This is a genomic window from Stenotrophomonas sp. 2619, assembly GCF_040548725.1.
Classification (GTDB): Bacteria; Pseudomonadota; Gammaproteobacteria; order Xanthomonadales; family Xanthomonadaceae; genus Stenotrophomonas; species Stenotrophomonas maltophilia_AP.
The window spans coordinates 57,672-115,342 of the sequence record NZ_JBEPSF010000009.1 but is presented as its reverse complement, the minus strand read 5'-3'; the positions used below and the strand labels follow the sequence as shown (position 1 = coordinate 115,342).

Sequence of the window (57,671 nt, the reverse complement as noted above, 5' to 3'; positions counted from 1 at the left end):
CGCGGCCACTGCCGCTGCCGGACCCGGTGTTGAGCGCGGTGGTGTTGGAGGTGCTGTCGCGGCCGCCCAGGTCCATCTGGGTGGCGCCCGGCGCGAGCGAGCCGCTGCTGCCGCGGCTGCCACGGCTGTTCTCGTTGGCGAAGGCTTCGGCCAGGCGCTCGGCCAGGTCCTTGGCTTTGACGTAGCGCAGTTCGTAGGAGAACAACCGTGCACTGCCACCGGCGGTGTCGATGCGCTCCAGCCACTGCTGGATCTGGTCCAGGTAGCGTGCCTGCGGGGTGATCACCAGCACGGCATTGGCATTCTCCAGCGGCAGGAAGCGGAACATGCCGGCGCTCGGCGTCTTGCTTTCCTCACCGAACACTTTCTCCAGGTCGGCGGCGACCTGTTCGGCCTTGCCGGTCTGGATCGGGAACACGCCCACCGACATGCCCGACAGCCAGTCGACGTCGAAGATCTCCACCGTGCGCAGGTAGTTTTCCAGTTCGGCGCGCGTGCCGCCCAGGGTGATCACGTTGCGGCCGCTGTCGACGTTGACGATGGCATTGGGCCGCGCGTAGGGCTCCAGCACCTTCTTCATTTCGGTGGCCGAGATGTACTGCAGCGGGATCACCCGCACCTCGAAGCCGCGTGCGCTGGCCGCCGGGGCGGTGCTCGGCGCGACGGTGCCGGCCAGCGCCTGGTCGGCCGCCACGATGTTGTAGCGGCCGCCGCTGTAGACCATGCGGGCATTGTTCCAGCCCAGCACCATCTCCAGCAGGTTCAGCGCCTGCGCCGAGGACACCGGCTTGGGCGTGGCCAGGGTGACGGTGCCCTGCACGCCCGGGGCGATGACGTAGTTCTGGCCGAGCATGTCGCCCAGGATCGCCTTGACCACCGCGTGCACCGATTCGCCTTCGAAGTTGAAGGTGGCCGTGCCGTTGCCGGCCTGCGACAACGACGGTGCCGCCGCGGCGGCCGCGCTGCGGTTGATCATGGTGCCGGTGCCGCGGCGGATCACCGCCTGCGGTGCGCCGGTTGCCTCCAGGGGCTCGGCATTCACGCCGTCGCGGGAGCCATCCCCGGCGACCACCTGGTGACTGTCGAGCACGGCGTTGCGGCGCACTTCCGGTGCAGGCACCGTGGCGCAGCCGACCAGCACGCTGGCAAGCAGGGACAGGGAGAAGAGACGCGGTGAGAAAAGGCGCAGTGTCATGCTGTCACTCTAAGGGTTCTGGCCGGAGCCGCCTGCGGGCGGTCGCTGCGATTGTTGTTGTTGCTGCAGTTGCTGGCGGCGCGCCTGGATGCGCGCACGGATGGCCTGCATCTGCGCATCACTGGGGCCTTGGGCCGGGGTGTTGGGTGCGGCGGGTGCCGCCGGTGCCGGCGCGGGCGCTGACGGGGTGGCGACCGGCATCGGTCGCACCGTCTGGCTCGATGGGGGGGGCGGCGGCAACGGCATGACGCCCGCCCCGGCCGGCGGCACCGCGCCGTTGACCGGGTTGCCCAGCACCGTGGGCGGTTCGCCGCCCTGCCCGTTGAACACCGTCAGTTCCAGCACCTGGGTACCGCCGGGGCCACTGACCGTGGCGCTGCGCGGTTCCAGTGCCAGCAGCTGCCAGCCGTTGACCGGCTCACCGTTGAGGCGCAGCCGCAGCGACTGCTTCTGGTCGGTGGTGAGGATGGCCATGCTGAATTCAGAGGTGAGCAGCACGCCGGTCAGGCTGACCGCGCTGGACGCACCCGGTTCGCTGCCGCCGAGCAGGTACGGACGCGGCCGGCGGTCTTCGGCGAACAACGGCCGTGCGCCGATCTGGGCGTAGGCCTCGGCCGAGGCGATGCGCTCCGGCGCGGCAGCGGGCAGCACCGGCAGCGGCGACGCGGTGCGGTCGCCCTCGGCGGCCACCGGGAGGTGGCTGCCGAGCCCGAACAGGCTGGCGATCCAGATCGCGGCGGCCCACGCCACGACGGTGGCCAGCCACCAGCTGCGCAGGGAGGTCAGCTCAATTTTCATGGTCGGCCTCCGCAGTGTCGGCGGCCGCATCGTCGGCAGTGGTCGCGGTGGCGGCTGCATCCATGCCGGCCTGCGCTGCATACGCGGCTGCGTTGGCGCTGGCGTCTGTCTGGGCGTCGGCGGCGGCCTGGGCGTTGGCCGCTGCCTGGGCATCGGCGGGCACGGGTCCGGCCGGGGTCAGGCCGGTGCTGTCGGCGGGCATCGCGGCGCCGGTGGGCACCGGCGCGACCGGATCCGACGCGCCGCCGGGCTGCAGGTACCCCACCAGTTCGAAGGACACGTCCAGCCCAGTGCCGGTTTCATTCGGCGATTGCTGGAAACGCTGTGCGAGCAGGTTGAGGTTGTTGACGAACAGGCGCGGGCTGCCGGTTTCCAGGGTGTGCAGCACGGCCGCCATTTCCGGAATGCCGCAGCGCAACCGCACCTGCAGCGCAACCTTGGGGAACACTGCATCGGCACTGGTGTCCTGCAGCGGTGAGCGGTTGCTGATGGCGCAGCTGCGGTTGCCGGGGCTGGCCGATGCCACCGCATCCTGCAGGCGTGAGGACAACGCCGCGGCGGCCGACTCGGCGGTGGCTTCACGCAGGAAACCGGGCCGGCCTGCCAGCGCCCCCTGTGCCTGCTGCAGACCGCGCGCAACGGCGCCGCGCTGCTGCAGCTGGGCCTGCACGCGCTGATCGCGCTCCTGCAGGCCACTGATATCCGCGTTGATGGCCAGCAGTGGCCGGGTGAACCAGGGATGCACCAGCACCAGGTAGGCCAGCGCGATCACCGCCAGCAGCAACGCCAGCGCCAGCCAGCGGTCACGGCGTGTGGTCGGCATTGCCATCGGCACCCTCCGCGGCAGGTGCAGCGGCGGGCGCTGCAGGGGTGGCACCGGGCAACGGCTGCAGTTCGGCGGTGAGGGTGAAGCGGTCGCGGCCTGCCGCACCCCCATCGGCCTGCAGCACGCCGGTCAGGTTGACCTTGCGCCACAGGGGCGAGTCCTGTAGCAGCGGCACCAGTTGCGACGCCTCGCGGCTCAGCCCGATCAACTGCAGGGAATCGCCTTCCACCGACAGCTTTTCCAGGTAGGTGCCATCGGGCAGCAGCCGGGTCAGTTCATTCCACAGCTCCACCGTGCTGGCATGGGCCATGCGCTTCTGTTCGAGGAATGCCGCGCCTTCCACCAGCGTCTGCAGGTGCTGCCGCTCGGCCGCCACCAGGCGGGCATCGCGTGCGGCCGCATTGACCTGCTCGGCCAGCGCATCGGCGGCGGCCTGGCGGTTGTCCAGGATCTGCTGGCCGGCCAGGGCCAGCAGCACCAGCGCGGCCAGCCCCATCAACAGGTTCCAGCGGCGCATCGGATCGCGCTGGGCATGCCGCTGTTCCAGCGGCAGCAGGTTCACCCCCAACGGCTGGCCATCGGCATCGGCGATATCCACGCCGGCCAGGCCCTGCGCCCACGGCCCCACCTGCTGTGCCCACTGCTCCAGCGCGTGGCGCGGCATCACCACCAGTTCCACCTGCAGCTGGCCATCCTCCAGTGCGCCCAGCTCGCGCACGTCGAAGCTGACCTGCGCCGGTTCAAACGGGGTCTGGCGGTCGATCTCGAACCCCACCACGTCGCGCAGGCGGCTGGCGGCCGCCGCCGGCAGGCGCAGCGGGCGGCGCAGCGCGGACGCGGCCGGCAGCAGCCAATGGCGCGGCAGCGTGCGCAGGCGCGCATCCAGGCGCTGTTCCAGTGCAGCCGGGGTCTGGGGCCAGGGCAATTCCAGCACCTGTTCGGTGTGCAGGCCGCCATCACGCAGCACGCGCAGCTGGTCGCCCTGCTGCTGCAGCAACAGCCGCGACCGCGACCAGCCCAGTGCCCACTGCCAACGCTCCGGCAGCCACGCCAGCAACGAACGCCGCCACCAGCGCAGGCCGTTGACCACGCCCGGCGCCATCTGCCCCTGCGCCCGCACCAGAGTGTCCCGCCATGCCGTCATCGTGCTGCCATTCCCTGTTCCCAACGAAGGACTGTGTAAGGGGTTCCCGGCGTGCCTGCGGTCCCCGTCCGCACCACGCCCCGCAGAACCGATACCTTGCCGCGTTCATCCGTTGCGCGGCTCTCGATACTATAGGTGCCGCTGCCACTGGCAAGCGCTGCACCGCCCACTTTTGCATCTTCACCGGCCTGGGCACGCTCGCGTTCGGCCAGCAGCCGCGGTGCATCCAGCCCCAATGCCGTCAACACCGGCCCGGCCGCGAAACGCGGATCCGGACGCGACTGCCGACTGTACAGGGTCAGCATCGGCTCCAGCTGTTCATACAACGTCGCATCCATGCCGAGCACGCGCTGCAGTTCGCCGAGCGTCTCGAAGCGGTTGTTGCGCGGGCCATACGGCAGCCCTGCCGCCACGTAGTCGGGCAGTTCGGCACCGCCGCCGGGCTGCTTGAGGCTGTCGGCATCGCGCCAGTCGACGATCGCGCCAGCGAGCGGGCCGGCACGTTCGGGCGCAACGCCCATCGCCGCGAGGAACGCACGCAGCAACGTGGCGTCGGCCAGGTTGAGATTGATCTTGCCGTTCTCGTCGACGATCCGCAGGTCGATCCGGCGCTGGTCGAATTCCCAGCGATAGCGCCGCCCGTCGGCCACCCATGGCGGTCGGGTCGCACTGGGCTGCAGGCGGTACAGCGCGTACTCCAGCCCGGCGCGTGCGTGCTCCTGGCCGATGGCATCGTCGTTGATCACGCGCTGCTGCATGTGTTCAATGCGCGCACTCAGCGCGAACGCGCCGACCACCGCGGTGAGCAGGGCGATCAGCCACAGCACCAGCACCAGCGCGGCACCGCGCGCGCGCCTCATGGCCGTGCTCCGCGGGGCTGCTGCGCCAACGCCACCACCATCGGCGGCCACGCCGGGCCCTGGCGTGGGGTGACGCTGATGGACACCAGGCTCGGCAGGCGGCGGGTGTCGTCCCAGCGGTCCTGCCACTCACCGAGCTGGCCGTTGCGCGGGTCGATGCCGCGGTAGCGGAAGGTCACCGCGCGCAGTGCATCGGCCAGCGCCTCGGGTGGGCGCGGCGGGGTTTCCTCGATGCGCTCGCCGTTTTGTACCAGGGTCAGCGCCAGGTCCAGGCGCTGCGCGTCGCCGCTGCCCCGCACCTGCAGTTCGTGTACGTACGGGCCGCCGCGGCCAAGGTAGCCGGGCAGATCGGACACGAACACCATGTGCTGGGGCTCGCCCAGGAAGTACACCGGTTCGCGGGTGGGGTCCGGTGGCGTGGTGGCGGTCAACATGGCCATCGACAGACGCCGCCGCAGGAAACCTTCCACCGCGCGCATGCGCTCGTTGTGCGCGGCCATCTGTTCGCCACGCTGGCTGATGGCCAGCGCGGAGCGCACGGTGGCGAACGCCAGGGCCAGCCCGCCGACCAGCAATGCGGTGGCCAACAGCACTTCGATCAGGGTGAACCCGCGCGGTGCACGGCTCATCGCGGCGTACCCGGGGCGGCAGGCAGCAGGCGCAGGCTGCGCCATTGCATGCGATCGGCGTCGGTGTCACCCCAGGACACCTGCAGGGTCAGCTGCGCCAGCCGCGGGCCGGCCACGGTGTCGGCCACCGGCAACGCGTCGGTGCGCGGCTCCTGGTAGGGCGTTACCTGCAACTGCCAGCGGTAGCGGCCGTCTTCCCATTCGCCACTGCGCTCGCCGTCCTGCAGCGGCTCGACCACGCCGGTGACGGCCAGCAGCGATTGCGCATGCAGCACCGCGCGGCTGCGCAGGTCGGCCTGCTTGATCTGCCGCGAGGCGCCGGACAGGCTGCCCAGCAGCAAGGTCAGCGCCAGCGCCAGCACGGCGAACGCCACGATCACCTCCAGCAACGAATAGCCGCGCTGATGCTTCATGGGCGTTCCCGCCGCGGCCCCGAGCGCACGTCGCCGGTGATCCAGCCCACGTCGATGTGCCAGACCGCTTCGCGCACCTGCAGGTCGATGCTGCCGCCGCTGGAGGCACCATCGGGATAGAACGCGATGGCGCCCTGCCCGGTGGCGGTGGCTACTTCGCGTGCCCCGCGGAAACGCACCTCCAGGCTGGGCGGCACGGTGCCGTGGCGACCGTTGGCCGCCTGCCAGGTGCGCGCCTGCGGGTCGATCAGGAAGCGCTGGCGCTCACCGGTGGCGATGGCCTGGGTGCGCGTGTAGCGCAGCTGGCTGGCCAGTTCCTTGCCGGCATTGCGCAGCCGCATGCCGTCGATGCCACCGTTCATCGCGGTGGCGGTCACCGCCCCGATGATGGCGATCAGCGCCACCACCAGCAGCATTTCCAGCAACGACAGCCCGGCCACCCGGCGCGGGGGACGCGGCGGGCGGCGGGGCAGACGCGTGCATGGCAGGGCGACGGCCGGCAAGCAGGCTTACTCGTACTTGATGTCGGCGTCGTAGCTGCTGCCACCCACTTTGCCGTCCTTGCCCAGGCTGATCAGGTCGAACGGCTGGCCTTCGCCGGGGGCGCGGTATTCCAGCGGGTGGCCCCACGGGTCGTTGAGTTCGGCCGGCTTGGCATACGGTCCCAGCCAGCCACTGGTGCCGCCGGGCTGGGTGACCAGGTCGTCAAGCTTGGCCGGCAGCTTGCCGGTATCCAGCTGGTAGTTTTCGACCTTGCCGGCCACGGTCTGGACCTGCGATTTGGCGATGTTGGCCTTGCCGCGGTCGGCACCGCCCAGCACGCGGCTGCCCACCAGGGTCAGCACCGCGCCGATCAGCACGATCACGATGATGATTTCCAACAGGCTCATGCCGGCCTGGCGGCGCGGCGAGGTGAAGCGGATCAGGCGGCGTTGCATGCGGCAGGCTCCTTGCAGGGGTCAGGGGAATGCGGAAGGGCCATCGTCAGCCGATGGCGTTGGTCAGGTCATACAGCGGCACCAGCACGGCGACGATCACCAGCCCGACCACCGAGGCCAGCACCAGGGTGATCACCGGCACCATCGCCGACAGCAGGCGGTCGATGGCGCGTGCGCTTTCCTGCTCGAAGGTGTCGGCCGTCTTGAGCAGCATGGTGTCCAGCGCGCCGGATTCCTCGCCCACTTGGATCATCTGCAGGGCCAGGCGCGGGAAGCGTTTGCCGCGCGCCAGCGACACCGACAAGCCGTTGCCGTTCTTGACGTCGTCGCTGGCCGCGTCCACGTCGGCGGCCAGGGCGCGGTTGCCCAGCACGTTGCGCGCGATGCCGAGGCCGGCCAGCAACGGCACGCCGTTGCGCAGCAGGGTGCCCAGGGTGCGCGCCAACCGCGCGGTTTCCAGCTTGGCCAGCAGCGGGCCGATGCCCTTGCGCTGCAGCAGCCAGCTGTCCATCGCCAGGCGGAACGCAGGCTGGCGCAGCTTGCGCTCGATCACCAGCAACGCCAGCGCCGGCACCACGATCATCGCCAGCCAGCCATCGCGCACCACCAGCCCGGCAGCCAGCACCCACTGGGTGAACCACGGCAGGGCCACGTCCAGGCTTTCGTACATGAGCGCGAACTGCGGCACCACGTAACCCAGCAGGAACAGCAGCGCACCGCCGACCACCGCCAGCAGGATCGCCGGGTAGATCAAGGCGTTGATCACCCTGCCCTTGAGCTCGGCGCTGCGTTCGAGGTATTCCGACAGGCGTTGCAGCGTGTCGTGCAGGCTGCCGCCGGCTTCACCGGCACGCACCATGTTGATGTACAGCCGCGAGAACAGCCCGTGCTGGCGTTCCAGCGCGGCCGACAGCGGCGCGCCGCCGCGCACCACGTCGCGGATGTCGGTGATGGCGCGGCGGCTGCGCTCATCCTCGGGCAGTTCCAGCAGGATGGTCAGCGCGCGGTCCAGCGGCTGCCCGGCGCCCAGCAGGGTCGCCAGCTGCTGGGTGAACTGCACCAGCGCGGCACCGTCGAACGGCTTGCGGCGCAGCAGTGCGGCCCACGAGGTGGCCGTGGCCACGCCCTCGCTGGCCAGGCGCGCTTCCATGGGCAGGTGACCCTGGTCCTGCAGGCGGGTGACCACGTCGGCCTCGCTGGCGGCCTCCATCTGCCCGTCGAACAGTTCGCCGTGCGCATTGAGCGCCTTGTAGCGGTACAGCGCCATGCTCAGTGGTCCGCCGGCCGGGTGCGATGCAGGTGCATCAGGATTCCTCGGTCACGCGCAGGATTTCCTCCAGCGTGGTGTGGCCCTGCAATGCCTTGGCCAAGCCATCTTCGTACATCGTGCGCATGCCGGCCGCGCGTGCGATCTGTTCGATCTCGCCCATGCCGGCGCGACGCATCACCGCGCGGCGCAGCTCGTCGTTCATCACCAGGAATTCCATGATGGTGGTGCGGCCCAGGTAGCCGGTGGGCGCGATGGCCGAGGGCTGTGCGCGATACAGGAAAATATCGCCCTGCGGCTGCAGGCGACGCAGCCCGAACTTCTCGATCTCCTCCGGCGAAGCCAGGTAGCGCTGCGCGTGTTCGGGCTCCAGCCGGCGCACCAGGCGCTGGGCCAGGATGCCGTTGATGGTGGAGGTGAGCAGGTAATCTTCCACGCCCATGTCGAGCAGGCGGGTGATGCCACCGGCGGCGTTGTTGGTGTGCAGCGTGGACAACACCAGGTGGCCGGTGAGCGCGGACTGGATGGCGATGCGCGCCGTTTCCAGGTCGCGCATTTCGCCGATCATGATGATGTCCGGATCCTGGCGCACGATGCTGCGCAGCGCGTGGGCGAAGTCGAGCCCGATCTGCGGCTTGGCCTGGATCTGGTTGATGCCTTCGATCTGGTACTCCACCGGGTCTTCCACGGTGATGATCTTGACGTCGGCGGTATTGAGCTGGCTGAGCGCTGTGTACAGCGTGGTGGTCTTGCCCGAGCCGGTGGGGCCGGTGACCAGCAGGATACCGTGCGGCTGCTCGAGCACCTTGCGGAACTGCGGCAGGAACGCGTCGGTGAACCCGAGCCGGTGGAAATCGAAGACGACGGTATCGCGATCCAGCAGGCGCATCACCACGCTTTCGCCGTGCGCGGTGGGCACGGTGCTCACGCGCAGGTCCAGTTCCTTGCCCTGCACGCGCAGCATGATGCGACCGTCCTGCGGCAGGCGGCGTTCGGCGATGTTGAGCCGGGCCATGATCTTGACGCGGCTGATCACCGCGGCGGTGAGGTTGGCTGGCGGGCTTTCGCCCTCGATCAGCACGCCGTCGACGCGGTAACGCACCTTGAGCCGGTTTTCGAACGGTTCGATGTGGATGTCCGAGGCGCGCAGTTCGAAGGCGCGCTGGATCACCAGGTTGACCAGGCGGATCACCGGCGCTTCGGAGGCGAGGTCACGCAGGTGTTCGATGTCGTCGACCGCGCTGCCTTCGCCATCGGCGGTTTCGACGATTGCCCCCATCGCACTGCGGCCCTGGCCGTACCAGCGCTCGATCAGGTCATCGATCTCCGAGCGCAGCCCCACGTGCAGCCGCACCGGCACCCCCATCGCCAGGCGCACGGCGTCGGCGGCATAGGGGTCCTGCGGGTCGCTGAGCCACAGGTCCAGCACGCCATCGTGCAGGGCCAGCGGACAGACGTGGAACTGCTTGAGGAAGCGCAGCGACAACGGCAGTGCGTCGAGCAGCGATTCGGGGGCCACTTCGGGCACGGCACGCGCGTCGAGCAGGGCCAGGCCCAGCACCTCGGCGCTGGCCTGGGCGTGGTCGCGTTCGGACACCAGGCCCAGCCGCACCAGCAACTGCAGCAGGCTGCCGCCGGATTCGCGGTGCAGCGGACGTGCCCGCGCCAGGTCGCCTTCCTTCAGGCGCCCGTTGCGCAGCAACGCTTCGACGATGCGGGTTTCCGCAGTGGTTTCTGCAGTGGGATCGTGGGCAACCGCGTTCACGAAGCTCTCCTGGCGACCGCATGACTTTAGCAGTTCAGCGGGTCGCTTTACGTGCCGGTGCGATGTGAAATCGACGCGGCCCGCAGGACCGCCGTATGCCTGGGTAAATGGCGACAGGCATGACCAGGGAAAGATAACGCACCCACACAGGGGGTAGAGCCACCCCATGGGTGGCTGCGCGTGGTGCACGATCTGCGCGGCAGCCACCCATGGGGTGGCTCTACCGGGTTGATGATCGCCCAAAAAAATGGGGAGCCGGTCACAGGACCGGCTCCCCAACAACCACACACCCGTTACTGGTTGGCGATGACGCTGACGCCGCTGAACGCGGACTCGCCGACCAGCTTGATGTAGTACGTGCCCGCCACCGGCGCGGTGAAACGCACGGTTTCACTGTTGCCCGGACGGGTCGACTTGGCGTCGAACACCGTGGCGGTCGGCTCCTTGCCCTGGCTGACGTACACCGACACGTTGCCGCTGCCGCCGTAGGTGAGCAGGCTCAGCACCTTGCCGGCCTGCGCGTCGAAGCTGTACAGCACTTCGCTGCCACCGGCGCCGCTCAGGCCGCCCACGGCCACCTTGTTGGTCAGCGGGATCGCAGTCGGACCGCAGTTCTCGGTGCACTCTTCTTCCAGCGCCTTGGCCAGCGCTGCCTTGGCATCGACGATGCCGGTGCCGATCGGGGTGGCCGCCGGGATGGTCACCGGGAACTTGCGCGCGGTTTCCTTGAGCAGGGTTTCCAGCTGGGCCGGGGTGAACGCGTCGCGGTTGTTGGCGATGCGTGCGCTCTGCACCAGGGCGGCCACTGCTGCCACGTGCGGCGAGGACATCGAGGTGCCGCCCTTGCCGCCGTAATCGGAGGTACCCAGTTCCGGCGAGGTGGTGCTGCTGGAGATGGCCTGCCAGATGTAACCACCCGGATTGCCATCGACGCTGCCACCGCCACCCGGGGCCGACAGATCCACCGCCGCGCCGTAGTTGGAGTAGTAGGTGATGCCGCCGGTGATGCGCGTGGCGCCCACCGCAACCACGTTGTTGCAGTTGGCCGGCCGCGCATTGGCGACGTTGCCGCCGGCGTTGCCCGCGGCCACCACCACCAGCGTGCCACGCGACACCGCACCGTTGATCGCGGCCTGGTAGACCGGGTCGCAGGCACCACTGCCGCCCAGGCTCATGTTGATGATTTCAGCCGGGTTGGCGTTGGCCGGAATGCCCGCCACGGTGCCGCCGGAAGCCCAGGTGATGGCATCGGCGATGTCGGCCAGGCTGCCGCCGCACTTGCCAAGTACGCGCACCGGCAACACTTTGGCCTTGTACGCGACACCGGCCATGCCGACGCCGTTGTTGGTGGCTTCGGCGACCGTGCCGGCCACGTGCGTGCCGTGCCAGGAGCTGTCTTCGGCCAGCGAGCCGGTGTAGCACTCGTTGTCGTTCTCCACCCAGTCGCCGTAATCCAGCGCACCCGGGACGCGGGCGTCGGTCGGACGGCGCGAGGTTTCGGCGTCGCTGATGAAGTCGTAGCCTTCCAGCAGGTTGCCGCTGAAGTCTTCATGGTTGGGCAGGATGCCGGTATCGATCACCGCAACCACCACGCCCTCGCCCTGCGACACATCCCACGCCGACGGCGCGTTGATGCCGCCGGTGGCGTTGCCGAAGTGCCACTGGTACTGCGCGTAGTACGGGTCGTTGGGCACCAGCTGCTTGGTTTCGGTCGGCTTGGCGCGCAGGTCGGCGCGCTGCATGCGCGCATTGACCACGGCGTATTCCACGGTCGGGTCGGCCTTCAGTTCGGCCAGCACCTTCTGCAGTTCGGCATCGCCCAGGCGGCTCTGCAGGCGGATCAGGTCGGCGCCCACGCCGAGCTTGCGCACCACCTGCGGGTTGAGCGCGCCAGCGCGCGCGGTGCCACCGTTGAGCGTCGCGCGCGACAGCGCCGAGTTGACCACGGCCAGCTTGGCCGAACGGTCCGTGGCAGCAGCGCTGCCGGCGCGGTACTTGACGATGATGCCGTTGCTGGTCTGCTGCGCGGCAGTGGCCGGGCGCTTGGGTTCCTCGGTACGCGGGCTGGCGGCGAACGCCGAACCGGCCGAGATCGACAGCAGCGCGGCTGCCAGCACGTTGATGCGAAGGTTCTGCTTACTGGTCACGTTGAAATCCTCTTCAAGGTCATGATCAAACGACTGTTCAGGCCAACATTCCATGCGAGTTCCCTGGCCGGCCCTGGCCAGGGTTCCCGTGACCCGCCCCCTCAGGCCTTGCATTGCTTGCGGCGTGGCCCAACCAGGCCACGCCTTGCCACGTCTGCTTACCAGCCGAAGCCGGCACCCACGCCCACCGAGCTGTCATCGCTGCTGAAGGCACCGCCGATGGTCACCGTGGCGCGTTCGCTGAGCGCACGCTGGTAACCCAGCGACAACGCCGACTCCCCGCCCTGGTAGCCCACGCCCACGCCCACCCGGTTCTGGGTGCGCACGCCGGCGGCGCTGGTGGCCATGTTGAGCATCGCCGCGCTCATCGCGCCCTGGCGGTCGATGCGACGGTCCTGATGGCGCAGACGCTGGTCGATTTCGCCCTTGTAGATGTCGAAGCTGTCGGCCATCGCGCCGAAGCGCTGGTCGGTGTAGCTGTTGGCCGTTGCGATGCCGCCGTCCAGCTGGCCCTTGTTGACCGCATCGGTGGCCTGCGTGCCAGCGGCAACGTTGGCCACCTGGCGTTCGTTACCCACGCTGCCCACCGACACCGTGTCGGCACGATCGGCAACCGAGCCCTGGCCCAGTGCGACCGAGTTGGCCGCCGTTGCAGTGGCTCCCTGGCCGATCGCGGTGGCCGAGGCCCCGCTGGCCACGGCACCCTCGCCCATGACCACCGCGTTGACCGCGGTCGGTGCGGCGGCGGCCGGTGCGTTGGCTACCTGCGCACTGCCCGCACTGGCGGCCGTCGGCGCACCCTGCACGCTGGCGCTGGCCACGCGCTCATCGGCGGTGGCCAGCGACGCACTGGCCACAGCGGCCGACGGTGCCGCTGCGCTGCGTGCGCGTGCCGTGCTGCCGCCTGCCACCCGCTGGTCGAGGTCGCTGACCTTGCGATCCAGCGCACCCAACGCGTCACCCACGTTGTTGTACGTGGTCCCCTGGATCACATAGTTGGGGGCCACGAACACGCCCTGCATGCCCACGCTGGCACCACCGCCGAGGAAGCTGGCGGCATCGGACAGCGACTGGAAGAGCTGGCCACCGTTGATGGCCTGGCGGCTGCCGGAGGCGATCGACCCGCTGCCGACGTTGTCCAGCACCGTACCCTGCACGCCGGACAAGGTGACCTTGTCGCGGCTGGCGTCGTCGTAGCTGAGCGCATTGGCGGTCACGGTTTCCACCGAGCCGATACGCTCGTCGATGTCACCCACGCGGGTTTCCACCGCGCCCACGCGCTGGTTGGTGGTGTTGAGCTGGCCACCGGTCACTGCATCGGTGCTGCCGGCGGCGATGCGGCCGGCGGCGACGTTGACGATGCGGCGCGTGGCCGGACCGTCGGTGCCGTTGCCACCGCCCACCGACACCACGTTGGCTTCGACCGCACGTGAGCCCGCGCCCAGTGCCACCGAACCGGCGCCGGACACCCCGGCCCCCGCGCCGATGGCGATGCTGCCGGCACCGTTGCTGGCGAAGGCCCCGTTGCCGATAGCCACGCCGTTGGTGGCGTTGGTGGAGGCCGAGCGGCCGATCACGGTGCTGTTGTCACCGCGTGCCGACGCATCGGCACCGATGGCCGTGGCACCCGTGGCCGAGGCCACCGATGCCGCACCCAGCGCGCTGCTGCGGTTGCCACTGGCGGCAGCGCCGGAACCGGCGGCGAGTGCATCGCTGCCGCTGGCGGTGGCCACGCCGGTGCCGCTGGCCTTGAAGTGCTTGCCGACGGCATCGGCGGTGGCCGCCACGCTGTCCAGCTGGGCCTTGTTCACCGCGTCGTTGGCGTTCACCGCCGCACCGACGTTGGTGATGCGGCGCGTGGCCGGACCGGTGGTGCCGTTGCCGCCACCGACCGAGACCACGTTGGCTTCGCTGGTGCGTGCACCGGCGCCCAGCGCGACGCTGCCCGCGCCACTGGCCGAGGAACTCTTGCCCACCGCCGTGGCATTGATGCCGCTGTAGGCGTAGCTGTCCTGGCCGATCGCGGTGGAGCCGGCCGAGGTGGCCCACGCCAGCTGGCCAACCGCGGTGGTCTGCGCTGCAGTGGCCCAGGCATTGGAACCGGCCGCGACGCTGTTGGCACCGCTGGCCTGCGAGGCGTAGCCGATGGCGTTGGCGTAGGCACCGGAGGCGGTGCTGCCCCAGCCGAGTGCCGAGGCGTAGTCGCCGCTGGCCTCGGCGCCGTAGCCGAGCGCGGTGGTCCGCACCCCGCTGGCCGCGCTGAACGCGCCCACTGCGGTGCTGTAGTCGCTGCCCGCTTCGGCGCTGTAGCCGAACGCCGCCGACTGCAGCCCGGCCGAAGTGGCACCGGCACCGCTGGCGGTGCTGAACACCCCGGTGGCCTGTGCACCGGCGCCGAGCGCGGTGGCACCGGTGCCGCTGGCACTGGTGGCCTTGTCCAGGATCACGTTGCCGTTGGCATCTTCGTAGTACAGCGCGCCACCGATGGCGGTAGCCGAATCGGCGGTGGCCGAGGCGTTGAAGCCTGACGCCGACGCATTGCGGCCGGAGGCCAGTGCGCCGCTGCCGTAGGCCGATGCGCCAGTGCCGTACGCATTGGCGGCTTCACCGGCGGCGGTGGCGTAGGCGCCATCGACATAGGCCCCCACGTCATCGCCGTTGCCGCTGCCGGAGGCCTTGAACTGGCGGTTGGTCTGCTCGGCCACCTCGGCCACGGCGCTCAACTGATTGACGTTGACCGCATCGGTGCCTTCGGTACCGTCGGCCACGTTGGTGATCTGCCGCTGCGCGGTGGCGGTGCCGACTGAAACCGTGTTGTCACGCTCGGCCGACGAACCGGCGCCCAGCGCGACACTGTTGACGCCTTCTGCGATGGCGTTGGCACCGAGCGCGGTGCTGTTGGCCACATCGGCCCACGAGTTCCAGCCGATCGCGGTGGCGTAGTCATCGGTTGCCCAGGCACCGGCACCGAACGCCGCCGCACCGGTGCCGCTGGCACGGGCCGGCAGCAGGCCGAAGAAGGTCGAGCCACCGATGGCCACGCTTTCATCGCCGGTCGCTTCGCTGGATTCACCCAGCGCCACCGAACTGGCCCCCGAGGCCGTGGCCGACGTGCCCACGGCAGTGGCCAGGGCGTTGGACGCGATCGCGCCGTAGCCCAATGCGTTGGACAGGCGCCCGGTGGCTTCGCTGTAGCTGCCGAAGGCCGATGCGCCGGCGTCCGACGCGGTGCTGCGGAAGCCGGTCGCGGTGGCCTGCTGGCCACTGGCTGACGCCTCGAAGCCGTTGGCGGTGGCATAAGCGCCGCTGGCAATGGCCCCACCGCCGACCGCGCTGGCACCGATCTCGCTGGCGCTGGCGTTGCTGCCCAGCGCCACGCTGTTCTCGTCCGTGGCCTGCGCATTGCTGCCCAGAGCGGCGGCACCGTCGGCACTGGCCAGTGCGTTGGTGCCCACTGCCGTGGCGCTGGCGGCCAGCGCATTGGCACCGGCACCCAGTGCGGTGGCACCGTCGCCGATTGCATTGGCCGCTTCACCGGCGGCCAGCGCGTCGTCGCCTTCCACGTACGCACCGGCATCGCTGTTGTCGCTGCCGCTGGCCTGGAAGTACTTGCTGGTGGCTTCACCCGCGGCGGCCACCGCGTTCAACTGATTGAGGTTGACCGCATCGGTGCCTTCGGTACCGGCGGCCACGTTGGTGATCTGGCGCTGCGCATCGGCACTGCCGACCGACACGCTGTCGTCGCGGTCGGCGATGGAATCGGCACCGAGGGCCACGCTGTTCTCACCACTGGAGGTAGCCGCGTTGCCGAGCGCGGTGCTGTTCACGCCCGGCGACCATGCCCCGCCGCCCACGGCGGTGGAGTAGTTGCCCGAGGCTTCGGTGGGCAGCAGACCGAACAGCGAACCGCCCACGGCCACGCTGTTGGTGCCGGTGGCCAGGCTGCCCTGGCCGGTGGCGGTGCTGTACGCCCCGGAGGCTTCGGCATCACCGCCGACGGCCACGCTGTTGGACCCGGTGGCCTGGGCGAAGCTGCCCAGTGCGGTGGCGTTGAAGGCGCTGGCCACGGCCAGCCCGCCGATGGCGGTGGTGTAACCGGCGGTGGCTTCGGCACCGAAGCCGTAGCCGGCCGACAAGGTGCCGCTGACCACGCTCTCGGCGCCCACGGCGGTCGCGCCCTGGCCACTGGCGCTGCTGTAGTAGCCCAGCGCCACCGACTCTTCGCCGGCCGCGTCGGACAACGCACCGCCGGCGAAGCTGCCCGCACCGGACGCGACGCTGGCCGCGCCGGTGGCAGTGCTCTGCTCGCCGGAAGCTTCGCTTTCGGCGCCGGTGGCCGTGGCGTATTCGCCGCTGGCCTGCGCGTTGGCGCCCACGGCGATCGCGTTTGCACCGCTGGCCAGTGCATTGAAGCCCACCGCACTGGCGTTGTCGGCCAGTGCGAACGCGCCGCTGCCCAGCGCGGTGGCGCCACTGCCGGCGGCGAAGCTGGACGAGCCTACGGCGGTGGCGTAGTCGCCATCGGTAGCCGCGTTGGAACCGGCCGCCACGCTTTCCTCGCCACCGGCCACGGCCACGCCGTCACCGCTGGCCTGGAACTGCGCGGTGGCGTCGGTGAGCTGGTCCAGGTTCACCGCATCGGTGCCCTGGGTACCGGCGGCGACGTTGGTGACCTGGCGCTGGCGGGTGCTGCTGCCCACCGACACGGTGTAGGCGCGGTCGGCGACCGAGCCGGCGCCGAGCGCCACCGCATTGGACGCACTGGCATTGCTGCCGGCACCGATACCGATGGCGCTTTCACCGCCGGCCACCACGTTGGTGCCGATGGCGATGGTGTTGATGCTGTTGCCCAGCGCCTGGAAGCCGACCGCGACGCTGTTGTCGCCGTAGCCGAACGCACCGCGACCCAGCGCGGTGGCGCTGCTGCCGCGCGCCCAGCTGTTGTAGCCGATCGAGGTGGAGCCGGTGCCGCTGGCCCACGCCGACTGACCCACCGCCGTGCCGTTGGCCGCGGTGGCCCAGGCACTGGCGCCGAACGCGGTGGCACCGTCTTCGGTGGCCCATGCGTAGGCGCCGGTGGCGGTGGTTTCCTCGCCGCTGGCGAAGGCGTTGTCGCCCTGCGCCACGCTGTAGTCGCCGGTGGCGCGCGCCTTGTAACCGGCGGCCAGACTGTTGCTGCCGGTGGCCTGCGCGCCGCTGCCGAACGCGTTGCTGGTGGTGCCGGTGGCCAGGGCGCCCGCGCCGACCGCCACCGCATCCTGGGCCGCGGTGGTGCCTACCTTGACGGCGTTGCCGTCGGCATCGACCAGCGGCTGGTTGAATTCGTCATAGGCCTGGCCGAGGCCGCCGATGGCGACACTGCCGTTGCCATTGGCGCTGACGTTGCGGCCCACGGCCACGGTGTCATCGCCCAGCGCGTTGGCCCCGTTGCCGAGTGCCGCCGCACCGGCACCCAGCGCATTGCTGGCCTCGCCTGCGGCCAGCGCGCCATCGCCTTCGGCAAACGCGCCCACGTCGCTGTCATCGGAGCCATTGGCCTTGAACCGGCTCGCGGTGACATTGGCCACCTGGGCCACGCCATCCAGCTGCGCCTTGTTGACCGCGTCGGTGGCGTCGGTACCGGCGGCCACATGGGTGATCTGGCGTTCGTTGCCGACATCGCCGACCGAGACGGTGTTGGCGCGCGTGGCGGTGGAATTGGCACCCAGCGCAACGCTGTTGGCGCCCCGTGCGGTGGCGTAGAAACCGACCGCGGTGCTCAGCTCGCCGCTGGCCCAGGTTTCCGCGCCCAGCGCGGTGGCCCCTTCACCCGGGGCATAGGCGAAGTAGCCCACGGCAGTGGCCTCGGTGCCCGACGCTTCGGTCAGGGTGCCGTTGGCGGTGGCGTAATCGCCGCTGGCGATGGCGCCGGCACCCACGGCCGTTGCCGCTTCACCGATGGCCTGGGTCTGCACGAAGAAGCCCAGGCCGGGCAGCAGGTCGGCCGGCCCGCCGATGGCGGTGCTGCTGTTGCCGGTGGCCACGCTCTGCGTGCCGACGGCGGTGGAGTAGTCGCCGATGGCGTTGGACACCGCACCGAAGGCCGACGACTGCGCGCCGCCCGCATACGCGCCGACACCGTAGGACGACGAGGCAAAGCCCGCCGCTTCCGCACTGGCACCCACGGCGGTACCGCCGACGCCGGCGCTGGTGGCACCGGTATCGACCGGCACGCCACCGTTGGTGATCAGCGGGTTGCCATCGGCATCCACCGCCGCGCCCCCGACCGCCACGCTGCCCGGGCCGTTGGCCTGCGCGTTGTTGCCGAAGGCGGCGCTGTTCTGGCCGGTGGCCACGGCATTGAAGCCGACCGCCGTGGCGTTCTGCGCCACCGCGGTGGCACCACTGCCCAGCGCGGTGGCGCCGTTGCCGAGTGCGTTGGATGCTTCACCGATGGCGGTGGCGTTGTCGCCCTCGGCGTAGGCACCGGCATCGCTGTCGTCACTGCCGGTGGCCTGGAAATACTTGCTGGTGGTGGCGGCAACCGCGCCCACGGCATCCAGCTGGGATTTGTTCACCGCATCGTTGGCCTCGCTGCCGTCGGCCACGTTGGTGATCTGGCGGCGCAGGCCGGTTTCGCCGTTGCCCACCGATACGGTGTCGATGCGATCGGCGTAGGAGCCGGCGCCCAGCGCCACGCTGCCCACGGCCACGGCCGCGGAGTTGGACCCGAGCGCGGCGCTGAAATCGGCCACGGCCACGCTGAACGCGCCGACCGCCACCGAAGCTTCACCGCCACTGCCCGCGCCACGGCCGAGCGAGGTGCTGCCCGCGCCAATGGCCAGGGCGCCGCCGCCGATGGCGGTGGCACCGTCGGCGCTGGCTTCGGCCAGGCCGCCAATCGCGGTGGCCGCACCGTTCTCGCTGGCGGCCAGTGCGTGCGCGCCCAGCGCGACGTCACCGAGGCCGAACGCAGCGGCACTCTGCCCCACTGCCGTGCTGGCGTCGCCGAAGGCCAGCGTGTTCTGGCCAAAGGCGCTGGCGCCCAGACCGGCCGCAATGGCCTGGCTGCCGGTGGCCGTGGTGGCATTGGCCAGCGCCTGGCTGCCCTGCCCCACGGCGGTGGCGCCGTCGCCCTCGGCGGTGGCACCGGCACCGGCGGCAAGCGCGCCGTCACCGTCGATCGTGGCCGCGTCGCTGTCGTTGCCCGCGCCGTCGGCCTTGAAATAGCGGGTCGCGCCCTCGGCAGCAACCGCGACCTTGTCCAGCTGGGCCTTGTTCACCGCATCGGTGGCGGCGGTACCGGCGGCCACGTTGGTGACCTGGCGCTCCTTGCCGGCATCACCCACCGACACCGTGTTGGCGCGGTTGGCCTTGGAGCCCGCACCGAGCGCAACGCTGTTGCTGGCCGAGGCGGTGCTGTTGCTGCCGATGGCCACTGCATTGCTGCCGGTGGCGCTGGCGCTGCCGTCGACCACGCAGCTGTCCAGGATCTTGCTGTTGAGTACAACGCAGTTGGCATTGCCGCCCACTTCCACCGACTGCGCCAGGGCAGCCGGCGCCAGCCCTGCCAAGCCCAACCCGAGTGTCAACGCGATGGCACCCGACAGCAGCGACGTGGCGCGCGTGTCGGTGGATCGTCGCTGGTCGATGACCACGCCGGCAGACTGGCTGGTGGCCAATTCCGAGGCGACAACCATTTGCCCCAGTGCTTTGTTCCAGACCTTGCGATAAATCCGATTCATCGATGCGACTCCTGAGTGGGCTGGTTTTAGGCAAAGCGACGCCAACGCCGGACCGTGTGGTCCAACGTCCCCTGGGGGCGTTTACTCGCTTGATTTACTGCGTTGCGCCGAATGGCTTGCTACAGACGTACAGCCGACTCGCCATCCATGCGGTTACTGCAGAACTGAACGCTTTCGAAATGAGGATGCAGTGTTAACGTACAGTTTCAGCAACGTCAAGACTTTGACGTAGAAAAACTTCCGACAGCGATGCGCGTCACAAAACCGACGAGAAACATGCTGATTGCGTTAGTTTCATGTGAGTAATGGCTATAACGGATTTTCACGCTGTAACGCGCTGTAACTCATTGCTGCCGATCATTTTCCATTCCACACAAAAGAAAACCGCCGGACGGGCCGGCGGTTTCTTCACGCGATTTTCACCGCTTCAACAACAATGACGTGCGCAGTATCAGCCGCACCATACGCGTGCGTTGCGGAACATCCGCAGCCACGGCGAATCGCCCTGCCACTCGCTCGGACGCCAGCTCAGGTTGAGCGCGCGCGGCGTGCGCTCGGGGTGCGGCATCATGATGGTGACGCGACCGTCGCTGGTGGTCAGGCCCGTGATGCCGTCCGGCGAACCGTTCGGGTTGAGCGGGTACTGGGTGGCCACGTTGCCATCGCCATCGACGTAACGCAGCGAGACGCGTGCGGCCGCCTGGTCCACGGCGGTGGCGAACACCGCCTGGCCTTCGCCATGCGCAACCGCGACCGGCAGGCGCGAGCCGGCCATGCCGCGCAGCAGGATCGACGGCGACTCCACCACTTCCAGCAGCGCGGTGCGCGCTTCGAACTGCTCGCTGCGGTTGCGGCGGAACTGCGGCCAGTGCTCGGCACCGGGGATGATGTCCTTGAGCTGGCTCATCATCTGGCAGCCGTTGCACACGCCCAGGGCGAAGCTGTCGTCGCGTGCGAAGAACGCGGCGAAGGCATCGCGCAGTGCGCTGCGTTCCAGCACCGAGGTGGCCCAACCGCGGCCGGCCCCGAGCACGTCGCCATAGCTGAAGCCGCCGCAGGCGACCAGGCCGGTGAAATCGGACAGTGCGACGCGCCCTTCGATCAGGTCGCTCATGTGCACGTCGAACGAACTGAAGCCGGCACGTTCGAAGATGTTGGCCATTTCAATCTGGCCATTGACGCCCTGCTCGCGCAGCACCGCCACGCGCGGGCGCGCGCCGGTGTTGATGAAGGGCGCAGCCACGTCTTCGTTGATATCGAAGGTGAGCTTCGGCTTCAGGCCCGGCGCGTTGAAGTTGCGCGCGACCGCCCGCTCCTGGTCGGCGTTGTCGGGGTTGTCGCGCAGCTTCTGCATGGCGTGTGTCACCGACCACCAGGCATCGAACAGCGCTTCCCAGCGCCACTCGACCAGGCTCTCGCCCTGCAGCGACACCCGCACCACCGGCGCGGTGGTGGGGCGCGCGATGCGCTGGGCGCACTCGGTCAGCGCGTGGCGTTCGACCAGGTCGGCGAACGCGGCGCGGTCTTCCTTGGCGATCTGCACCACCGCACCCAGCTCTTCATTGAACAGGCTGCGGAACGGATCATCGCCCCAGGCATCCAGGGTGATGTCCAGGCCCAGGCGCGAGGCGAAGGCCATTTCGCAGAGCGCGGCGAAGGCACCGCCATCGCTGCGGTCGTGGTAAGCCAGCAGCAGGCCGGCCTGGCGCGCATCGCGGATCAGTTCAAAGAACGCGCGCAGGCGCTGCGCATCGTCCAGGTCCGGCACGGCGCCGGCAAACGCGGGCAGGTCGCTATGGTCGGCATGCACCTGGGCCAGGATCGAGCCGCCCAGGCGCTGCTTGCCGGCGCCCAGGCCGATCAGCCACAGCTCGCTGTCGGTGTCGCGGTCCAGCAGCGGGGTGAGCTGGGCGTTGGCATCGGCCACCGGTGCGAACGCGGAGATCACCAGCGATACCGGCGACACCGACTTGTGTGCCTGGCCATCGGCATGCCACTGCGCCTGCATCGACAGCGAGTCCTTGCCGACCGGAATGCTCAGGTCCAGCTGCGGGCACAGCTCCATGCCCACCGCGCGCACTGCGTCGTACAGCAGCGCGTCTTCGCCGTTGTGGCCGGCGGCGGCCATCCAGTTGGCCGACAGCTTCACCGTCTCCAGTGCATCCACCGGGGCGGCGCACAGGTTGGTGATCGCCTCGCCCACGGCCATGCGGGCCGAGGCAGCGGCATCGAGCAGCGCCAGCGGAGTGCGCTCGCCGATGGCCATCGCTTCACCGGCCACGGTGTCGAAGCCGGCCAGGGTGATGGCCACGTTGGCCAGCGGCAACTGCCACGGGCCGATCATCTGCTCGCGTGCGGTCAAACCGCCCACGCTGCGGTCGCCGATGGTGACCAGGAAGTTCTTCGACGCCACCGACGGGTGGGCCAGCACGCGCAGGCCCGCTTCATGCAGGTCCAGCCCGGCGGTCTTCAGCGCCGGCCAGCGCGGTGCAGGCGGGTGCGCGGTGTCGCGGTGCATCTTCGGCGCCTTGCCGAACAGTACGTCCATCGGCAGGTCGATCGGTGCATCGGCCGGGATGTTGTCCACGGTGGCGCCGTAGGCCACCACCAGGCGTTCCTCGGCGGTGGCCACGCCCACGGCGGCGAACGGGCAGCGTTCGCGCGCGCAGATCGCGGCGAACTCGGCCAGCCGCGCCTGCGGCACGCCCAGCACGTAGCGTTCCTGCGATTCGTTGCACCACAACTGCATCGGCGACAACGACGGGTCATCGGCGGGCACCTTGCCCAGGTCGATCACACCGCCCACGCCGGAGTCGTGCAGCAGCTCGGGAATCGCGTTGGACAGGCCGCCGGCGCCGACGTCATGGAACCAGCGGATCGGGTTGTCCAGGCCAAGCGCCACGCAGCGGTCGATCACTTCCTGGCAGCGGCGCTCCATTTCCGGGTTGTCGCGCTGCACGCTGGCAAAGTCGAGGTCTTCGGCGCTTTCACCGGAGGCCACCGAACTGGCGGCACCGCCGCCCAGGCCGATCAGCATGGCCGGGCCGCCCAGCACGATCACCGCATCGCCCGGCTGCAGGGTCAGCTTCTCGACCTGGTTCTGGTCGATGGCACCCAGGCCGCCGGCGAGCATGATCGGCTTGTCGTAGGCGCGGGTCAGGCCCTGCCCTTCGGGCAGCTCGAAGCTGCGGAAGTAACCCAGCAGGTTGGGGCGGCCAAACTCGTTGTTGAAGGCGGCGCCGCCCAACGGGCCGTCCAGCATGATGTCCAGCGCCGGGGCCATGCGCGGGTTGAGCGCGCGCGGCGCCTCCCACGGCTGCGGCAGGGTCGGGATGCGCAGGTGCGAGACCGAGAAACCGGTCAGGCCGGCCTTCGGCTTGCCGCCGCGGCCGGTGGCGCCTTCGTCGCGGATTTCACCGCCGGCACCGGTCGACGCGCCCGGGAACGGGGCGATCGCGGTGGGATGGTTGTGGGTTTCCACCTTGATGCAGAACGCCGAATCGACCACCGCTTCGCTGCGGTACTGGCCACTGGCCGGATCCGGGCGGTAGCGCGATGCAGGCAGGCCGGCGACCACCGCGGCGTTGTCGCTGTAGGCGCTCAACGTGTGCTGCGGGGTCTGCTGGTGGGTGTTCTTGATCATGCGGAACAGCGACTGCGGCTGGTCGGCGCCGTCGATGGTCCAGCTGGCGTTGAAGATCTTGTGCCGGCAGTGCTCGGAATTGGCCTGCGCGAACATCATCAGTTCCACGTCCGACGGCTTGCGGCCCAGTTCGCCGAAGCGCTGGCGCAGGTAGTCGATCTCGTCCTGGGCCATGGCCAGGCCGAGGCGGCGGTTGGCCGCCTCCAGGTCCTCCAGCGCGATGCGTTCCAGTTCACCCCGGGCCGGCGCGCTGAACAGCGCCTGGGCCTGGTCGGCCTGGTCCAGCACCGACTGGGTCATCGGGTCGTGCAGCGCGCGCGCCACCGCTGCCTGGGCGGCGGCATCGGCCGGCCACCCGGCCAGGTCGATGCGCAGGCCGCGTTCGACCCGGCGGATCGGCTGCCCGGCGCCGCGCACCAGTTCGGTGGCCTTGCTCGACCACGGCGAGAGCGTGCCCAGGCGCGGGACCACGAAGCGCGACACCGCCCCCGCTTCCTGCCCGGCCAGTGCCGGCTGGGCTTCCAGGATCCGGCTCAGGATCGCCGGGTCCGGGGCCGCATCGCCCTCGGTCTGGATGAAGTAGACATGCCAGGCACCGGTGATGCGCAGATCGGCGGCCAGGGACTGCAGGCGGGATTCAAGACGTTCGCGGCGGAACGGCGAAAGGGCGGATGCGCCCTCGAGGACCATCATGTCCGGGGAACCGTGGTTGGGAACGGGGCCCACCATTGTACCGAAGTCGGCCGCCGGGGCTTGGCGGGCAGTCGGCACCGCCGCGCCGTCTTCACGGCCGAACCTTGCGCTGGCTCACGGATTGCCGGACGAATGCATGACAACGTTGTCCTCGCCTGCCCGACCTGCCTTCCGGTCAGGCCCTCGTCCGCCCCCACTGCTGTTGCCGGCCTCTCCCCGGCGCTCGGACCTGCTGCACGCGGGCCGCCCCACCCGGCGGCCCGCGCCCATCACTAGATCGGAGTAAGACCATGCCTGACCCGATGATGCGCAGTGCGGTGACATCGATATCCCCCCAGCCGGCCGCCCGCCACAAACGCTGGCTGCTCGCCCTGGCCCTGGCGGCGGCCGCCACGCCCAGCCTGGCGCTGGCCGCCAACTGTACCGGCGCGCCGGAATGGAACGCCGCGGTGATCTACCTCTCCGGCACCACCCTGCAGAAAGGGGGCGTGCTCTACCGGGCCAACCAGGACATCTGGAATGCCCCACCCGACCACCCGGCCGGTGCGCCCTACTACACCAACCTGGGCGCCTGCGATGGCAGCGGCAGCAACCAGCCGCCGACCGTCAGCCTGACCTCGCCCACGGCCGGGGCCAGCTTCACCGCCGGCAGCAGCATCACCGTGAGCGCCAACGCCGCCGATAGCGATGGCAGTGTCAGCAAGGTCGAATTCTTCCGCGGCGGCACCTCGCTGGGCATCGACACCAGCGCGCCGTACAGCGTGACCTGGGCCAATGCATCGGCCGGCAGCCACACCTTCAAGGCGGTGGCCACCGACAACAACAACGCGGTGACCTCCTCGGCCACGGTCAGCGTGACCGTCACCGCCGCCAGCAACGACACCACCCCGCCCAGCGTGCCCGGCGGCCTGGCCTCGCCGTCCAAAACCGCCACCACGGTCAACCTGGCCTGGAGCGCGGCCACCGACAACAGCGGCGGCAGCGGCGTGGCCGGCTACGACGTGTACCGCAACGGCAGCCTGGTCGGCTCGCCCAGCGCCACCCAGTACACCGACGGCGGGCTCACCGCCAGCACGGCCTACACCTACACCGTGCGTGCCCGCGACAACGCCGGCAATGCCTCGGCGCAGAGCGGCTCGATCAGCGTGACCACCGCGGCCGGCGGCGGGGGCGGCGGCACCAAGCGGGTGATCGGCTATTTCACCCAGTGGGGCATCTACGGGCGCAACTACCGGGTCAAGAATATCGACACCAGCGGTTCGGCGGCCAAGCTCACCCATATCAACTACGCGTTCGGCAACGTGCGCAACAACCGCTGCGAAGTGGGCGTGACCCAGGCCTCCGACCCGAACACCGGCGTTGGCGGGGATGCGTTCGCCGACTACACCAAGGCCTTCGGTGCCGGCGAGAGCGTCAGCGGCAGTGCCGACACCTGGGACCAGCCGCTGCGCGGCAACTGGAACCAGCTCAAGCAGCTCAAGGCCAAGCACCCGAACGTGAAGGTGCTGATCTCACTGGGTGGCTGGACCTGGTCGCGCGGCTTCTCCAGCGCGGCGCAGCCGGCCAACCGCCAGGCCTTCGTGGCCTCGTGCGTGGATGCCTACATCAAGGGCAACCTGCCGGTGACCGACGGCGCCGGTGGCGTGGGCGCGGCGGCGGGCGTGTTCGACGGCATCGACATCGACTGGGAATACCCGGTGGCGTGCGGGCTGAGCTGCGGCACCCCGGCCGACAACGCCAACTACACCGCGCTGCTGGCCGAGTTCCGCCGCCAGCTCGATGCGGTGCGGCCCGGGCTGCTGCTGACCGTGGCGGTGGGCGCGGGGATCGACAAGATCCGCGTGACCGACCCGGCGGCCTACCACCCGTACCTGGATTTCATCAACGTGATGACCTACGACTTCCACGGTGCGTGGGATCCGCAGACCAACCATCACTCGGCGCTGTTCGACTCCCCGGCCGACCCGTCCACCGGCGACCAGAAGCTCTACAACAGCAACGATGCGATGGAGGCGTTCCTGAGCCGTGGCGTGCCGGCGTCCAAGTTGAACCTTGGCATCGGCTATTACGGGCGCGGCTGGACCGGCGTGGCCAGTGGCAACAACGGCCTGTACAAGAGCGCCAGCGGCGCGGCGCCGGGCACGTATGAAGCCGGCATCGAAGACTGGAAGGTGCTCAAGAACCTGACCTGGCCGGTCTACACCGACAACGTCGCCAAGGCCACGTGGATCTCCAACGGCACCACCTTCTGGAGCGTGGATACGCCGGCGATGGTCACCGAGAAGATGGGCTACGTGAAGGCGCAGGGACTGGGCGGCGCGTTCTTCTGGGAGTTCAGCGGCGATGACCCGCAGGGCACCCTGACCAAGGCCATCAGCGACGGGTTGAATTGACCTGAAACGGTGACGCGCAGCCCGCGCGCCACACAAAAAAACGCCCCGGCACTGCCGGGGCGTTCTGGTTTCAGCGGCTGCCGCCCGCCGTGGTGCGCTCCAGCGCCGCCTTGAGCTGTGCCGGCGGCAGGTAGCCGCCCAGCTGGGTGCCATCGGCGGCGAAGATTGCCGGGGTGCCATTCACGCCCATCTGCTGGCCCAGCGTGTACTGCATGGCCACCGGGTTGGTGCAGTTCTTCGGTGCCACCGGCTTGCCGGTCTTGGCCGCGGTGAGGGCCTGCTTGCGATCGGCCGCGCACCACACCGAGATCATGTCGGTGTAGTCCTGGCTGCCCAGGCCCATGCGCGGAAACGCGAGGTATTCCACGGTGATGCCGTTGCGGTTGAGCTCGGCGATGTCCTGGTGCAGCTTGCGGCAGTACCCGCACTCGATATCGGTGAACACGCTCACGGTGTACTTGGCATTGGGCGCGGCGAACACGATGCGTTCGGCCTGCGGCACCTTCGCCAGCAGCTTCTGCCGGTACGCCAGCAGCCCGGCACTGCTGACCGGCGCCTTGTTCTGGATGTCGTAGGGCTGGGACTGCATCAGGTAGCGGCCGTCATCGGTGACGTACAGCACCTGCCCGCCCACCAGCACTTCGCGGAAGCCCGGGAAGGGCGCGGCACCGATGTAGTCCGGCGCGAACTTGGGGTCCAGCTTCTGCAGTGCGCTGCGCACCCGCTCATCGGCACTGCCGGCGGCAGGTGCGGCAGGCGTGGCGGCCGCCGCGGGGCTGGCGCCCTTGCTGGCGGCAGGCGCGGACGGTTGCTGCGCGCAGGCAGTCAGGCTGAGCGCACCGAAGAGGGCGGCAATGGCAACACGGAGCATCGAGCAGTCCGTCAGGAAAGAAGGTAAGCGCGATTCTCGCACAGCCGCCCCGGCGCACAGCTGGACCGCAGCGAAACAGGGCGCGCCGCCGGCCCGCCCGGGCGCTCAGCCGCGCGGATGATGCCGGGCGTGCAGCTTCTGCAGGTGCTCACGCGCCACCAGCGTGTAGATCTGGGTGGTCGACAGCGAGCTGTGCCCCAGCAGCATCTGCAGCGCACGCAGGTCCGCGCCGTGGTTGAGCAGGTGGGTGGCGAAGCTGTGCCGCAGGCCGTGCGGGCTGATCCGCACCGGATCGATCCCGGCCAGCGCCGCGTACTTCTTCACCAGCGCCCAGAACTGCTGGCGGCTGAGCGGGTGCAGCGACGGCTCCACGAACATCGGCACGCTGCCATCGGCCCCGGCCGGTACCGCGCGCTTGCCGGCCAGCAGCGGCCGCGACTGGGCCAGGTAGCGTTCCAGCCAATGCTGGGACTCCTCTCCCAACGGCACCAGCCGTTCCTTGCTGCCCTTGCCGGTCACCCGCAGCACGCCCTGGCGCAGGTTGACCGCATTGGCGGGCAGCTGCACCAGCTCGCTCACGCGCAGGCCGGCGGCGTACATCAGCTCCAGCATCGCCCGGTCACGCAGGCCGATCGGCGTGTCGACATCCGGCGCATCCAGCAGTGCCTCGATCTGGCTTTCGGCCAGCGCCTTGGGCAGCAGCCGCGGCAACCGCGGCGGATCCAGCAGCACGCTGGGGTCGTCGCTGCGCTGCCCGCGGCGCAGTGCATCGGCAAAAAACGCGCGCAGCGCCGACAACAGCCGCGCGGTACTGCGTGGCGACCACCCGTGCCGCGCGCGCCAGGCCAGGTAGTCGAACAGACCGGCCCGGTCGATCGCCGCCAACCCGCCGGCGGCGCCATCGCGCCAGCGCGCCACGCCTTCCAGGTCGCGTCGATAGCTGTCCAGGCTGGCCTGCGCCAGGCCCTGCTCGGCCCAGATCGCATCGAGGAAGCGCTGGATCAGCGCGTTGTCGGCATCGCGCAGGGGCGGCAGGTGCTGCACAAGCTGGCGGCGCAGTGCGGGTGTGGAGGCTTCGGACATGCGGCCAGCATACGGAGCCGGACGCAGCCCGGCCATCGAACCGGCGCCATGGCGCAGGTATGCTCGGCCCATGGCCACCACCACCGCTCCCGCTGCCGCCACCGATCGCCCCGCCAGCCTGCTGCTGTGGCGCCTGCTGGCGCTGCTCTACGACCTGTTCCCCGCGCTGGCGCTGTGGATGCTGGCGGGCACACTGTTCACCGTGGGCTACACCCTGTCCGGCCACGCCGCGCGCGACAACATCGCCCCCTTCAGCGCGCTGCAGTGGCTGCTCTGGCTGTGCTGCTGGATCGTCACCGGCCTGTACGCCACCCTGAGTTGGCGCCGCGGCGGCCAGACCCTGGGCATGCGTCCCTGGCGCCTGCAGGTCACCACCGCCGACGGCACCGCGCCCAACCGCCGGCAGCTGTGGCTGCGCTACGCCGTCGGCACCGTCTCGGTCCTGCTCGGTGGGCTCGGCCTGTGGTGGTCGCTGGTCGACCGCCAGCGCCTGACCTGGCACGACCGCGCCAGCGGCACGCGCCTGCGACGCCTACCGAAGCGCTGAACCGGTAGTGCCGGCCGCTGGCCGGCTCCCGATACCGCCTGACACATTCCGGTAGTGCCGGCCGCTGGCCGGCTCCCGATACTGCGTGACACATTCCGGTAGTGCCGGCCGCTGGCCGGCTCCCGATACTGCGTGACACATTCCGGTAGTGCCGGCCGCTGGCCGGCTCCCGATACCGCCTGACATGTTCCGGGGCGGTGATGATTCTGCGTGGAGCCGGCCAGCGGCCGGCACTACCTGGGCGGTGATGGTTCTGCGTGGAGCCGGCCAGCGGCCGGCACTACCTGGCAGCGCCCTTCCGGCCGCACACGACCCACCTTCCAGAGCGGGTCAGGCAGCCCCCTCCAGGACCCTCCACAACATGGATGTTGTGGAGGAGCCCCCATGGATGGGTTTACGGCGTGTCCTGGAGGGGGCTGCCTGGCCCGCTCCCGCGACGGCAACGGAAACGCCGCACGTAGACCGTCAGCGCGCAGCCACGCATGGCGTGGCTCTACCCCCTCAAAAAAAGCGACCCGCCCTGAAGCGGGTGCCAGCAATACGACCGCGCCGCGTTATCCCGACTTGCGCCGGAACAGCATCCCCGACACCACCAGCATCACGATCGGCGGCAGTGCGTAGGCTATGCGGTAATCGAACTTCAACGCACCGGCCATCCGCCCGAAGAACAACTGCAGCAGCCAGAAGCCCAACGCGAACAGGATGCCCAGGAACAACCGCTTGCCCATCCCGCCGCTGCGCAGCGAGCCGAACGCGAACGGCACCGCCGCCAGGCACAATGCCAGCACGTTCACCGGGTAGAACCACCGGCTCCAGTAGATGTCCTCGTAATCGCGCGCGTCCAGCCCGTTGCGCTTGCGGTACTCGATGCTGGTGCGCAGGTCCGCCGCGCGCAGGTTGCGCGGCTTGGACATGCCGCTGGCCAGCGCGGCCGCATCCAGTTTCGAATCCCACGGCTCCGACTCGGCCGTCTCACGCGTGGCCGAGCGCTCCCCGAACGTATCCCGGCGCACCTTGTTCAACACCCAGCCCGTATCGCCGTGCTCAGCCGTACCCGCGTAGGTCAACGACGCCAGCTTGCCGTCCTCGCCGATCTTGTACAGCCGCACATCGCGCAGCACCAGCTTGGTGCCGCCGCCCGGCAGCAGCTGCTCGTCGCCTGCGCCCGCGTTGAGGAACGTGTCGCCCTCGCGCGCCCACAGGCCCGAATAGCGGGCCACCGCCATGTCGTTGCCCCACTTGGCGCTCATCCGGATGTCGTCGGCCCGGCTCTGCGCCCACGGCGCCAGCGTCTCGCCGGTCAACACCATCACCGCCGTCAACAACGACAGCGCGATCGCCACCGACGCGCTCAGGCGCTTGCGCGACAGGCCCAGCGCGCGCAGCGCGGTCAGCTCGGAGGTCGCGGCCAACTGCCCCAACCCCATCAGCGAGCCGATCACCGCCGCCGTCGGGAAGAAGGTGTAGGCCCGGCGCGGCACCGTGTACAGCACCCACGCGGCCGCGTGGCCGATCGTGTAACCGCCCTTGCCCACATCCTTGAATTCGCCGGAGAAGGCCATCACCACGTCCAGGCCCAACAACACCGCCCAGGTCAGCAGCACCGTGCCGAACACCGACCGGCCAAGATAAAGATCAAACCGCATCGGGCGAAACTTCATGCGGTCCTCCGCGGGCGCGACAGCTTGCCGTCACGCAGGTACATCCAGATCGCCAGCGCCAGCAGCGGCAGGCTCAGCCACCACAGACCGACACTGCCGGACAATTTGCCATCGGCGATCCAGCGCGTACCGATGAACATCAGGTTCATGCCCACCAGGTAGGCCAGGAACGCCAGCATCATGCGCCCGTAGCGCTGCTGGCGCGGCGAACTGCGCGCCAGCGGCAGCGTCATCAGCGCGAACGCCAGCGCGATCAGCGGCGGGGTGATGCGCGAATGCAGCTGCGCCTGCGCCGCCGGCCGCGCGTCGCCCAGCAGCTGGGTGGTCGGCAGCAGTTCGGGGTCGTCCTTCTGGCGGGTATCGGCGCCGTCGGGCATGGCCACGTCGTTGCGCGCGAAGGTCATCAGCTTGTAGTCCAGCGCACCGTTGGCCGGCCCTTCCACCTGGTGGCCGTCATCCAGCTCCAGGTAGCGCTGGCGCTCGCCCTCGAAGAACATGCGGCCGTGGTCGGCCGACACCACTTCGATGCGATCGTCCTTCTGCCGCTGCAGGAACACCTTGCCCAGCCGGGTGCCGTCCGGGGACAGCGAGGACAGGTAGACCACCCCGCCGTTGTTGGGCAGGTTGGTGAACTTGCCCGACTCCAGCCCGGCCATGGCCACGCTGCGGTTGGCCTCCACGATCATGGTCTCGCTGGTGCGGTCGGCCCAGGGGCCCAGCCACAGCGAGCACAGGCCGATCAGGCCGACCACCGGCACCACCAGCATCAGCACCGGGCGCAGCAGCCGTTTGGGCCCCACCCCGATGGCGGTCAGCACCGCCATTTCCGAGTCCCGGTAAAGCCGGGCGGTGGCCAGCAGCAGGCCCAGCATCAGCGCCAGCGGCAGGATCAGCGGCATGTAGACGATGAACTGCAGGCCCAGCTGCGAGAACAGCAGGCGGGCCGGTACGCGGCCGTCGGCGATATTGCCGAGGATGTCCACCAGGACACCACCGACGCTTACCACCAGCAGCACGATCAAAGTGGCCAGGAAACTCTGGACGAAATCACGCAGGAGATAGCGATCGAGCTTCGACATGGGGCGGTGGTTTAAACTCTCGGATTCGTTCGCGGTGCTGCCCAGTCTACTGACGGGACGTAAACAGCTCGCGATTGTACGGATTTGCCAACGGAATCTGATCAATGGCCCTGGAATTCACCCTGAACCACGCAACGCCGGCCTCGGCCGCGTTCGATTGCGTCATCGTCGGCGCCTACGCCGACCAGACCCTGAGCCCGGCGGCACAGGCCCTGGACACCGCGTCCGGCGGGCGCCTGACGGCCCTGGTGGCCCGCGGCGACGTGGGCGGCAAGACCGGCAACACCACGCTGCTGCACGACCTGCCGGGCGTCACCGCCCCGCGCGTGCTGGTGGTGGGACTGGGCGAACCGGCCAAGTTCGGCGTGCCGCAGTACCTCAAGGCCGTGGGCGATGCCAGCCGCGCCCTGAAGAGCGGGGTCAACCACCATGCGCTGTTCACCCTGACCGAACTGGAGGTCAAGGGCCGCGACGCCGCCTGGAACATCCGCCAGGCCATCATCACCGCCGACCACGCCGCCTACCGCTACAGCGCCACCCTGGGCAAGAAGAAGGCCGAAGAACCCGGTCTGACCCAGCTGGCCATCGCCGGTACCGACGCCCAGGCCCTGGCCCAGGGCCAGGCCATCGCCGCCGGCGTGCAGTACGCCCGCGAGCTGGGCAACCTGCCGCCGAACCTGTGCACCCCGGCTTACCTGGCCGAGTCCTCGGTCGCCTTCGCCCAGGCCCATGCCGGTGCCGGTGCCGAGGCCGAGATCCTGGACGAGCACCAGATGGAAGCGCTGGGCATGGGCTCGCTGCTGGCCGTGGCCCGCGGCTCGGCCAACCGCCCGCGCCTGGTGGTGCTGAAGTGGAGCAACGGCGGCGACGCCAAGCCCTACGTGCTGGTCGGCAAGGGCATCACCTTCGACACCGGCGGCGTCAACCTGAAGACCCAGGGCGGCATCGAGGAGATGAAGTACGACATGTGCGGTGGCGCCAACGTCATCGGCACCTTCGTAGCGGCGGTCACCGCCAGGCTGCCGCTGAACCTGGTGGTGGTGGTGCCGGCGGTGGAAAACGCCATCGACGGCAATGCCTACCGCCCGTCGGACGTGATCACCTCGATGTCGGGCAAGACCATCGAAGTGGGCAACACCGACGCCGAAGGCCGCCTGATCCTGTGCGACGCGCTCACCTACGCGCAGCGCTTCGAGCCGGCCGCGCTGGTCGACGTGGCCACCCTGACCGGCGCCTGCCTGGTCGCGCTGGGCCACCAGACCGCCGGCCTGATGACCAAGCACGACGACCTGGCCAACGAACTGCTGGCCGCCGGCGAGCATGTGTTCGACCGCGCCTGGCGCCTGCCGCTGTGGGACGAGTACCAGCCGATGCTGGATTCCAGCTTCGCCGACGTCTACAACATCGGCGGCCGCTGGGCCGGCGCGATCACCGCCGGCTGCTTCCTGTCGCGCTTCGCCGAAGGCCAGCGCTGGGCCCACCTGGACATCGCCGGCGTGGCCAGCGACGAAGGCAAGCGTGGCATGGCCACCGGCCGCCCGGTTGGCCTGCTCAGCCAGTGGCTGCTGGACCAGGTCGCCCGCGCCTGATGCCGTGCCCGATCGGGGTGGCCTGAGCGCCGCCCCGATCCCGCCCGGCCTGCTGCCGGGATTTCCCTTTCGCTCCTGGCCTGCCCATGTCCCGTGCTGATTTCTACCTGATCGCCAAGCCCCGCTTCCTGACCGAGCCGCTGCGCCTGGTCTGCGAGCTGGCCCGCAAGGCCAACGACGCCGGGCTGTTCACCCTGGTGCTGGCGCGCGACCAGGCCCAGGCCGAGGAGCTGGACGAGCTGCTGTGGTCGTTCGACGACGAGGCCTACATCCCGCACCAGATCGCCGGTGAGGACATGGACGAGGAAGAGGCGCTGGTGCTGATCGCCGTACCCGGCACGCCGGCCCCGGCGCGACCGCTGGTGATCAACCTGCGCGACGACCCGTACCTGGCCGAGTGCGACCGGGTGCTGGAAGTGGTGCCGGCCGACCCGCAGGCGCGCGAACCGCTGCGCGAGCGCTGGCGCCAGTACAAGGCGCTGGGCTTTGACCTGAACAAGTACGACATGTAACCCGCGCGGCGCCCGCCATGGCGCCGCCACCGCGCCCGGAGACCCTTGATGCGCCTGTTGATCGCCCTGATCTTTCCCTGGTTCGCCTTCTTCACCATTGGCCGCCCGTTCGCAGGCATTCTCTGCCTGATCCTGCAGATCACGCTCATTGGCTGGCTCCCGGCCGCGATCTGGGCCGCCTACGCGGTTTCGCAGTTCCATACCGACCAGAAGATCCAGCGCGCCCTCGGGCGCTGATGTTCCGGCACCCCCACCTCCCGTCTTCGATCCTGGTTCCCGCATGACCCAACTCGCCTCCAGCTACGACCCCAAAACCTTCGAAACCGCGTTGTATGACGCGTGGGAGAAGGCCGGCCATTTCAAGCCGTCCGGCAAGGGCGAGCCGTACACCATCCTGCTGCCGCCGCCGAACGTGACCGGCACGCTGCACATGGGCCATGCCTTCCAGCAGACCCTGATGGACGCGCTGGTGCGCTACCACCGCATGCGCGGCTACGACACGCTGTGGCAGGTGGGTACCGACCACGCCGGCATCGCCACCGAAATGGTGGTCAGCCGCAACCTGGCGCTGGAAGGCAAGGGCGAAACCCGTGATTCGCTGGGCCGCGAGGGCTTCATCGAGAAGGTCTGGGAGTGGAAGGCGTTCTCCGGTGACACCATCGAACGCCAGATGCGCCGCCTGGGCACCTCGGCGGACTGGTCGCGCAGCACCTTCACCATGGACCCGCAGCCGTCCGAGGCGGTGATCGAGGCCTTCCTGCGCTGGCACGAGCAGGGCCTGATCTACCGCGGCCAGCGCCTGGTCAACTGGGACCCGGTGCTGAAGACCGCCATTTCCGACCTGGAAGTGGAAAGCGTGGAAGAAGACGGCTTCCTGTGGTCGATCAGCTACCCGCTGGCCGATGGCAGCGGCACGCTGACCGTGGCCACCACCCGGCCGGAAACCATGCTGGGCGACACCGCGGTGATGGTGCACCCCGAAGACGAGCGCTACGCGCACCTGATCGGCAAGATGGTCAAGCTGCCGCTGACCGACCGCGAAATCCCGGTGATCGCCGATGACTACGTGGACCGCGAATTCGGTACCGGCGTGGTCAAGGTCACCCCCGCGCACGACTTCAACGATTACCAGGTGGGCGTGCGCCACAACCTGCCGATGATCAACCTGTTCACCCCGGTGGCCGCGATCAACGACAACGCCCCGGAGAAATACCGCGGGCTGGACCGTTACGAAGCGCGCAAGGTGATCCTGGCCGAGCTGGAAGACCTGGGCATCCTGGTCGAAACCAAACCGCACAAGCTGCAGGTGCCGCGCGGCGACCGCACCCAGCAGGTGATCGAGCCCTACCTCACCGACCAGTGGTTCGTGAAAATGGACGTGCTGGCCAAGCGCGGCCTGGAGCTGGTGGAGAACGGCAGCATCCAGTTCGTCCCGGCCAACTGGATCAACACCTACCGCCACTGGATGGAGAACATCCAGGACTGGTGCATCAGCCGCCAGCTGTGGTGGGGCCACCGCATCCCGGCGTGGTTCGATGACGCGGGCAACTGCTACGTCGGCCGCGACGAGGCCGATGCGCGCGCGCGCAACAACGTCGGCGCCGACGTCGCCCTGCACCAGGACAGCGACGTGCTGGAAACCTGGTTCTCCTCGCAGCTGTGGCCGTTCTCCACGCTGGGCTGGCCGAACGAACAGGCGATGGCCGAGCGCGGTTTCGAGCGCTACCTGCCGTCAGCGGTGCTGGTCACCGGCTTTGACATCATCTTCTTCTGGGTGGCCCGCATGATCATGGCCACCGACAGCTTCACCGGGAAGATTCCGTTCAAGGACATCTACATGACCGGCCTGATCCGCGATGCGCAGGGTCAGAAGATGTCCAAGTCCAAGGGCAACGTGCTCGACCCGCTGGACATCATCGACGGCATCTCGTTGGAAGACCTGGTCGCCAAGCGCACCACCGGGCTGATGAAGCCCAAGGATGCGCCGAAGATCGAGAAGGCCACGCGCAAGGAATTCCCCGACGGCATCATTGCCCACGGTGCCGATGCGCTGCGCTTCACCATCGCCGCGCTGGCCACGCACGGCCGCGACATCAAGTTCGACATGAGCCGCGCCGAGGGCTACAAGAACTTCTGCAACAAGCTGTGGAACGCCAGCCGCTTCACCCTGATGAACACCGAGGGCAGCAGCTTCACCGGCGTGCCGCAGCCGCGCACCGATGCCGAGCGCTGGATCCTGGCGCGCCTGGCGGCAGTGTCGGCCGAGGCACAGACGCACTACGCCAACTACCGGTTCGACCTGCTGGCGCAGTGCCTGTACGAGTTTGCCTGGAACGAGTTCTGCGATTGGTTCCTGGAACTGACCAAGCCGGCGCTCAGCGGTGACAACGCCGACGACGCGGCCAGCACCCGCCACACCTTGCTGTACGTGCTGGAAGCCCTGCTGCGCCTGCTGCATCCGCTGATCCCGTTCGTCACCGAGCAGCTGTGGCGCCAGGTCGCCCCGCGCCTGGGCCTGGGCGAAGACACCCTGTCGCTGCGCCCGTACCCGACGGCGGACGAATTCGCCGGCGATTTCGCCCGTGCCGAGGCCGACGTGGAGTGGCTCAAGGGCATGGTCAACGCGCTGCGCCGCGTGCGCAGCGAATTGAACGTGCCGCCGGCCAAGCAGGTCACGCTGCTGCTGCAGGGCGGCACCGCCGACGACCGCACCCGCGTGGCGCGCTTCACGGCCTCGCTGTCGTTCCTTCTGAAGCTGGCGCGCATCGATTGGCTGGCCGACGCCGCCGATACCCCGCCGTCGGCGGCGGCCATCGTCGGTGAGCTGAAGCTGCTGGTGCCGCTGGAAGGCCTGGTCGACCTGGGCGCCGAGCGCGCCCGCCTGGACAAGGAAATTGCCCGGGTGGAGTCGGAGAAGGAGAAGAGCCAGACCAAGCTGGCCAAGTTCACCGACAAGGTACCGGCCGCGGTGGTCGAGCAGGAACGCGTGCGCCTGGTGGAATGGACCGCGCAGCTGGCGGGTCTGGTCGAGCAGCGCGCGAAGTTGTAACGCGGCGGTGTGTGTTGGGGGTACCGACCAACGGTCGGTACCTGACGCGTGGTGCGTGCAGCCACCCATGGGGTGGCTCTACCGGGGCATGATGGGTGTTCGTCCATGGAAGGCTTGCCTGCCGACACGATGTCACTCTCCATTTTCTGCACCGTGCTGTTCGCCGCCCTGCTGCATGCCAGCTGGAATGCGATCGTCAAACGCGGCAGCGATACGCTGCTGACCACGATCCTGGTTACCGGGTCGGCCGCGCTGATCGCGGCCGTCGTGCTGCCATTCGTGCCCGCGCCGTTGCCACGCAGCTGGCCCTGGCTGGCCGCCTCCACGGTGTTGCAGGTCATTTATTACGTTCTGGTCGCGCGCACCTACCGGGTGACCGACATGAGCGCGTCCTACCCGCTGATGCGCGGCTGCGCACCGATCCTGGTGGCACTGGTGGGCACCGTGTTCCTTGGGGAACGCCTGCCCTGGGTGGCTTGGTGCGGCATTGCACTGATCTGTGCGGGCATCCTGTGCATGGCACGCGGCGGTGCACGCCAGCACCTGTGGCTGCCGCTGCTCAATGCCGGGGTGATTGCCACCTACACGCTGGTTGATGCATGGGGCGCGCGCCAGTCCGGGGCGGCGCTCGGCTACACGCTGTGGCTGTTCCTGTTGTCCGGGTTGCCGCTCCCGGTGTGGGCGATGTGCACGCGTGGGCCGCGGCTATGGGCGTACGCCCGGGACAACGCGGGCGTCGGCGTGATTGGCGGCATCGGCACGCTGACCTCGTATGGGCTGGCGCTGTGGGCCATGACCGTCGCGCCGGTGGCGATGATTTCGGCGCTGCGTGAAACCTCGATCCTGTTCGGCATCCTGATCTCCGCGTTCGTCCTGCGTGAGCGGGTAACGCGGGCGCGCTGGGTCGCGGCGGGGCTGATCGTTGCGGGCGCGGCGGTGGTGCGGATGGCATGAGGGTCGCGCCACGCGTGGCGGCCCGGGTGCGGCGTTGTGGGCAGCCGACCAACGGTCGGCTCTACACCCGGCCGGTAGAGCCGACCGTTGGTCGGCTGCCCTGCGCGGTTACAGCGGCGGCATGCTCTGGATGTCGTCGTCCACCAGTTCCATCGCCATCACCAGGGCGTCCTCACGTCCCTCGCGGGCCGGGTAATAGCGTGGGCGGCGGCCGATCTCGTTGAAGCCTTCGCTGTGGTACAGCGCCACCGCCGGCGTGTTGGAGGGGCGCACTTCCAGGAACACGCGCTGGGCACCGTGGTCGCGCGCCAGCTGGACCAGCGCGCGGAACAGAAACCGGCCCAGGCCGCGCGACTGGCTCTGCGGATCCACGCAGACATTCAATACGTGGGCTTCGTCGGCGGCGATGCTGAGCACGCCGTAGCCCACCAGTACGCCGTCATCCTCCAGCGCAAGCGCCGGGTAGCCTGCACGCAGGCAGTCCACGAAAATGCCGCGCGTCCACGGGAACGGGTAGCCGCGCAGTTCGATCGGCATCAGGGTGTCGATATCGCTTTCGCGCAGCGCGCGCAACGCCAGCGGGCGTGGCGAACTGACCGCGCTCACGGCCGGCCCCGCTTGCGCAGGGCCCGCAGGTGCGGCCACAGCGCGCGCTTGGCGGCGGCATTGCCGCGCAGGTCGTCCAGGTTCCAGCCGGCCATCAACGCCTGCGTCTCCGGCTCGGCGGGGTTGCAGCCGGACGCACGCAGCAGGGCGATCTGCAGGCGGTCAGGCATGCGCACGGCCGGGCGTCGGCCGGGGCTGCGTTCGCGCGTGGCGGCCGGGGCCTCCCCGCTCGCGCCGCTGCCCGCCGTGGCCGGCGCATCGATGCTGGTCGGCGCACTGCGGCGTGGCGGTGGCGCGGCATGCGCGGGCGGGTCCGCCGCCGGTGCGGCCGCGGGCGGCACCTCGGCACGCTCGGCCGGCGCCGCATGGGTCGCCACGCTCAGCGTGATCGGTGCCGGGGCGACCTCGTCGATCTGCCCGTCCACGAACACCGTGTAGCCCATCGCCTGCAGCCACGACTGCTGCGCCGGCGACCACAGCGGCGGCAGGCCGGCCTCGCTCACGCGCGGGGCTCGGCCGTCTTGCGGGCGCGCTGCCACAGCCAGAAGAACGGGCCGGACAGGGCGTACACGATGCCGACGGCAAACAGCACCCGCGGCAGGTCGATGACCATGATGGCAATGGCAATGGGCACCAGCGCCAGGGCCAGGAAGGGAACGCGATCAGCGCGCGGGCCGCGTTCGCCGCTGCCCTTGAAGCTCCAGAAGCGGATCCGGCTGACCATCAGCAGCGCCGCCACCAGGGTCACGCCCAACGACACATAGCGCAGCTGGTTGCCGTCCCAGCCCAGGTTGCCGTCGGCGAAGGCCCAGACGAAGGACATCATCAGCCCGGCGGCAGCCGGGCTGGCCAGGCCGACGAACCAGCGCTTGTCGACCACGGTGACCTGGGTGTTGAAGCGGGCCAGGCGCAGCGCGGCGCAGGCCGCGTACAGGAAGGCCACTGCCCAGCCGACCCGGCCCCAGACCGGGTCGTCGAATTTCAGCCACGACAGCGACCAGTGGTACATCACCAGCGCCGGGGCCATGCCGAAGCTGACCAGGTCGGCCAGCGAGTCGTACTGCACGCCGAATTCGCTGCTGGTCCCGGTCAGCCGGGCCACGCGGCCGTCCAGGCCGTCCATGACCGCTGCCACGAACACGGCGATGGCCGCATTGACGAAGTCGCCATTGGCCGCGGCGATGATCGCGTAGAAGCCGGCGAACAGGCCTGCGGTGGTGAACAGGTTGGGCAGCAGGTAGATGCTGCGGGAGCGCGGCGGGGGTTTCATCTGATCCATACCGGCCAGTTTAGTGGGTGTGGTGGCCTTTGGGGCAGCCCGGTGCGTCCGGGGGCGGGCGACCGTTGCCGGTGCCCGCCGGCCCGTCGGTCGCCGGCGGCTTGCCAGCGCGGGGCCGGGGTGCTGCAATCGGCGCCTTGCCCTGATGCCCGGAGTTGCCATGCGTGCCCTGCCCTCGCTGTGCTGCCTGCTGCTGCTCGCCAGCGCCTCGGCCCAGGCCGGTACCGTCTACAAGTGGAAGGACGCCAACGGCGTAACCCAGTATTCGGAAAAGGCCCCGACTGGCCAGAAATACGAAGCACGCAAGGTGGAAGGCCGCGACCCGGTCGCCCGCCCGGCCACGGCCGCCGCCGTGCCGGCGCAGTCGGCCGACTGCACCACCGCACGCAGCAACCTGTCCCTGCTGGACGGCAAGGGCGCGGTCATGCAGGACACCGATGGCGACGGCAAGGCCGAAACCGCCCTCAGCGACGAGCAGCGTGGCGCCCAGCGCAACCTGGCCGAAGCGGCCATCAAGGCCTACTGCAAACCCGGCGCCTGAGTAACGCCGGCCCCTGGCCGGCAGGCGTGTGGCGGACGTGATGGGCAGGGCGGCGGCCGGGCTGGCAGAATATCGGCTTCTGCCGTTCAGCGAAGCCGACGATGCGCCTCTCCCAGTTCCACCTGCACACCACCAAGGAAACCCCCAGTGACGCGGAGCTCACCAGCCACCGCTTGATGCTGCGCGCGGGCATGATCCGCAAGCTGGCCTCGGGGTTGTACACCTGGTCGCCGCTGGGCCTGCGCGTGCTGCGCAAGGTCGAGCGCATCGTGCGCGAGGAAATGGAACGCGCCGGCGCGGTGGAATTCCAGATTCCGACCATCCAGCCCAAGGAACTGTGGGAAACCACCGGGCGCTGGGAAAAGTTCGGCCCGCAGTTGCTGAAGATCAAGGACCGCAAGGACCAGGTGTTCTGCTACAGCCCCACCGCCGAAGAAGCCGCGGCCGACTTCGCGCGCCAGGAGCTGTCCAGCTACAAGCAGCTGCCGGTCAATTTCTTCCAGATCCAGACCAAGTTCCGCGACGAGATCCGCCCGCGCTTCGGCGTGATGCGCGCGCGCGAGTTCCTGATGAAGGACGCCTACTCCTTCCACCTGCACGATGACTGCCTGGTGCGTGAGTACGAGAACATGAAGGCGGCCTACAGCCGCATCTTCACCCGCCTGGGCCTGGATTTCCGCATGGTGCAGGCCGATTCCGGCGCGATCGGCGGCGACGCCTCGCAGGAATTCCACGTGATCGCCGACTCCGGCGAAGACGCGCTGGTGTTCTCCACCGGCTCGGACTACGCGGCCAACATGGAGGCGGCGGTGGCCGCCGCCCCGGGCGCCCGCGCTGCGGCCACCGAAGCGATGCGCAAGGTGGACACGCCGACCCAGAAGACCTGCGAGGCGGTGGCCGAGCTGCTCGGGCTGGGCCTGGAGCGCACGGTGAAGTCGATCGCGCTGATGACCGAAGCTGGCTTCGTGCTGGCCCTGGTGCGGGGCGACCACGAGGTCAACGAGATCAAGCTGGGCAAAGTGGAGGGCCTGCAGGGCCACCGCATGGCCGGCGAAGCGGAAATCACCGCGCACCTGGGCAGCGAGCCGGGCTTCCTGGGCCCGCTCAACCCGGTCAAGCCGATCCGCATCGTGGCCGACCGCGACGTGGCGGCGATGGCCGACTTCGTGATCGGCGCCAACGAGGCCGGTTTCCATTTTGCCGGGGTCAACTGGGGCCGCGACCTGCCCGAGCCGGACGTGGCCGACATCCGCAATGCCAAGGCCGGCGACCGCGCCACCGACGGTGGCGAGCTGAAGATCGCGCGCGGCATCGAAGTGGGCCACGTGTTCCAGCTGGGTCGCCAGTATGCGCAGGCGCTGAAGGCCACGGTGCTGGATGAGAACGGCAAGGCGGCGGTGATGGCGATGGGCTGCTACGGCATCGGTATTTCGCGCATCGTGGCGGCGGCGATCGAGCAGAACCATGACGAGGCCGGGATTATCTGGCCGTCGGCAATGGCCCCGTGGCAGGTGGTGGTCTGCGTGATCAACCCGAAGCAGGACGAGGCGGTGGCCACTGCGGCGGCCGAGCTGCTGGCGCAGCTGCAGGCGGCCGGGCTGGATGCGGCGCTGGACGACCGCGGTCTGCGCCCGGGCCAGATGTTTGCCGACATGGAGTTGATCGGTGTGCCGCACCGGGTAGTGGTATCCGAGCGCGGCCTGGCGGCCGGGACCTACGAATACCGGTCGCGCAGTGCCAGCGAGGCCGAGAGCCTGGACCGCGACACGCTGCTGGCCCGCCTGGCGGGCTGACCGAAACGGGGAATCGAAGAAAGCCGGGTGGAATATCCCGGCTTTTCTTTTGCGCCGCACGATTGAATATCCCGGTTAACTCTGTGCAGCACCCGATGGGATATGTATGCTGTCGCCGACGCCAAGGACTGGCCCACCCCGTCCTTAAATAGATTCCGGAGCAGTTGATGAGCATTGACCTGAGTGGCCTGTCCGCCAAAGAGCTGGGCGCCCTGATCAAAAACGCAAAGAAGCAGCAGACCATCGTGGCCAAGCGCCCGGCGGTAACCAAGGTGCGCACGCAGCTGACCAAGCTGGCGAAGGCGCACGGGTATTCGATCGAAGAAGTGTTCGGCGGCGTCGCCCCGGCCCGCGGCCGTGCAGCCAAGGCAACCAAGGCCCCGGCCAAGAAGGCCGTGCGCAAGCTGGGCAAGGTTGCCCCGAAGTACCGCAACCCGGCCAATCCGAAGGAAACCTGGACCGGCCGCGGCAAGCAGCCGCGCTGGCTGGCCGCGCTGACGACCAAGGGCAAGAAGGTCGAAGAGTTCCTGATCAAGAAGTAATCGATTCTGGTTTCATCGGAAACCGAATCTCGAAACGCCGGCGAAAGCCGGCGTTTTTTGTGTCTGATTACTTGCGGGTTGGAGGTTTTGCCTACAAGGCAAACGACAACGCAACAGCTGCAAAGCGGGGCGCGCGCTTGCACGGGCTGGGTCGGGTACGGGTGGGTTGGCGGGACACGCCGTAAACCCCGCTGCGCGGTCCGGCCCAGCCGCTGGCGGCTGTGCGTTCAGTCGCATGCGAGGCAGTGTCTCGCAAGCAATGCGCCTTCACCCTTGGGGGCTCGTGAGCGCCTTGCGCGTTTGTGCAGTCCTGCACAAACGGCAAGACCGGGGTTGGGCGTCCTGCCCAACCCGTCCGGCGCATGCGCCGGACCCATGGCGCCCAACGGTCCCGCCAACCCACCCGTACCCGCCCTTTGACAGGGTGTCGGTACCCAACGAAAAAGCGAAAAGTGGCTGATCTGCCGGGGCAGGCTTCCGCCGTTGCCGTTGCCGTTGCCTGGCCAATGGCCACCAACCAACTGTCGAGGGTCGGGGTGTGTGGGTTCGCGGGACCCTCCACCGCATGGATGCGGTGGCGGAGCCTACAGGGACGTACTTGCGGCGTGTCCCGCGAACCCACACAGCCCGGCCCAGCCAAGGAGCAGCGGGCCCACGGACTTGGACTTGGACTTGGACTTGGTCTTGGACTTGGATCCAGACCCAATCGGTCAGAGATTCTTCCGCGCCGGCACCAGCAGGTTGCCAAACAACAGCCCGGCCACCAGCGCCATCACCACATTGAGCACCGTCATCAGCACCGTCTGCCCCGCGCTCATATCCTGCTGCTGCACCAGCGTCAGCACCCCGCGCAGACTGGTACTGCCCGGCACCAGCATGATGATGCCCGGCAACCGGATGATCGCCCCCGGCCGCTGCACCCAGCGACCAAACAGATTGCCTGCCGCCGTCATCACCATCGCCGACATGAAAATACCCGCCGGCAACCCCCACGCCTGCCCCGCGAATTTTGAAATCGCATACCCGGCAACAGAAGCCGCCATCACCCACGGATAATCGCGGCGATTGGCCTTGAACAGCATCGCGAACGCGAACGCCGCCACCAGCAGCGCGCTCCATTCCACCCAGTCTGCCTGCGGCCGCGATGCCCGCACCTGCGGGTCCAGCCCGATGATTCCCGACAGCGTCACCGCGATCACCGCGCCCACCGTCAGCTTCAGAATCGTCGTGATCGCACCGGCAAACCGCGCCGTCCCCGATACCCAATGCTGGCTCGCCAGCTCGTTCACCGCATTGGTCAACGACATCCCCGGCAGCATCACCACCAGCGACGCGATGATCACCGTATTGAGATTCAACGGCCCCAGGAACGATGCCACCAGCGCCGCCACCGTACCCGCCAGCAGCGCCGCCAACGCCTCGCTCGCCTCCCGGCTTGCCGGACGGCGGTCGGTGTACAGCGTCATCAGCCCGATCAACAACCCGATCATCCCCGCCGTGGCGATATCCAGCCACGGCAGCTTCCACAAGCCTGCCACGCCCGCCGCACCCAGACTGTAGGACAGGATCATCCGAATCTTGCCGCGCCGGCCCGGATCCTTGTCCAGCTGCCGCAGCGCCGTGTGACCCTGCGCGATGCTCATCCCGCCGTTGGCCACCGCATCGGTGATCTGGTCGGCGATGCTCAGTTTATGCAGATCGTTTTCGCCCGGCGCCAGCCGGATCACCCGCGTGATGTCCGACGAACCGATCGCCTTGGTCGGGTCGCTGAAACTCAGGATCAGCCCGGTCGGGTTCGACCACGGCTCGCAATCCAGGTCCAGCCGCTGCGCCAGCGCGACCACCGCCGCCTCCAGCCGCTGCGCCGTGGTGCCATAGCTGTGCAGGCGCCCGGCCATTTCCGATACGAATGCCACGCGCTGCGCGTAGGTGGCCTGGGGGGTGACGATGGTGGCGGTATCGGCGGACATGTTTCGTAGTATTACCCGAAGCCCGCCCGGCTGAACATTCATGTTGCCTGCCACACACTTGCCGTCTACACGGACAAGGTATGCTGCGCGGCAGGACGCCCATGACGCACACACACGCCCCCCATCTCGAACAGGATGCGCAGGACCCCGGCCTGGTCCGGTTGTCCGGCCACTGGACCCTGCATACCGCGCTGGCCGCGGCCGAAGTGCTGCGCGGCATTCCCGACACGCTCACCGGCATCGACGCCAGCGGCATCACCGTGCTCGACTCGGCCGGCGTGCTGCAGGTCCTGCGCGTGGCGCGGCGTGCCGACCTGGGCGAGGATGCCCTGGCCTTCCGCGAAGAACACCGCGCGCTGGTGTGCACCATCGAAGAAGTCGCCGACGACCGCCCCCGGCCCAAGCGCGACTTCGGCGTCCTGGCCGCGCTGGAACGCCTCGGCGTCAGCGTGCACGGCATGGGCCACAACATCGTGGCACTGGCCAGCTTCCTCGGCGAGAACCTGGTCAAGGGCGCGCGCCTGATCAAGGAACCGCGCCGTTTCCGGCTCACCGCCACCGTCGCCCAGATGGAACAGGTCGGGCTGGACGCCGTGCCGCTGGTGGCCCTGCTGTCCTACCTCGTGGGCGCGGTCATTGCCTTCCTCGGGTCGACCATCCTGCGCGACTTCGGCGCCGAGATTTACGTGGTCGAGCTGGTCAGCATCGCCTTCCTGCGCGAATTCGCCGTGCTGCTCACCGCCATCGTGCTGGCCGGCCGCACCGCCAGTGCCTTCACCGCACAGATCGGCGCGATGAAGGCCCGCGAAGAAATCGATGCGATGAAAACCCTCGGCCTGGATCCGATCGACCTGCTGGTGCTGCCGCGCCTGGTCGCGCTGCTGATCACCCTGCCGCTGCTCACCTTCATCGCGATGATGGCCGGCCTTGCCGGGGGCGTCACCGTGGGCGCGTTCGACCTCGGCATCCCGCCGCAGATGTACATCGCGCGCATGTACGAAACCATGGAAGTGCGCAACATGCTGGTGGGCCTGTCCAAGGCGCCGGTGTTCGCGCTGGTGATCGGCCTGATCGGCTGCCTGGAAGGCCTCAAGGTGGAGGGTACCGCGCAGTCGGTCGGTGAGCGCACCACCTCCAGCGTGGTCCAGGCCATTTCGCTGGTGATCATCCTCGACGCGTTCGCCGCGCTGTGGTTCATGAAGATGGGCTGGTAACCGCATGACCACCGACACCGCCCCTGCCGCAGACCGCAGCGCACCCGACAGCGCCGATCCCGACCTGGTGATCCGCGTGCGCGGGCTGGTCAACCGTTTCGGTACGCAGCTGGTGCACGACGGCGTCGACCTGGACGTGCGTCGCGGCGAAATCCTGGGCGTGGTGGGCGGCTCGGGGACCGGCAAATCGGTGCTGATGCGCAGCATCCTCGGCCTGCGTACGCCCGACGATGGCCAGATCGAGGTGCTGGGCGTGGATGCGCGCTCCAGCGACCCGGCCAGCCGCCTGCACATCGAACGCAATACCGGCGTGCTGTTCCAGGACGGTGCGCTGTTCTCGTCGCTGACCGTGGGCGAGAACGTGCAGGTGCCGCTGAAGGAACACCATCGCGAACTACCCGAGCGCTGGCACTACGAACTGGCCCTGCTCAAGGTGAAGCTGGCCGGGCTGCCGGCCGATGCGATCAACAAGCTGCCCTCGCAGTTGTCCGGCGGCATGCGCAAGCGCGCCGGCCTGGCCCGCGCGCTGGCGCTGGACCCGCCGCTGCTGTTCCTGGACGAACCCACCGCCGGGCTGGACCCGATCGGCGCGGCCGCCTTCGACCGGCTCATCAAGACCCTGCAGGAAGCGCTGGGCCTGACCGTCTTCCTGATCACACACGATCTGGACACGCTGTATGCCATCTGTGACCGGGTGGCGGTGCTGGCCGACAAGAAGGTCATCGCCAATGCCCCGCTGCACGAGATCGAACAGCTGGACCACCCGTGGATCCAGGAGTACTTCCACGGACCACGCGCCCGCGCCGCGCGAAGCGCAAAGAACGAGATCGAGTAAGCCATGGAAACCAAAGCCAATTACGTCCTGATCGGCGCCTTCACCCTGGTGGTGGGACTGGCGCTGCTGGCCTTCGGCCTGTGGGCAGCCAAGTACTCCTCCGACCGCACGTGGACCGAGTACCGGGTGGTCTTCCGCGAGGCCGTCACCGGCCTGACGGTCGGCAGCCCGGTGCAGTACAACGGCATCGCGGTCGGCTCGATCACCGAACTGAACCTGGTGCCGGACGACCCGCGCCAGGTGGTGGCGCGCATCCGCCTGAACTCCAACACCCCGATCAAGACCGACACCCGCGCCAAGCTGGCCATCACCAGCCTGACCGGCCCGTCGATCATCCAGCTCAGCGGTGGCACCCCGCAGGCCGCCGCGCTGACCGCGGTCAACAAGGACCCGGCGCCGATCATCCCGACCACCCCCTCGGCGCTGCAGAACATCACCGACGTGGCCAACCGCATCGTCGAGCGCATGGACCAGGTGCTGAGCGACCGCAACGTGGCCAGCATCAACGCCACCCTGGCCAACCTGGAAACCATCAGCGGCGGTCTGGCCGACCGCGACCAGGGTACCCAGGCGCTGCTGCTCAGCGCGCGCGACGCCGCGCGCAGCCTGGATGTGACCCTCAAGAGCACCAACGGCACCATCCAGCGCCTGGACAAGAACCTGGTGCAGCAGTTGCCGCCGATCCTGGACAAGCTGGAAACCACCCTGAGCAAGCTGGATTCGGCCGCCGGCAACGCCGATTCGATCCTCGGCGAGAACCGCGCGGCGATCAACAGCTTCGCCAACGATGGCCTGGCCCAGCTTGGCCCGACCCTGACCGAGCTGCGCGGGCTGATCCGCGACCTGCGCCGGGTCAGCGACCGCCTCGACAACAACCCGGCACGCTATCTGCTGGGCCGTGACGCGCCCAAGGAGTTCGAACCCAAATGAGCCGCCCGACTCTCACCCGGATCCTGTTGCCGGCGGCGATGCTCGCCCTGCTGGGCGGCTGTTCGCTGCTGGGCAGCAACGAACGCAGCGCGGTCACCATCTATTCGCCGGTTGTCCGCATCCAGGCCGACCCCGGCTGGCCGACCGTCGACTGGCAGCTGGTGCTGGTCAAGCCCAGCGCCGCACGCGTGGTCGACAGCCCCCGCATCAACGTGCGCCCTTCCCCCTCCGAACTGGAGGTGTACAAGGGCGTGAGCTGGGCGCAGCCGGCCACCGACATGCTCGACGATGCCCTGATCCGCGGCTTCGAGGATTCCGGCCGCATCAAAGGGGTGGCCCGCGCCACCACCGGCATCCGCGCCGACTACAAGCTGGCCCTGGACGTGCGCCGCTTCGAGGCCGATTACCGCGGCCAGGCCACGCCCACCGCGCTGATCGAAGTGAACGCCAAACTGATCCACGTGGTGGACCAGCGCGTGGTCGCCGACCGCACCTTCCGCCAGGAGCAGCCGGTGCCCAGCACCGCCACTGCCGATGTCGCCCGCGCGTTCGAACAGGGCCTGCAGGCCACCACCTCGGAGGTCGTGGGCTGGACGCTGGTGACCGGCCAGGCCGACTACCAGCAGGCGCAGGTCACGCCGACCCGGCTGCGTCAATCCAACGGAAAGTAAGGTTGATGCGCTCGGCCAGCGGCCGGGTGCTTTTCGGCAGCGCATGCTGGTAATGCCGTTGAGTGGCGCCGCCCATCAGCAGCAGGTCGCCGTGGCCGAGCACGACCTCGGCTTTTTTGGCATGGTCGTCGCGACGACGCAGCGCGAAGCGGCGTTCGGCGCCCAGGCTCAGTGAGGCGATCAGCGGTGCCGGTCCAAGCTCGGGTTCGTTGTCGCTGTGCCAGCCCATGCCGTCGTCACCGTCGCGATACCGGTTGAGCAGCACGCTGTTGAAGGACGCCCCGCAGAACGCCGCCAGTCGCTCGCGCAGCGGCAGCAGCACCGGGTGCCACGGCGCCGGCACGAAGTCGGTGCCCGAATAGCGGTAGCGCGCCGCCGGGTCGCCCATCCAGCAGCTCAGCCGCGGCGAGTCCACCTGGCGGCCGAACATGCGGATGCGGTGCACCTCCCACGGTACCTGCTCGCGCAGCGTGCGCTGCAGGGCATCGGCGTCGGCAGCCGCCAGCCAGTGGCGGTGCCAGCGTACGTCGGCGTCGCGCAGATGCAGGTCCATGCGGTCCTCGTGGGTGGCCGGGGCGCCCGTTTGCACGGGCACCCCGGCACGCCGGGTCAGGCCTGGCCGAAGGCCACGCCGGTCTTTTCCTTCAGCTCGTCGATGCCCACGCCCGGCGCGGCTTCGACCAGCACCAGGCCGGTGTCGGTCACGTCGAACACAGCCAGGTCGGTGATGATGCGGTCGACCACGCCCACGCCGGTCAGCGGCAGCGTGCACTCGGGCAGGATCTTGTGCTCGCCGTTCTTGGCGGTGTGCTCCATCAGCACCACCACGCGCTGCACGCCGGCCACCAGGTCCATCGCCCCGCCCATGCCCTTGACCATCTTGCCGGGCACCATCCAGTTGGCCAGGTCGCCGCTGGCCGTTACCTGCATCGCGCCCAGGATGGCCAGGTTGATGTGACCGCCGCGGATCATCGCGAAGCTGTCGTGGCTGCCGAAATAGCTGGCGCCGGCGCGCGCGGTAACGGTCTGCTTGCCGGCATTGATCAGGTCGGCATCGACATCGGCATCGGTCGGGAACGGGCCGATCCCGAGCAGGCCGTTTTCAGACTGCAGCCACACATCCACGCCCTCGGGAATGTGGTTGGCCACCAGGGTCGGCAGGCCGATGCCGAGGTTGACGTAGGCGCCATCGGTAAGCTCACGCGCAGCGCGCGCGGCCATTTCATCGCGGGTCCAAGCCATGTCAGTTGCCCTCCGCGCGGACGGTGCGCTGTTCGATACGCTTTTCAGGCGTGGGGTTGTGCACGATGCGGTGCACGTAGATGCCCGGCAGGTGCACCTGGTCGGGGTCGATGCTGCCCAACGGCACCACCTCTTCGACCTCGACGATGCAGACCTTGCCGGCCATCGCGCAGGCCGGGTTGAAGTTGCGCGCGGTCTTGCGGAACACCAGGTTGCCGGCCTCGTCGGCCTTCCACGCCTTGACCAGGGCCACGTCGGCGCGCAGCGCGGTTTCCAGCACGAAGTGCTTGCCGTCGAATTCGCGGGTTTCCTTGCCCTCGGCCACTACCGTGCCGTAGCCGGTGGCGGTGAAGAAGGCCGGGATGCCGGCACCGCCGGCGCGCAGGCGCTCGGCCAGGGTGCCCTGCGGGTTGAATTCCAGCTCCAGCTCGCCGGCCAGGAACTGCCGTTCGAATTCCTTGTTCTCGCCCACGTAGGACGAAATCATCTTCTGGATCTGGCGGGTTTCCAGCAGCTGGCCCAGGCCGAAGCCATCCACACCGGCATTGTTGGAGATCACGGTCAGGCCCTTGACCGCACTGTCGCGCAGTGCGGCGATCAGCGCCTCGGGGATGCCGCACAGGCCGAAACCACCCACCGCCAGCGTCTGGCCGTCGGCAACCACGCCGTGCAGCGCGGCGGCCGCGCTGGCGTAGCGCTTGCTGCGCCGGCCGGCAGTATCTGGGGACTTGCTCATCTACGCCCTCACCTCGTTGATGTAAGGGGGCATTGTAGCGGGTGGGCCTGCTGTTCCCCTGCCGCGCCGCGGCATGTTCAGTGACCGCGAACGGCGTCCATCACGCCAGCCAGGCCGTCCTGCCAGGCAGGCAGCAGCAGCCCGGAATCGGACTGCAGCCGGCGCACGTCCAGGCACGAGTACGCAGGGCGGCGGGCCGCCGTTGGATACTCGGCCGTAGTGATCGCCTCTACCCGCGGTGCACGCGGCAGGATGCCCCGCGCCACGGCTTCGGCGAAAATGGCCTCGGCGAACCCGTGCCAACTGGTGGCACCCGTTGCGGTCAGGTGATACGTCCCCGACAGCGTGAGGCGCTGTTGCAGGATGTGCGCGCTGACATCGGCAATGAGTGCGGCCGGGGTGGGCGTGCCGATCTGATCGGCCACCACGCGCAGCACATCGCGCTCGGCGCCAACGCGCAGCATCGTGCGCAGGAAGTTGGCGCCGTGCGCGGCATACACCCATGCCGTCCGGAAGATCAGATGGCGGCCGCCAGCCGCGCGGATCGCCTGCTCACCGGCAAGCTTGCTGGCGCCGTAGACGCCCAAGGGCGCGGTGGGATCGTCTTCGCGGTACGGGCGCGTGGCGGTGCCGTCGAATACGTAGTCGGTGGAATAGTGCAGCAGCGGCACGCCGGCTGCCGCGCACCAGCGGGCGATCATGTCGGGCGCCTCGGCGTTCGCACGCCACGCAGCATCAGGATCACCTTCGGCACGGTCCACCGCGGTATACGCCGCGGCGTTGACCACCACGCCCGGACCGATCCGATCCAGCAAGCCGGGCAGCGATGCCGGATCGTCGAAGTCGGCCACCTCGCAGGGGCTGCCATCGGGCAATGCGCCGCTGCGGGTGGTGGCCACCAGCGTGCCCAACGGCGCCAGTGTCCGCAGCAAGGCCTGGCCAACCTGGCCGTTGCCACCGAACAGCAGCACGTTCACGGCAGGTAGACCGGCAGCCGCTCGGCGGGGATGTCCTGCAGGAACGGCGCCTGCTCATCCTTGGATGAAAGCGTGGGTGTGCTGATCGGCCAATCCACCGCAATATCCGCATCATTCCAGCGCACGCTGGCGTCGGCTTCCTTGACGTACACATCGGTGCACAGGTAGTTGAACAGCGCGTCGTCGGACAACACCGCAAACCCGTGCGCGAATCCCGGCGGAATCCACAGCTGGCGGCGGTTTTCCCCGCTCAGGATGAACGCCTCCCATCGACCGAACGTGGGCGAACCACGGCGGATGTCCACGGCGACGTCGTATACCTCGCCCTGCAGAACCGTCACCAGTTTTCCCTGTGGCCGCGGCCACTGGTAATGCAGGCCGCGCAGCACGCCCTTGCTGGACGAGGACACGTTGCTCTGCACGAAGCTGCTGGGCAGGCCTTGCGCCGCGTATCGCTCGGCGTTCCAGGTTTCGAAGAAGAACCCACGTGCATCGCCGAACACCACCGGTTCCAGCAGGACCAGGCCCGGCAGCGAAGTCTGGATCACCTTCACGGCACAACACCGCGCTGCACCAGCTTGTGCAGATACTGGCCGTACCCGTTCTTGATCAGCGGCGCCGCCAGCGCTTCAAGCTGCGCGGCATCGATCCAGCCCCGACCGAAGGCGATTTCCTCCGGACAGCAGACCTGCAGGCCTTGGCGGGTCTGGATGGTTTCAATGAAATTGGATGCTTCCAGCAGCGACTGGTGGGTGCCGGTATCCAGCCATGCGTACCCGCGCCCGAGGGCTTCCAGGTGCAGGCTGCCCTCGCGCAGGTAGCGCTGGTTGAGGTCGGTGATCTCCAGCTCGCCGCGTGGCGATGGCTTCAGTTCGGCGGCGTAATCGCTGGCATGGCCATCGTAGAAATACAGGCCGGTAACCGCATAGTTGGAGCGCGGTTGCGCAGGCTTCTCGACGAGATCGATAACCTTGCCGGCCGCATCGAACTCGGCCACGCCGTAGCGCTCGGGATCGTTCACCCAGTAGCCGAACACGGTGGCACCCGACGCGCGCTCGTCCGCGCTGCGCAGCAGCTGGCTCAGCCCATGGCCGTGGAAGATGTTGTCGCCCAGCACCAGGCAGCTCGGCTTGCCGTCGACGAAATCGCGGCCGATCAGGTAGGCCTGCGCCAGCCCGTCCGGGCTCGGCTGCACGGCGTACTGGATGTTCATGCCCCACTGCGAACCGTCGCCCAGCAGGGCCTGAAACAGCGCCTGCTCATGCGGGGTGTTGATGATCAGCACATCGCGGATGCCCGCCAGCATCAGCACGCTGAGCGGGTAATAGATCATCGGCTTGTCGTAGACCGGCAGCAGCTGCTTGCTGACGCCTTTGGTGATCGGGTACAGGCGCGTGCCCGAGCCGCCCGCCAGGATGATGCCCTTGCGTTGAGTCATGCGGTGGTCCTCTGTCTGTGGATGGCCGCCGCTCAGGCGGCGGTGCCGATGCGCTGCAGGCGGTAGCTGCCGTCAAGCACGCCGTTCACCCATTCCTGGTTGTCCAGGTACCAGTCGACCGTGAAGCCGATGCCCTGCTCGAAGGTGTACTTCGGCTCCCAGCCCAGCTGGTCCTTCAACTTGCTGGCATCGATCGCGTAGCGACGGTCATGCCCCGGACGGTCGGCAACGTAGGTGATCTGGCTGCTGCGCGGCTGGCCATCCTCACGCGGGCGGCGGGCATCGAGCAGCGCGCAGATCGCGTGCACCACTTCGATGTTCTCCTTCTCCGAGTTGCCGCCCACGTTGTAGGTCTCGCCGACCTGGCCCTTGGCCAGCACGGTGCGGATCGCCTCGCAGTGGTCGGACACGAACAGCCAGTCGCGCACCTGCTTGCCATCGCCGTACACCGGCAGCGGCTCGCCGGCCAGGGCCTTGGCGATCACCAGCGGGATCAGCTTCTCGGGGAAGTGGTACGGACCGTAGTTGTTGGAGCAGTTGGTGGTCAGTACCGGCAACCCGTAGGTGTGGTGGAACGCGCGCACCAGGTGGTCCGAGGCGGCCTTGGACGCCGAGTACGGCGAGTTGGGCGCGAACGGGGTCGTTTCGGTGAACTTGCCGGTCTCGCCCAGCGTGCCGTACACCTCGTCGGTGGACACGTGCAGGAAGCGGAACGCCGCGCCCTTGTCGGCCGGCAGCGCCTTCCAGTAGTCGCGCACCGATTCCAGCAGGGCCAGGGTGCCGACCACGTTGGTCTGGATGAACGCGCCGGGGCCGTCGATGGAACGGTCGACGTGGCTTTCGGCGGCGAAGTTCACCACCGCATCGGGCTGGTGCTCGGCCAGCAGGCGCGCCACCAGCGAATGGTCGCCGATGTCGCCGTGCACGAACACGTGGTCCGGGTTGCCCTCCAGCGGGGCCAGGGTCTTCAGGTTGCCCGCGTAGGTCAGCGCGTCCAGGTTGATTACCCGCACGCCCTTGGCGACCGCTTCGAGGACAAAGTTACCGCCAATGAATCCGGCTCCGCCGGTGACAAGCCATGTGGGCACTACCTGTTCTCCTGTTGGATATTGGTGTGGGCGTCGCATTCACGAACCTCCGACACAGCGGAACAGGATACATCGCGCCTGTCTTCACGACTGCCTGCCGCGGGTAAACGCGAGGCTGCCGGACGCGCAGGCATGCGGCAATGCAACATAACCATACGCATTCGCATGGTCGACCTTCGCCAGTTAGAATCCGGGTCCCACCCCCCGAACCGGTTGCAGTCCAGGACCGGACGTTCCCCGTTACTGTGAGCCGGCCGATGGCCGGCACTACAAGGATCGAGCAGCAGATGAAAATCCTCGTCGCGTACAAGCGCGTGGTGGACTACAACGTCCGCATTCAGGTCAAGCCGGACGGTTCCGGCGTGGTCACCGACGGCGTCAAGCTGTCGCCCAACCCCTTTGACGAAATCGCGCTGGAAGAAGCCCTGCGCCTGCGTGACAAGGGCATCGCCACCGAAGTCGTGGTGGCCACCATCGCCCCGGCCGACGCCCAGGCACACCTGCGCAACGGCCTGGCCATGGGCGCCAACCGCGCCATCCACGTAGTCACCGACCAGGCCATCCAGCCGCTCACCGCCGCGCGCACCCTGCTCAAGCTGGTCGAGAAGGAACAGCCGGACCTGGTGATCCTGGGCAAGCAGGCCATCGACGACGATGCCAACCAGACCGGCCAGATGCTGGCCACGCTGTGGGGCCGCCCGCAGGCGACCTTCGCCAGCAAGCTGGACATCGCCGACGGCAAGGCCACGGTCACCCGTGAAGTCGACGCCGGCCTGGAAACCCTGGAAGTGGACCTGCCGGCGGTGGTCACCACCGACCTGCGCCTGAACGAGCCGCGCTTCATCAAGCTGCCCGACATCATGAAGGCCAAGGCCAAGCCGCTGGAGACCCTGCAGCTGGCCGACCTCGGCGTAGAGGCGGCCGATACCTTCAAGACCACCCAGTACGCCGCGCCGGTCAAGCGCAGCAAGGGCGTGATGGTCAAGGACGCGGCCGAACTGGTCGCCGCACTCAAGCAGAAGGGGTTGCTGTAATGACCAAGATCCTCGTTGTTGCCGAACACCATGACGGCAAGCTCAATGCCGCCACCGCCAAGACCGTCAGCGCTGCCGCCGCCATCAGCGGTGCCAGCATCGACGTGCTGGTGCTGGCCGCCGACCCGGCCGCCGTGGCCGCCGACGCCGCCCAGCTGGCGGGCGTGGCCAAGGTGCTGACCGTGGCCAACCCGGCCAACGCGCAGGCGCTGGCCCAGGTACTGGCGCCGCAGATCGCCGCGCTGGCCACCGGCTATACCCACGTGTTCGGCCCGTCGACCACCTTCGGCAAGGACCTGATGCCGTGCGTGGCGGCCCTGCTCGGCGTCAACCAGGTGTCGGACCTGATGACCGTCGAAGGCAGCCACAGCTTCAAGCGCCCGATCTACGCCGGCAACGCCATCATCACCGTGGACGTCCCGGCCGACCAGATCGTGGTCGCCACCGTGCGTGCCGCGTCCTGGCCGGAAGCGGCCAAGGGCGGCAGCGCCGCGGTTGAAGCGGCGAGCGTGGAGGCGGCCCTGCCGTCGCACACCCGCTTCATCGGCCTGGCCGCCGGTGCCACCGACCGCCCGGACCTGCAGAGCGCCAAGCGCGTGGTCTCCGGTGGCCGTGGCGTGGGCTCGGAAGAGAACTTCAAGGTGATCTTCCAGCTGGCCGACAAGCTCGGCGCCGCCGTGGGTGCCTCGCGCGCCGCCGTGGACGCCGGCTACGTGCCCAGCGACCTGCAGGTGGGCCAGACCGGCAAGATCATCTCGCCGGAGCTGTACGTGGCGGTCGGCATCAGCGGCGCCATCCAGCACCTGACCGGGATCAAGGATGCCGGCACCATCGTGGCCATCAACAAGGACCCGGATTCGCCGATCTTCGAGATCGCCGACATCGGCCTGGTGGGCGACCTGTTCACGCTGCTGCCGGAGCTGGAAGCGGCGCTTTGATCCACACTGTCCGCTCCCTCCAGATAGGTGCCTGCCGTGATCGGCTGCGATGAAACCGCGGTGAGTGGCCTTCCAGGCACGCCCCCCGACGTGTCGGTGGTCGTGCCTGTGTACGGGTGCGCCAGTTGTCTGGAGGATCTTGCCGACCGGGTAGGCGCCAGCCTGTCCGGTGCGGGCCTGAGCCACGAGCTGATTCTGGTTGACGATGACAGCCCGGACAACGCGTGGCGCCGCATCTGCGAGATCAGTTCGCGATCGGACGCCGTGCGTGGGCTCAGGCTGTCGCGCAATTTCGGCCAGCACGCCGCCATCAGCGCCGGGTTGTCCCGCGCGCGCGGGGCGACGGTGGTGGTCATGGACTGCGATCTACAGGACGTTCCGGAAGAGATTCCCGCACTGCTGGCGGGCCTGGACGGCGAGCACGAGATCGTGCTCGGCCAGCGCGTCGAACGCCAGGACAGTTGGCTCAAACGCTCTGGTTCGCGCCTGTTCTACCGCACGCTGGGCTGGCTCACCGATACCCGCTATGACGCCTCGACGGCCAACTTCGGGGCCTACAGCCGAAAGGTCGTCGATGCGATGAACGGCATGCCCGAGATGGACCGGTTCCTGCCTCTGATGGCACGTTGGACAGGTTTCCGTACGCGCGCCATCCCGGTGTCACACGGACGGCGTACCGAAGGCCAGAGCAGCTACAGCCTGCGCAAGCTGATCCAGATGGCCACCCGGATCGTGCTGTCCTTCTCGGACAAGCCGCTGCGGCTGGTCATGTCCCTGGCGTTCGCACTGGCCTCGGTGGGCGTGTGCATCGCGCTGTTCGCGATGCTCCGCTACCTGGCCGGCGACATCCAGGTGGCCGGCTTCACCAGCATCCTCGCCTCGGTCTGGCTGGTGGGCAGCTTCATCATGGCCAGCCTGGGCGTGGTCGGGCTTTATCTGGGCCGCATCCACTACGAAACCAAGCAGCGGCCGGCGTTCATTGTCTGGCAGGACACCTGGAAGGACGCGGCATGACTGCCGTCTCCGGCCTCGTACCGGCCGCCTTGGATTCGGCCCGTTTCGGCATCCTGGTCGAGCGCGCTGCGTTCGACGAGGACACCGCCGTGTCCACCATCGTCGAGGCGGTCGCACGCTCGGCGGCCGACCTGATCATCCTGCGCACCGCCGCAGGACGCTCGGACATCGCCACCGCGCTGCAGCAACAGGGTGAATTCGTCATCCATGCCGACACGCTGGTCTACCACGGCATGCCACTGGCCGCCGGATCGGGCGAATCGGCCCCCAACGTCCGTATCGCCACGGCCGCCGACCGTGACGCGATCGCCCTGATCGCCACGGCCAGTTTCCAGGGCTACCGCGCCCACTACGCCGCCAACCCCCTGTTGCCGCAGGACAAGGTGCACGCCGGATACGTCGAGTGGGCCCAGAGCCGGCTGGACAACACCCCCGACCGCGCCGCCACCTGGGTGGTCACCGACGGCGGCGCCATTGCCGGGTTCGCCACCTGTGACCGGCATGGCGACACCATCGACATCGTTCTCAATGCAGTCCACCCGGATTTCGAGCGCCGCGGCCATTATGGGCGCCTGCTCGGCCACCTGGTGCACCATTACGGGCAACAGGCGCTGCAGCGCCTGATCATCTCGACCCAGGTCTGGAACTACGGCGTACAGCGACAGTGGGCCAAGGCCGGCCTCCGGCTGTACGCTGCACTGGACACCTACCATCTGGACCGCAGGTTGGCGCGATCGAGCGCCTTGCGCCGGCCATGATGCCCCTCTTTCCGCAGGCAGGTCCCGACGTCGGGACCTGCCTGCCGCCCTTATTTTCCAGGCGCCTTTCTGCATGAGCTATGTATTCATCGGCATGACCATCCTGCTGACTGCTTACGGACAACTTGTCCTGAAGTGGCAGGTGGGAGTGCACGGCCACCTTCTGGCCAGCCCGATCCAACCCCTGAACCTGCTGCAGTTGCTGCTGAAGCCGTGGGTTATCTCGGCCTTCGTGGCCGCCTTTGGCGCGTCGCTGTGCTGGATGGCCGCCTTGAGCCGGATGCC

At 68.8% G+C, this 57,671-nt stretch carries 46 protein-coding genes and 2 pseudogenes (2 of these 48 cut by a window edge); 19 read left to right on the top strand and 29 right to left on the bottom strand.

The window, feature by feature from the left end:
* From gspD to purL, 14 genes and pseudogenes are all read right to left on the bottom strand, one after another.
* Window positions 1–1,195, bottom strand: partial view of a type II secretion system secretin GspD gene (gene gspD / locus ABIA71_RS10900; RefSeq protein ID WP_354285210.1) — the 5' portion only. The gene continues 1,022 nt to the left of window position 1, outside the view; only the first 1,195 of its 2,217 coding nucleotides appear in the window; the start codon lies at window positions 1,193–1,195; its stop codon lies off the left edge, out of view.
* A 9-nt stretch (window positions 1,196–1,204) separates the two neighbouring features.
* A complete protein-coding gene (locus ABIA71_RS10895) occupies window positions 1,205–1,993 on the bottom strand; it encodes a type II secretion system protein, XpsN-like (RefSeq protein ID WP_354285209.1) in 789 nt (262 codons plus the stop codon).
* 172 nt (window positions 1,994–2,165) lie between these two features.
* Window positions 2,166–2,822: pseudogene (gspM, locus tag ABIA71_RS10890) on the bottom strand (type II secretion system protein GspM); the annotation flags it as partial.
* Window positions 2,797–3,963: a PilN domain-containing protein gene (locus tag ABIA71_RS10885; RefSeq protein ID WP_354285208.1), complete on the bottom strand. Its 1,167-nt coding sequence runs from the start codon at window positions 3,961–3,963 to the stop codon at window positions 2,797–2,799. The pseudogene gspM and the gene ABIA71_RS10885, both read right to left, overlap by 26 nt.
* Window positions 3,960–4,823, bottom strand: coding sequence for a type II secretion system minor pseudopilin (locus ABIA71_RS10880; RefSeq protein WP_354285207.1), 864 nt, complete (start codon window positions 4,821–4,823; stop codon window positions 3,960–3,962). Before ABIA71_RS10880 ends, ABIA71_RS10885 begins: the two co-directional genes overlap by 4 nt.
* Complete coding sequence (locus ABIA71_RS10875) at window positions 4,820–5,452, bottom strand: type II secretion system protein J (protein WP_354285206.1); 633 nt, start codon at window positions 5,450–5,452, stop codon at window positions 4,820–4,822. Before ABIA71_RS10875 ends, ABIA71_RS10880 begins: the two co-directional genes overlap by 4 nt.
* Entirely contained in the window at window positions 5,449–5,865 is a 417-nt protein-coding gene (xpsI, locus tag ABIA71_RS10870) for a type II secretion system protein XpsI (protein WP_354285205.1), read from the bottom strand. The genes ABIA71_RS10875 and xpsI overlap by 4 nt, the downstream gene beginning before the upstream one ends.
* Window positions 5,862–6,281: a type II secretion system protein XpsH gene (gene xpsH, locus ABIA71_RS10865; RefSeq protein WP_354285275.1), complete on the bottom strand. Its 420-nt coding sequence runs from the start codon at window positions 6,279–6,281 to the stop codon at window positions 5,862–5,864. The genes xpsI and xpsH overlap by 4 nt, the downstream gene beginning before the upstream one ends.
* A gap of 93 nt (window positions 6,282–6,374) precedes the next feature.
* The gene (gspG, locus tag ABIA71_RS10860; RefSeq protein WP_038690559.1) at window positions 6,375–6,803 is read right to left on the bottom strand and encodes a type II secretion system major pseudopilin GspG; all 429 of its coding nucleotides are present in this window, start codon (window positions 6,801–6,803) and stop codon (window positions 6,375–6,377) included.
* Window positions 6,804–6,849: 46 nt separating this feature from the next.
* Window positions 6,850–8,070 carry a type II secretion system protein XpsF gene (xpsF, locus tag ABIA71_RS10855; protein WP_354285204.1) on the bottom strand — a complete coding sequence of 407 codons (1,221 nt, stop codon included), beginning with the start codon at window positions 8,068–8,070 and terminating at the stop codon, window positions 6,850–6,852.
* Between the two features lie 37 nt (window positions 8,071–8,107).
* Window positions 8,108–9,835, bottom strand: a complete 1,728-nt coding sequence (gene gspE / locus ABIA71_RS10850) for a type II secretion system ATPase GspE (protein WP_038690563.1) — start codon at window positions 9,833–9,835, stop codon at window positions 8,108–8,110.
* A 293-nt stretch (window positions 9,836–10,128) separates the two neighbouring features.
* Entirely contained in the window at window positions 10,129–11,982 is a 1,854-nt protein-coding gene (locus tag ABIA71_RS10845; protein ID WP_128097842.1) for a S8 family peptidase, read from the bottom strand.
* A gap of 158 nt (window positions 11,983–12,140) precedes the next feature.
* Entirely contained in the window at window positions 12,141–19,706 is a 7,566-nt protein-coding gene (locus ABIA71_RS10840) for an ESPR-type extended signal peptide-containing protein (protein WP_354285203.1), read from the bottom strand.
* Window positions 19,707–20,157: 451 nt separating this feature from the next.
* Window positions 20,158–24,042: a phosphoribosylformylglycinamidine synthase gene (gene purL / locus ABIA71_RS10835; RefSeq protein ID WP_354285202.1), complete on the bottom strand. Its 3,885-nt coding sequence runs from the start codon at window positions 24,040–24,042 to the stop codon at window positions 20,158–20,160.
* Window positions 24,043–24,332: 290 nt separating this feature from the next.
* On the opposite strand from purL, the gene ABIA71_RS10830 reads away from it, so the two are divergent.
* Complete coding sequence (locus tag ABIA71_RS10830) at window positions 24,333–26,435, top strand: glycosyl hydrolase family 18 protein (protein ID WP_354285201.1); 2,103 nt, start codon at window positions 24,333–24,335, stop codon at window positions 26,433–26,435.
* A gap of 70 nt (window positions 26,436–26,505) precedes the next feature.
* On the opposite strand, the gene ABIA71_RS10825 is transcribed toward ABIA71_RS10830, so the two are convergent.
* Both ABIA71_RS10825 and xerD read right to left on the bottom strand, forming a co-directional pair.
* Window positions 26,506–27,306 carry a thioredoxin fold domain-containing protein gene (locus ABIA71_RS10825; protein WP_354285200.1) on the bottom strand — a complete coding sequence of 267 codons (801 nt, stop codon included), beginning with the start codon at window positions 27,304–27,306 and terminating at the stop codon, window positions 26,506–26,508.
* Between the two features lie 105 nt (window positions 27,307–27,411).
* The gene (gene xerD, locus ABIA71_RS10820) at window positions 27,412–28,389 is read right to left on the bottom strand and encodes a site-specific tyrosine recombinase XerD (RefSeq protein WP_354285274.1); all 978 of its coding nucleotides are present in this window, start codon (window positions 28,387–28,389) and stop codon (window positions 27,412–27,414) included.
* A gap of 70 nt (window positions 28,390–28,459) precedes the next feature.
* On the opposite strand from xerD, the gene ABIA71_RS10815 reads away from it, so the two are divergent.
* Window positions 28,460–28,936, top strand: coding sequence for an RDD family protein (locus tag ABIA71_RS10815; RefSeq protein ID WP_354285199.1), 477 nt, complete (start codon window positions 28,460–28,462; stop codon window positions 28,934–28,936).
* A gap of 554 nt (window positions 28,937–29,490) precedes the next feature.
* Here the strand turns inward: ABIA71_RS10815 and lptG are convergent.
* A complete protein-coding gene (gene lptG, locus ABIA71_RS10810; RefSeq protein WP_354285198.1) occupies window positions 29,491–30,597 on the bottom strand; it encodes an LPS export ABC transporter permease LptG in 1,107 nt (368 codons plus the stop codon).
* Window positions 30,594–31,676 carry an LPS export ABC transporter permease LptF gene (lptF, locus tag ABIA71_RS10805; RefSeq protein WP_354285197.1) on the bottom strand — a complete coding sequence of 361 codons (1,083 nt, stop codon included), beginning with the start codon at window positions 31,674–31,676 and terminating at the stop codon, window positions 30,594–30,596. The genes lptG and lptF overlap by 4 nt, the downstream gene beginning before the upstream one ends.
* Window positions 31,677–31,780: 104 nt before the next feature.
* Between lptF and ABIA71_RS10800 the strand changes: the two genes are divergently transcribed.
* The 5 genes from ABIA71_RS10800 to ABIA71_RS10780 all read left to right on the top strand — a co-directional run bounded on the left by ABIA71_RS10800 (window position 31,781) and on the right by ABIA71_RS10780 (window position 37,780).
* Window positions 31,781–33,265, top strand: a complete 1,485-nt coding sequence (locus ABIA71_RS10800; protein ID WP_354285196.1) for a leucyl aminopeptidase — start codon at window positions 31,781–31,783, stop codon at window positions 33,263–33,265.
* Between the two features lie 86 nt (window positions 33,266–33,351).
* Window positions 33,352–33,777, top strand: a complete 426-nt coding sequence (locus ABIA71_RS10795) for a DNA polymerase III subunit chi (protein ID WP_354285195.1) — start codon at window positions 33,352–33,354, stop codon at window positions 33,775–33,777.
* 48 nt (window positions 33,778–33,825) lie between these two features.
* Window positions 33,826–34,014 carry a YqaE/Pmp3 family membrane protein gene (locus ABIA71_RS10790; protein ID WP_038690586.1) on the top strand — a complete coding sequence of 63 codons (189 nt, stop codon included), beginning with the start codon at window positions 33,826–33,828 and terminating at the stop codon, window positions 34,012–34,014.
* A 43-nt stretch (window positions 34,015–34,057) separates the two neighbouring features.
* Window positions 34,058–36,826 (top strand): valine--tRNA ligase, encoded by a 2,769-nt coding sequence (locus tag ABIA71_RS10785; RefSeq protein WP_354285194.1) that lies wholly within the window; start codon window positions 34,058–34,060, stop codon window positions 36,824–36,826.
* 129 nt (window positions 36,827–36,955) lie between these two features.
* The gene (locus ABIA71_RS10780) at window positions 36,956–37,780 is read left to right on the top strand and encodes an EamA family transporter (protein WP_354285273.1); all 825 of its coding nucleotides are present in this window, start codon (window positions 36,956–36,958) and stop codon (window positions 37,778–37,780) included.
* A gap of 108 nt (window positions 37,781–37,888) precedes the next feature.
* Here ABIA71_RS10780 and rimI read toward each other — a convergent pair whose 3' ends face one another.
* Genes rimI through pssA form a run of 3 tightly spaced genes read right to left on the bottom strand, consistent with a single transcriptional unit; the run spans window position 37,889 to window position 39,665 of the window.
* Entirely contained in the window at window positions 37,889–38,386 is a 498-nt protein-coding gene (rimI, locus tag ABIA71_RS10775) for a ribosomal protein S18-alanine N-acetyltransferase (protein WP_354285193.1), read from the bottom strand.
* Window positions 38,383–38,889, bottom strand: coding sequence for a hypothetical protein (locus ABIA71_RS10770; protein WP_354285192.1), 507 nt, complete (start codon window positions 38,887–38,889; stop codon window positions 38,383–38,385). Before ABIA71_RS10770 ends, rimI begins: the two co-directional genes overlap by 4 nt.
* Window positions 38,886–39,665, bottom strand: coding sequence for a CDP-diacylglycerol--serine O-phosphatidyltransferase (gene pssA, locus ABIA71_RS10765; RefSeq protein WP_354285191.1), 780 nt, complete (start codon window positions 39,663–39,665; stop codon window positions 38,886–38,888). The genes ABIA71_RS10770 and pssA overlap by 4 nt, the downstream gene beginning before the upstream one ends.
* 160 nt (window positions 39,666–39,825) lie before the next feature.
* Here pssA and ABIA71_RS10760 point away from each other — a divergent pair, with 160 nt between their 5' ends.
* From ABIA71_RS10760 to ABIA71_RS10750, 3 genes and pseudogenes are all read left to right on the top strand, one after another.
* Window positions 39,826–40,206 carry a DUF4124 domain-containing protein gene (locus tag ABIA71_RS10760; protein ID WP_354285190.1) on the top strand — a complete coding sequence of 127 codons (381 nt, stop codon included), beginning with the start codon at window positions 39,826–39,828 and terminating at the stop codon, window positions 40,204–40,206.
* 101 nt (window positions 40,207–40,307) lie between these two features.
* A complete protein-coding gene (locus ABIA71_RS10755) occupies window positions 40,308–41,999 on the top strand; it encodes a proline--tRNA ligase (protein WP_354285189.1) in 1,692 nt (563 codons plus the stop codon).
* A gap of 167 nt (window positions 42,000–42,166) precedes the next feature.
* A pseudogene (locus ABIA71_RS10750) lies at window positions 42,167–42,538 on the top strand (H-NS histone family protein); the annotation flags it as partial.
* Between the two features lie 713 nt (window positions 42,539–43,251).
* On the opposite strand, the gene ABIA71_RS10745 reads toward ABIA71_RS10750, so the two are convergent.
* Window positions 43,252–44,511 (bottom strand): threonine/serine exporter family protein, encoded by a 1,260-nt coding sequence (locus ABIA71_RS10745; protein WP_354285272.1) that lies wholly within the window; start codon window positions 44,509–44,511, stop codon window positions 43,252–43,254.
* A gap of 101 nt (window positions 44,512–44,612) precedes the next feature.
* On the opposite strand from ABIA71_RS10745, the gene ABIA71_RS10740 reads away from it, so the two are divergent.
* Genes ABIA71_RS10740 through ABIA71_RS10725 form a run of 4 tightly spaced genes read left to right on the top strand, consistent with a single transcriptional unit; the run spans window position 44,613 to window position 48,161 of the window.
* A complete protein-coding gene (locus tag ABIA71_RS10740) occupies window positions 44,613–45,725 on the top strand; it encodes an ABC transporter permease (RefSeq protein ID WP_128096518.1) in 1,113 nt (370 codons plus the stop codon).
* Between the two features lie 4 nt (window positions 45,726–45,729).
* Window positions 45,730–46,560, top strand: coding sequence for an ABC transporter ATP-binding protein (locus ABIA71_RS10735; protein ID WP_354285188.1), 831 nt, complete (start codon window positions 45,730–45,732; stop codon window positions 46,558–46,560).
* Between the two features lie 3 nt (window positions 46,561–46,563).
* Window positions 46,564–47,490 carry an MlaD family protein gene (locus ABIA71_RS10730; RefSeq protein ID WP_038690607.1) on the top strand — a complete coding sequence of 309 codons (927 nt, stop codon included), beginning with the start codon at window positions 46,564–46,566 and terminating at the stop codon, window positions 47,488–47,490.
* Window positions 47,487–48,161, top strand: coding sequence for an ABC-type transport auxiliary lipoprotein family protein (locus ABIA71_RS10725; RefSeq protein WP_354285187.1), 675 nt, complete (start codon window positions 47,487–47,489; stop codon window positions 48,159–48,161). The genes ABIA71_RS10730 and ABIA71_RS10725 overlap by 4 nt, the downstream gene beginning before the upstream one ends.
* Here ABIA71_RS10725 and ABIA71_RS10720 read toward each other — a convergent pair.
* The 7 genes from ABIA71_RS10720 to rfbB form a co-directional block, all read right to left on the bottom strand.
* A complete protein-coding gene (locus tag ABIA71_RS10720) occupies window positions 48,124–48,714 on the bottom strand; it encodes an alpha-ketoglutarate-dependent dioxygenase AlkB family protein (RefSeq protein ID WP_354285186.1) in 591 nt (196 codons plus the stop codon). The two genes, ABIA71_RS10725 and ABIA71_RS10720, sit on opposite strands and share 38 nt — an antisense overlap.
* A gap of 56 nt (window positions 48,715–48,770) precedes the next feature.
* Window positions 48,771–49,403, bottom strand: coding sequence for a CoA transferase subunit B (locus ABIA71_RS10715; RefSeq protein WP_354285185.1), 633 nt, complete (start codon window positions 49,401–49,403; stop codon window positions 48,771–48,773).
* Between the two features lies 1 nt (window position 49,404).
* A complete protein-coding gene (locus tag ABIA71_RS10710) occupies window positions 49,405–50,139 on the bottom strand; it encodes a CoA transferase subunit A (protein WP_354285184.1) in 735 nt (244 codons plus the stop codon).
* Between the two features lie 77 nt (window positions 50,140–50,216).
* Window positions 50,217–51,116, bottom strand: coding sequence for a dTDP-4-dehydrorhamnose reductase (gene rfbD, locus ABIA71_RS10705; RefSeq protein ID WP_354285183.1), 900 nt, complete (start codon window positions 51,114–51,116; stop codon window positions 50,217–50,219).
* The gene (rfbC, locus tag ABIA71_RS10700) at window positions 51,113–51,670 is read right to left on the bottom strand and encodes a dTDP-4-dehydrorhamnose 3,5-epimerase (protein WP_354285182.1); all 558 of its coding nucleotides are present in this window, start codon (window positions 51,668–51,670) and stop codon (window positions 51,113–51,115) included. The genes rfbD and rfbC overlap by 4 nt, the downstream gene beginning before the upstream one ends.
* Complete coding sequence (rfbA, locus tag ABIA71_RS10695) at window positions 51,667–52,554, bottom strand: glucose-1-phosphate thymidylyltransferase RfbA (RefSeq protein ID WP_159495671.1); 888 nt, start codon at window positions 52,552–52,554, stop codon at window positions 51,667–51,669. The genes rfbC and rfbA overlap by 4 nt, the downstream gene beginning before the upstream one ends.
* A gap of 32 nt (window positions 52,555–52,586) precedes the next feature.
* On the bottom strand, window positions 52,587–53,642 hold the full coding sequence (gene rfbB, locus ABIA71_RS10690) for a dTDP-glucose 4,6-dehydratase (protein WP_128096509.1): 1,056 nt from the start codon (window positions 53,640–53,642) through the stop codon (window positions 52,587–52,589).
* Window positions 53,643–53,929: 287 nt separating this feature from the next.
* Here rfbB and ABIA71_RS10685 point away from each other — a divergent pair, with 287 nt between their 5' ends.
* The 5 genes in view from ABIA71_RS10685 to ABIA71_RS10665 are tightly spaced (at most 60 nt apart) and all read left to right on the top strand, a layout consistent with a single transcriptional unit that may run on beyond the window.
* On the top strand, window positions 53,930–54,676 hold the full coding sequence (locus tag ABIA71_RS10685; RefSeq protein WP_128096508.1) for an electron transfer flavoprotein subunit beta/FixA family protein: 747 nt from the start codon (window positions 53,930–53,932) through the stop codon (window positions 54,674–54,676).
* Window positions 54,676–55,614, top strand: coding sequence for an electron transfer flavoprotein subunit alpha/FixB family protein (locus tag ABIA71_RS10680; RefSeq protein ID WP_354285181.1), 939 nt, complete (start codon window positions 54,676–54,678; stop codon window positions 55,612–55,614). The genes ABIA71_RS10685 and ABIA71_RS10680 overlap by 1 nt, the downstream gene beginning before the upstream one ends.
* Before the next feature lie 60 nt (window positions 55,615–55,674).
* Window positions 55,675–56,628 carry a glycosyltransferase family 2 protein gene (locus ABIA71_RS10675; RefSeq protein WP_354285180.1) on the top strand — a complete coding sequence of 318 codons (954 nt, stop codon included), beginning with the start codon at window positions 55,675–55,677 and terminating at the stop codon, window positions 56,626–56,628.
* On the top strand, window positions 56,625–57,386 hold the full coding sequence (locus tag ABIA71_RS10670) for a GNAT family N-acetyltransferase (RefSeq protein WP_354285179.1): 762 nt from the start codon (window positions 56,625–56,627) through the stop codon (window positions 57,384–57,386). The genes ABIA71_RS10675 and ABIA71_RS10670 overlap by 4 nt, the downstream gene beginning before the upstream one ends.
* Window positions 57,322–57,671, top strand: partial view of an EamA family transporter gene (locus ABIA71_RS10665; protein ID WP_354285271.1) — the 5' portion only. Its footprint extends 154 nt past the window's final position; the window shows 350 of its 504 coding nt (coding positions 1–350); it begins with the start codon at window positions 57,322–57,324; its stop codon lies beyond the right edge, outside the window. The genes ABIA71_RS10670 and ABIA71_RS10665 overlap by 65 nt, the downstream gene beginning before the upstream one ends.

Excerpts from the sequence above, each read along its gene's own strand:
- ABIA71_RS10895 (WP_354285209.1), bottom strand. The coding sequence starts at position 1,993 with ATGAAAATTGAGCTGACCTCCCTGCGCAGCTGGTGGCTGGCCACCGTC.
- ABIA71_RS10885 (WP_354285208.1), bottom strand. The coding sequence starts at position 3,963 with ATGACGGCATGGCGGGACACTCTGGTGCGGGCGCAGGGGCAGATGGCG.
- ABIA71_RS10880 (WP_354285207.1), bottom strand. The coding sequence starts at position 4,823 with ATGAGGCGCGCGCGCGGTGCCGCGCTGGTGCTGGTGCTGTGGCTGATC.
- ABIA71_RS10875 (WP_354285206.1), bottom strand. The coding sequence starts at position 5,452 with ATGAGCCGTGCACCGCGCGGGTTCACCCTGATCGAAGTGCTGTTGGCC.
- xpsI (WP_354285205.1), bottom strand. The coding sequence starts at position 5,865 with ATGAAGCATCAGCGCGGCTATTCGTTGCTGGAGGTGATCGTGGCGTTC.
- xpsH (WP_354285275.1), bottom strand. The coding sequence starts at position 6,281 with ATGCTGCTGGTGGTGGCGCTGATCGCCATCATCGGGGCGGTGACCGCC.
- gspG (WP_038690559.1), bottom strand. The coding sequence starts at position 6,803 with ATGCAACGCCGCCTGATCCGCTTCACCTCGCCGCGCCGCCAGGCCGGC.
- xpsF (WP_354285204.1), bottom strand. The coding sequence starts at position 8,070 with ATGGCGCTGTACCGCTACAAGGCGCTCAATGCGCACGGCGAACTGTTC.
- ABIA71_RS10840 (WP_354285203.1), bottom strand. The coding sequence starts at position 19,706 with ATGAATCGGATTTATCGCAAGGTCTGGAACAAAGCACTGGGGCAAATG.
- purL (WP_354285202.1), bottom strand. The coding sequence starts at position 24,042 with ATGATGGTCCTCGAGGGCGCATCCGCCCTTTCGCCGTTCCGCCGCGAA.
- ABIA71_RS10830 (WP_354285201.1), top strand. The coding sequence starts at position 24,333 with ATGCCTGACCCGATGATGCGCAGTGCGGTGACATCGATATCCCCCCAG.
- ABIA71_RS10825 (WP_354285200.1), bottom strand. The coding sequence starts at position 27,306 with ATGCTCCGTGTTGCCATTGCCGCCCTCTTCGGTGCGCTCAGCCTGACT.
- xerD (WP_354285274.1), bottom strand. The coding sequence starts at position 28,389 with ATGTCCGAAGCCTCCACACCCGCACTGCGCCGCCAGCTTGTGCAGCAC.
- ABIA71_RS10815 (WP_354285199.1), top strand. The coding sequence starts at position 28,460 with ATGGCCACCACCACCGCTCCCGCTGCCGCCACCGATCGCCCCGCCAGC.
- lptG (WP_354285198.1), bottom strand. The coding sequence starts at position 30,597 with ATGAAGTTTCGCCCGATGCGGTTTGATCTTTATCTTGGCCGGTCGGTG.
- lptF (WP_354285197.1), bottom strand. The coding sequence starts at position 31,676 with ATGTCGAAGCTCGATCGCTATCTCCTGCGTGATTTCGTCCAGAGTTTC.
- ABIA71_RS10800 (WP_354285196.1), top strand. The coding sequence starts at position 31,781 with ATGGCCCTGGAATTCACCCTGAACCACGCAACGCCGGCCTCGGCCGCG.
- ABIA71_RS10795 (WP_354285195.1), top strand. The coding sequence starts at position 33,352 with ATGTCCCGTGCTGATTTCTACCTGATCGCCAAGCCCCGCTTCCTGACC.
- ABIA71_RS10790 (WP_038690586.1), top strand. The coding sequence starts at position 33,826 with ATGCGCCTGTTGATCGCCCTGATCTTTCCCTGGTTCGCCTTCTTCACC.
- ABIA71_RS10785 (WP_354285194.1), top strand. The coding sequence starts at position 34,058 with ATGACCCAACTCGCCTCCAGCTACGACCCCAAAACCTTCGAAACCGCG.
- ABIA71_RS10780 (WP_354285273.1), top strand. The coding sequence starts at position 36,956 with ATGTCACTCTCCATTTTCTGCACCGTGCTGTTCGCCGCCCTGCTGCAT.
- pssA (WP_354285191.1), bottom strand. The coding sequence starts at position 39,665 with ATGGATCAGATGAAACCCCCGCCGCGCTCCCGCAGCATCTACCTGCTG.
- ABIA71_RS10760 (WP_354285190.1), top strand. The coding sequence starts at position 39,826 with ATGCGTGCCCTGCCCTCGCTGTGCTGCCTGCTGCTGCTCGCCAGCGCC.
- ABIA71_RS10755 (WP_354285189.1), top strand. The coding sequence starts at position 40,308 with ATGCGCCTCTCCCAGTTCCACCTGCACACCACCAAGGAAACCCCCAGT.
- ABIA71_RS10745 (WP_354285272.1), bottom strand. The coding sequence starts at position 44,511 with ATGTCCGCCGATACCGCCACCATCGTCACCCCCCAGGCCACCTACGCG.
- ABIA71_RS10740 (WP_128096518.1), top strand. The coding sequence starts at position 44,613 with ATGACGCACACACACGCCCCCCATCTCGAACAGGATGCGCAGGACCCC.
- ABIA71_RS10735 (WP_354285188.1), top strand. The coding sequence starts at position 45,730 with ATGACCACCGACACCGCCCCTGCCGCAGACCGCAGCGCACCCGACAGC.
- ABIA71_RS10730 (WP_038690607.1), top strand. The coding sequence starts at position 46,564 with ATGGAAACCAAAGCCAATTACGTCCTGATCGGCGCCTTCACCCTGGTG.
- ABIA71_RS10725 (WP_354285187.1), top strand. The coding sequence starts at position 47,487 with ATGAGCCGCCCGACTCTCACCCGGATCCTGTTGCCGGCGGCGATGCTC.
- ABIA71_RS10720 (WP_354285186.1), bottom strand. The coding sequence starts at position 48,714 with ATGGACCTGCATCTGCGCGACGCCGACGTACGCTGGCACCGCCACTGG.
- ABIA71_RS10715 (WP_354285185.1), bottom strand. The coding sequence starts at position 49,403 with ATGGCTTGGACCCGCGATGAAATGGCCGCGCGCGCTGCGCGTGAGCTT.
- ABIA71_RS10710 (WP_354285184.1), bottom strand. The coding sequence starts at position 50,139 with ATGAGCAAGTCCCCAGATACTGCCGGCCGGCGCAGCAAGCGCTACGCC.
- rfbA (WP_159495671.1), bottom strand. The coding sequence starts at position 52,554 with ATGACTCAACGCAAGGGCATCATCCTGGCGGGCGGCTCGGGCACGCGC.
- ABIA71_RS10685 (WP_128096508.1), top strand. The coding sequence starts at position 53,930 with ATGAAAATCCTCGTCGCGTACAAGCGCGTGGTGGACTACAACGTCCGC.
- ABIA71_RS10680 (WP_354285181.1), top strand. The coding sequence starts at position 54,676 with ATGACCAAGATCCTCGTTGTTGCCGAACACCATGACGGCAAGCTCAAT.
- ABIA71_RS10670 (WP_354285179.1), top strand. The coding sequence starts at position 56,625 with ATGACTGCCGTCTCCGGCCTCGTACCGGCCGCCTTGGATTCGGCCCGT.